The organism is Escherichia sp. MOD1-EC6300, from assembly GCF_002965045.1.
GTDB classification, from domain to species: domain Bacteria; phylum Pseudomonadota; class Gammaproteobacteria; order Enterobacterales; family Enterobacteriaceae; genus Escherichia; species Escherichia coli_F.
Window position 1 is genome coordinate 343736 of sequence record NZ_PTRH01000004.1, and the last position, 54637, is coordinate 398372.

The following is a 54637-nucleotide window of genomic DNA, read 5'->3' on the forward strand; positions in this document are numbered from 1 at the left end:
TCTCTGGGGGCATCGGTACAGAAAGATGTTTCCAATCAGATACAAAGTATTCTCGAGAAAAGCATACCGCTCGACCCGAATTATACGTTGAAAGGGGAGTTGCTCGGCTTTTACGCGCAACTCGAAGGTTTAAGTCGTAATACCAGCCAGCCCAATGAAACGGCGTTGGTTAGTGGACAATTGACCTGGAATGCGCCGTGGGGAAGCGTATTTGGCAGTGGTGGTTATTTGCGCCATGCAATGAATGGTGCCGTGGTGGACACCGACATTGGCTATCCCTTTTCATTAAGTCTTGATCGTAACCGTGAAGGAATGCAGTCCTGGCAATTGGGCGTCAATTATCGTTTAACTCCGCAATTTACGCTGACATTTGCACCGATTGTGACTCGCGGCTATGAATCCAGTAAACGAGATGTGCGGATTGAAGGCGCGGTTATCTTAGGTGGTATGAACTATCGGGTCAGCGAAGGGCCGTTACAAGGGATGAATTTCTTTCTTGCTGCCGATAAAGGGCGGGAAAAGCGCGATGGCAGTACACTGGGCGATCGCCTGAATTACTGGGATGTGAAAATGAGTATTCAGTATGACTTTATGCTGAAGTAAGAAAAAACGCCGGAGAGAAAAATCTCCGGCATTTTGGCTGTGAATTACTGCTGCGGAATAGCGGGTACAGCCGGAACGTTTAATGCCGGCATCGCAAACATGCCAACAAAATCTTCCAGTGGCATTTTCTGGCCGTTTAACGTGATCTGACCGTTAGCATATTGCAGGCTGGTGGTGATGGTATTGTCCTGCAAGGTGGTCAGACGGAACATCTGCCCCATTGCTGATGCACCTTCAACTTGCTGTTTCGCCAGTTTTTTCGCTTGATCTTCCTGATAACCTTCCAGCTTCGCTACCTGAGTCATCAACTCAGTTGCCATATCCACCGGAATGGTCAGTTTCGCATCCAGAGATTTAACCGAGCGGTCTACTTCCTGTGCCAGCGTTTGCGGCGCTTCTTTTGTCGTTGCCGGATCTTTCAGGAACAGCGACAGATTCAACGCACTTTCACCCTGACTGTTTTTCCAGCTTAACGGCGCGATAGTGATCACCGGATCGCCTTTCAACATCAGCGGCAGGGCGCTAAAGAAGGCTTCCGTCACTTTCTCCTGATAAAGTTCGGGATTGTTGGCAATCTCTGGCTGTGCCAGAAGCGCCTGAGTTTGCGCGTTATATTGCTGACTAAACTGATGCCAGGCTTCGCCATCAATCTGGCCGACTTTTAAAGTCAGCTTGCCGCTGCCCAGATCCTGATTCTGTACCTTAAGGCTATTTAGCGAGTAATCCAGTTGGCTATTGATCGTTTTACCGTCATTGACCAGATCCGATTTACCGCTGATCTCCATGCCTTCCAGCAGTGCCAGTTCTTTGCCTTCCACTGAAATGGTCATTTTCTCCAGCGACAGTTTTTGGTTTCCTACGCGCTCACCAAAACTTGCCAGCGTGCTGGAACCGTCGGTTTTCAGATTATTAAAGGTCAACTGCACTTTCTGGTTGTATTCGTTAACCGCGTCTATCCGACCACTTTGCGCCTCCCCTGAAAGGGAGATAGTTTTACCGTCTCTGTCAGCATTTAACTGGAACTCGCCGCCGCTAAAGGCGACTTTTTCATCCTTTTGCTCGTAATTCAGTGGCTTGAGCGAAATATCGGAACTGGAATCACCGCTATAACCAATGCGGGAGTTAATCTCAAAAGGCGTTTCACCCTTTGCCATATCAAACAGTGGCTTGCTTACTTCGTTATTGACCAGCGTGGTTTGAATTGATGCCATAGACGGGATCAGGTTCAGTTTTTTAAGCTGGGCAAAGGGGAAGGGGCCATGATCAACTGATTCGTTGAAGATGACGCTCTGACCACTTTTAATCCACGGATTTTCTTTTCCGGCAACGGGTTTCACCAACAGCTGCAACTGGCTGCTGAATACGCCGCGATGATAGTTTTGATAACTTACTTCCAGGTTGGATTCAGGAGCTGTCAGTTTGAGTTGCGCGTTCGCCTGCGCGACCATGTCTTCGAGATGGGTTTCTATCTTCTTGCCTGTATACCATGCGCCGCCTGTCCAGACTACGCCTAGCGCAACAATGACGCCTACCGCTACCAGCGATTTATTCATAATGATTATCCATAAAATGAAATCAGGCGGACTGGCCGCCTGAAGGTGTTATAAGCCTTTAATAAGCTTAGCAAGAGATGTTAATTTTTTCAGTAAGCTCTTACAGCTTGTTGTAAACACGCGCTAAACGGCCGTGGCCTTTGACAGTCACCGGTGATTCGTTGGCGGCAATAAACGCTGATTCACCCGGTTTAAGCTGTAACTGCTGAGAACCTTTACACAGCGTTGCATCGCCTTCGACGCAGAACAAAATGGCGGCACTCTGCTGGCTGATGGTGGTTTCTTTATCACTAAGGTCATGCAGCGAGAAGGCAAAATCATCCACCGGAATCGGGAAGTCCAGTTCTGCACCTTGTTTCACTGGCTGGGTCAACAACTGGTTAGCCGGTTTGGCTTCGAACTTCACGTTGGCAACCAGTTCCGGAATATCAATATATTTAGGCGTCAGACCCGCACGCAGCACGTTATCGGAGTTCGCCATCACTTCCAGCGCCACACCTTGCAGGTAAGCGTGCGGCGTTTCAGCGAACAGGAACATCGCTTCGCCAGGATTCAATTTCACCACATTCAGCAACAGCGGGGAGAACAGACCGCTGTCATCCGGGTAAAATTCAGAAATTAAACGAATCGTTTGCCACGGTTCACCCTGCTGACTGTCGAGCGCCGATTTTAAAATCGCCAGCGCGCGGGATTTTTCTTCCCCCTGCATATTCAGCAGGCTGGCGAACAGTTCGCTTAAACGTTCGGCATCAGGCTGTTGTAAAAAGTGAGCAATCGCCGGATGTGCACCTGCGACTGGCTGGAGTAGGGAGACAATCTCGGAAAACTCACGAAACGCGTTCATCGCAAGGAAAGGCGTCAGCGCAAAAACCAGCTCCGGCTTGTGGTTAGGATCTTTATAGTTACGCTCAGCGGCATCCATCGGAATACCTGCAGCATTTTCTTTGGCAAAACCGATTTCAGAATTGCGTTTGTTTGGATGAACCTGAATGGAGAGCGGCTGTGCTGCGCACAATACTTTGAACAGGAAAGGTAGTTCGCCAAAGCGTTTGGCAACGGCCTCTCCGAGCAGAGTCGATTTATCACTCTCAATCACATCACGCAGTGAAACGATATCTCCGGCGGCATTCTTCACCTGTGAACTGCTTTTCGGATGTGCGCCCATCCACAGCTCGGCCATCGGCTGGCTGGACGGATTTTCCATACCATAAAGTTCAGTCAACGCCGTTTTGCTGCCCCAGGCATAGTTTTGCACTGAGTTAATGAGTTTTTGCATGATCAATCCCTGTTTAAATGTGGAAATTAATCCCGCTATTAAAGCAAGAATCCTACGGGAAGTAACCTGGAGCAGCAAAAAGTCGTACTAGTCTCAGTTTTTGTTAAAAAAGTGTGTAGGATATTGTTACTCGCTTTTAACAGGGCAACGGAACACCCGCCCAGAGCATAACCAAACCAGGCAGTAAGTGAGAGAACAATGTCAAACAAACCCTTTCATTATCAGGCTCCTTTTCCACTCAAAAAAGATGATACTGAGTATTACCTGCTAACCAGCGAACACGTTAGCGTATCTGAATTTGAAGGGCAGGAGATTTTGAAAGTCGCACCCGAAGCGTTAACTTTGTTGGCGCGTCAAGCGTTTCATGATGCGTCATTTATGCTGCGTCCGGCTCACCAACAACAGGTGGCCGACATTCTGCGTGACCCGGAAGCCAGCGAAAATGATAAATATGTGGCGCTGCAATTCCTGCGTAACTCCGACATCGCGGCAAAAGGCGTTCTGCCAACCTGTCAGGATACCGGCACCGCGATTATTGTTGGTAAAAAAGGGCAGCGTGTATGGACCGGTGGCGGTGATGAAGCAGCGCTGGCGCGCGGTGTCTATAACACTTATATCGAGGATAATCTGCGCTACTCGCAAAACGCGCCGCTGGATATGTATAAAGAGGTGAATACCGGCACTAACTTACCAGCGCAGATCGATCTTTATGCCGTTGATGGTGACGAGTACAAGTTCCTCTGTATCGCCAAAGGTGGCGGTTCGGCAAACAAGACGTATCTCTATCAGGAAACCAAAGCGTTACTGACGCCGGGGAAACTGAAAAATTACCTGGTTGAGAAGATGCGCACGCTGGGTACGGCGGCCTGTCCTCCGTATCATATTGCGTTCGTTATTGGTGGAACTTCTGCAGAAACGAATCTTAAAACGGTGAAACTGGCTTCCGCTAAATACTATGATGAACTGCCAACGGAAGGAAATGAGCACGGTCAGGCGTTCCGCGATGTGGAACTTGAAAAAGAATTGCTGATCGAAGCGCAAAATCTTGGTCTGGGTGCGCAGTTTGGTGGTAAATACTTCGCTCACGACATCCGCGTGATTCGCCTGCCACGTCACGGCGCATCCTGCCCGGTCGGTATGGGCGTCTCCTGTTCTGCTGACCGTAATATCAAAGCGAAGATCAACCGTCAGGGGATCTGGATCGAAAAACTGGAACATAATCCAGGCAAATATATCCCGGAAGAGCTGCGCAAAGCGGGAGAAGGCGAAGCGGTGCGCGTTGACCTTAACCGTCCGATGAAAGAGATCCTCGCACAGTTGTCGCAGTATCCCGTTTCTACACGCTTATCGCTGAATGGCACGATTATCGTCGGTCGTGATATTGCTCACGCCAAACTGAAAGAGCGGATGGATAACGGTGAAGGGCTGCCGCAGTACATCAAAGATCATCCGATTTACTATGCGGGTCCGGCCAAAACGCCGGAAGGTTATGCCTCCGGTTCTCTTGGCCCAACGACCGCCGGACGGATGGATTCTTATGTCGATCAACTGCAAGCGCAGGGCGGCAGTATGATCATGCTGGCGAAAGGCAACCGCAGCCAGCAGGTGACGGATGCCTGTAAAAAACACGGCGGTTTCTACCTCGGTAGTATCGGTGGTCCGGCAGCAGTATTGGCGCAGGGAAGTATTAAGAGCCTGGAATGTGTTGAATATCCGGAACTGGGAATGGAAGCCATCTGGAAAATTGAAGTAGAAGATTTCCCGGCGTTTATCCTTGTGGATGATAAAGGAAATGACTTCTTCCAGCAGATACAACTCACACAGTGCACCCGCTGTGTGAAATAAACAGAGCCGCCCTTCGGGGCGGTTTTTTTACATGGCACGAAAGACCAAACATTTGTTATCAAATAGTAAATAATGAGTGAGCTAAAAGTTGCTTAACGAAAGCAAAACAGAAAGAAAAAATTAATCAGGTGAGGAGCAGGCCATGAATACAGTACGCAGCGAAAAAGATTCGATGGGGGCGATTGATGTCCCGGCAGATAAGCTGTGGGGCGCACAAACTCAACGCTCGCTGGAGCATTTCCGCATTTCGACGGAGAAAATGCCCACCTCACTGATTCATGCGCTGGCGCTAACCAAGCGCGCAGCGGCAAAAGTTAATGAAGATTTAGGCTTGCTGTCTGAAGAGAAAGCGAGCGCCATTCGGCAGGCGGCGGATGAAGTATTGGCAGGACAGCATGACGACGAATTCCCGCTGGCAATCTGGCAGACCGGCTCCGGCACGCAAAGTAATATGAACATGAACGAAGTGCTGGCTAATCGGGCCAGTGAATTACTTGGCGGCGTGCGCGGGATGGAGCGTAAAGTTCACCCTAACGACGACGTGAACAAAAGCCAAAGTTCCAATGATGTCTTTCCGACGGCGATGCACGTTGCGGCGCTACTGGCGCTGCGCAAGCAACTCATTCCGCAGCTTAAAACCCTGACACAGACGCTGAATGAGAAATCGCGCGCATTTGCCGATATCGTCAAAATTGGTCGTACCCACTTGCAGGATGCCACGCCGCTAACACTGGGGCAGGAGATTTCCGGCTGGGTAGCGATGCTGGAGCATAATCTCAAACATATCGAATACAGCCTGCCGCATGTAGCGGAACTGGCTATGGGCGGTACAGCTGTGGGTACTGGACTAAATACCCATCCGGAGTATGCGCGTCGCGTGGCAGATGAACTGGCAGTCATTACCTGCGCACCGTTTGTTACCGCGCCGAACAAATTTGAAGCGCTGGCGACCTGTGATGCCCTGGTTCAGGCGCACGGCGCGTTGAAAGGGTTGGCTGCGTCACTGATGAAAATTGCCAATGATGTCCGCTGGCTGGCCTCAGGCCCGCGCTGCGGAATTGGTGAAATCTCAATCCCGGAAAATGAGCCGGGCAGCTCAATCATGCCGGGGAAAGTGAACCCAACCCAGTGTGAGGCATTAACCATGCTCTGCTGTCAGGTGATGGGGAACGACGTGGCGATCAACATGGGGGGCGCTTCCGGTAACTTTGAACTGAACGTCTTCCGTCCGATGGTGATCCACAATTTCCTGCAATCGGTGCGCTTGCTGGCAGATGGCATGGAAAGTTTCAACAAACACTGCGCAGTGGGAATTGAACCGAATCGTGAGCGAATCAATCAATTACTCAATGAATCGCTGATGCTGGTGACTGCGCTCAACACTCACATTGGTTATGACAAAGCCGCCGAGATCGCCAAAAAAGCGCATAAAGAAGGGCTGACCTTAAAAGCTGCGGCCCTTGCGCTGGGGTATCTTAGCGAAGCCGAGTTTGACAGCTGGGTACGGCCAGAACAGATGGTCGGCAGTATGAAAGCAGGGCGTTAATCTGCAACATACAGGTGCAGCCGGGGAATGATCAAACGAAGCGGCTGCGCCTGTGGTTTATAACGGTGTTGCACATTGTCGGCATCGTAATTTAACAACTCCCCAACGTCCGGCACGCCCGCGCCATTATCCCGATTAATCAGCGCAATAAGCGGCGTAGGGCAAGCGTGTTGTACTTGTTTTTGATCTCCCTTGTACCAGACGCGGGCAATCGGCTGCACCTTCACCGGACGTTTGATTTTTAACTTCGCGTCCTGTGGCAGGGTAGCAATATCCTGATACTCTCTCTCCAGTTTTCGTTGCCACTCCTCGCGCGTCCACGGTGCGACACTGCGCGGTGATTTCAGGCTTTTTTCCAGCTGTGCCAGGACTTCATCACGATGCAAATTCTTAATGATATGTTTATTGGCCCAGCCAAAACGTAAAGTGGCGGGGTCGTGCAGAACAGTGAGCGTTCGGTAAGCATTAAGGGTGATCAGCCCCGGCAAATGACGATGCACCCATTCAAAACGCGCCGCTGTGGGAAGTTCTGACTCAACCGTGACGATATGCTCGAACGTAGTCTTGAGTTGATTGATGTGCTGAATATGACTGACCAACGCTGCTTGCGAAAGGTTATCGACCTGGTAACACAACACGCCAGGCAGTCGAACAGCAGCCTTGCTGCTGCGATTTTCGGACTGTTGCTGAATAAACAAATGGCGGAAATGACGTATCGCCAGCGCCTGCGCCTCTTTGCCGAGATGTTGCTTTACCTCAATACGATTAAGCGGATTATGCTCATCCTCTTTTTTCACCTCCGGTAAAGAGAACACGCGGGCAACCAGCAATTTGTGCTGTTCTAGCTCAGCGGCAAATGCAGCTAGCTCTTGTTCCATCTGGCGAAAGGTAGTGTTGAGTCGGTCTACGAGATCGTAACGCGCCATAATATTAACCACTTTAGTTACAACATACTTTATTTTATAACACAGTATCGACAGCCTGACCACCGTGCGCGTAGTGTCAGGCAGAGGTAAATTGCGGGATGTTATGCCATAACGGCCAGCTAAACGAGAAGCGGGCACCCCCCAGTTCGCTGGTGTCACAATTAACCGTACCGCCCATTGCTAGTGCTATAGAGTGGACAATTGCCAGCCCCAGCCCGCAGCCGCCGGTTGAGCGATCCCGGCTGGGATCGAGGCGAACAAAAGGTTCAAAGATATGTTCGCGGTTTTCTGGGGCAATCCCTGGGCCATCATCCTCAACAATTAATGTCGCTCTATTTCCCGACAGTAGCAGGCTGGTTTCAACCGTTGAGTGACAGTAGCGCAGGGCGTTATTGAGCAAATTATCCAGCACGCGCTCCATTAAGCGCATATCCAACGCCGCATAATGGCCTTGCGCGAGCGTTTTAATCCGTACCGTTTTATCGGGCGTTACTGCCTGAATGTCTGCCAGATGCGTTGACAGCCACAACGGCAGGTCTGGTTCGCTAAGATGAAGCTCGTTTTGTGGGCGATCGAGTCGGGCATAAGTCAGCAACTCTTCAATTAAAGCTTCAAGTTGACTGATATCACGATTCAATGCCTGGGATTCGGCGGCGCTCAGGTTATCGCTCATTTCCAGTCGATAACGCAAGCGCACTAACGGCGTTCGCAGTTCGTGAGCGATTCCGTCAATAAGCTGTTTTTTGCTGGCGATCAAGGCGTTGATATTGTCCGCCATCTGGTTAAATGCGACACCAAGTCGTTCAAAGCTTGAATCCTCATCAAAGTGGATACGCTCATTGAGATGCCCATCGCCAAATCGTTGCGCCGCTGCTTCCAGTTTTAACATATCCTGCCAGTGCGGACGCATCCAGATAAACACCGGAAAGGCGAGGGAAATGGCAATAAAAGCGATTAGGGCGATATCCAGTAATCGCATCTGATGGAGGTAATAAAGATAAGGAACAGGACCAACTGCCAGCACGTAGTGGCTGCGCGGGATGCGTTGCAAAAAAGTGTACTGATCGTCCAGGGCGACAATTTCGCCGCCACGCAGCCGGTGCATGGAAATATCATCAAGATGATATTTACTCAGCGGCTCGACACGCAGATCGAAAGAGAGATTTAAATCCATCTCTTTCAGCGTCTTACCCCAATCGTGTGGGGGGATCTCACGCAATTCGCTGCGCATCAGATACAGCGAACTGTTCATCAAATCATCCAGCGACTGTTTGCCCGCGCGTTCGGCGGTAAATTTGTACACCAGCCCAACCAGCAGAGACATCACAAGGAAGCAGACAAACAATAACAGGTAAAACTGGATAAACAGTTTTTTCATCGCTTATTCCCATGCATGAGGCGCAAAAAGATAGCCTTTGTTACGCACAGTTTTAATGCGATAAGGTTCTGCGGCGTTATCGAGCAGTTTTTTTCTTAATCGCGAAATAGCCACATCCACGCTACGATCCAGACCATCATAACTGACGCCACGTAAGTTCTTCAGCAATGCATCGCGGTCCATGATTTGCCCGGCATGAGTGGCTAATTCCCACAATAATTCGAAATCAGCCGTCGAGAGCGAGATTTCAGCATTAGCCAGAGTGACTACGCGGTTGATGGGATCGATAGTCAACGTGCCGAAATGCATGGCTTTGTAGGGAGTCAGCGTCGTTTCCTGAAGACCTTTGCTCAGTGTGGCTTGCTCATTCTGACGCAAATGCAAACGTAAACGCGCTAACAAAACAGCAGGGGGCGTCGTTTTGAGAATATAGTCGCAGGCACCCATTTCTAGTGCCAGGATGTGGTTCATATCGCTATCGAGAGAGGTTAGAAGAACAATCGGTCCGGACCACTTTGCGCGTAAATCACGACAAATGGTCATGCCGTCCTTGCCTGGTAGCATGATATCGAGTAACACCAAATCCGGATTTTCTCGCAGAATAGTTTCTTCGGCCTGGTCGCCGCGCGGCTCTACGGTAACCTGCATATCATGTTTTGCCAGGTACGCGGCAATCAGTGAACCGACTTCCGCATCATCTTCCACAAATACGATAGTGTTCATATTATTCACGGTAGATATAAAAACGTCACAATACACCGCGCTGTTTTTACTTACTATCAATCGTTTCTAAACAAGGTTTCATCAGGTATTCTACTGGTGACTTGTTATGGAAGTGTTAAGGTAAAAAGATGGGGCTGGTAATCAAAGCCGCGCTCGGTGCGCTGGTAGTGCTGTTGATTGGTGTTTTAGCAAAAACGAAAAATTATTATATCGCCGGGCTGATTCCACTTTTCCCGACCTTTGCGCTCATCGCGCATTATATTGTTGCCAGCGAACGCGGCATTGAAGCCTTACGCGCAACCATCATTTTTAGCATGTGGTCGATTATTCCCTATTTTGTTTACCTGGCGTCGCTGTGGTATTTCACCGGAATGATGCGCTTGCCCGCCGCTTTTGTTGGTTCTGTTGCATGCTGGGGGATAAGCGCATGGGTGTTGATTATATGCTGGATTAAGCTGCATTAACGCAGATGACGACCGCCATCAAGAGGGAAACTGCGTCCGGTGACAAAGCAGCTGGTAAGTAAGTAATCGACCAGGTCGATCACTTCTTTCTCGCCAGGCGCGGTTTTCATCAGTGATTTATTCAGCGCCTGTTGTCGATATTCGGCATCATCATGCTCATTAAACAGGATCAGCGATGGCGCAATAGAATTCACTTTCACTTCCGGTGCCAGCTTGCGGGCAAACGAGCGGGTCATATTATCCAGTGCCGCTTTGCTTGCAGCATAGGCAATATGTTTGTCGCTACCGCGCTCCACCACATAATCGGTAAAGTGAATGATATCGCTGGCGGCGTGTCCGTGCCCACGCAGTAATCTTTCCAGCGCGTGGTTAAGTAGGTATGGGACATTAACGTGGATCTGCATCATGCAGGCCAGTACGTCGGTGAGTGGCATACCTGGTTTTTCTGCCATCCACGCACTGGCATTGTGCAACACCGCACGCAGGCCGTGGGTGCTTTTTAGCACTTCATCGGCAAACGCCATCACACCGTCGTTGGTCGAAAAATCAGCCTGAATACACAGCGCACCCGCATTCATCAGCCCATCAATGGCAGGATAGTGTGTCCGATAGCTGACTATCACCGGTTGCTTTTGATTAATGAAATGCCATGCGAGGGCGAGGCCGATGCGACGGCCGCCTCCAGTAATTAATATTGGCAAGGGCTGGGTTTTACCCATCGTTATCTCCTTTGCTATCCAACGATGGGATGAACGTTATCCCACCAGCATCCAGGTCGCCGGAACTGAGGCAATTAACAGCATGCCAATCAGCACCATTTCCTGACGATTCAGTACATTATCATGTGTATGCGTTTTACGCGCGTACAGGAAGACCAGTAGCCCTGGCGCATACAGAACGACGGACAACAGCAGATGCATTGGACCAGAGGCGTACAATAACCATAAGCCATAAATGCAGGCACCGACACCTACCGCTTTATGCAGTGGACGGGTTGCAATTTTCAGCAAGAACGCGCCGACCAGGAAATAAGGCACCAGAATCATTTCTGAGGCGATGGTCAGCAATGTGTTGTAATCGGAACCGGTCAGCCAGATCAGTACCAGACAAATTTGCACGCAGATATTGGTCAGCCACAGTGAGGCGGATGGCGCGGCTTGTGCGTTCTGGCGCGCGAAAATGCGCGGGAATGCTTTATGGGTGGCTGCCAGGAACGGAACTTCTGCCGCCATGATGGTCCAGCTTAAGTACGCACCGCAAACGGAAACGATCAAACCGGCAGCGATGATGATTTCGCCCCACGGTCCCATCATTTCCACCATCAGACCGGCCATTGACGGGTTACGAATTTCAGCCAGTTCAGGACGTGCTACCACGCCCAGCGAAAGCAGCGTTACCAGCAAGTAAACGCCCAGAGCGGAGAGAACCGCCAGCAGTGTTGCTTTACCTACATCACGTTTATTACGCGCACGCGCCGAAACGACCACAGCACCTTCCACACCAATGAAAACCCACAGGGTGATCAGCATGGTGTTTTTCACCTGTTCCCATACCGGTACGCCAAGTGCAAGGCCAGTAAAGTCGAGCTTGAAGGTGTCCAGTTTGAACATCATCATCGCCAGCACAATAAACAGGCCCAGCGGCAACAATTTTGCCAGTGTCGCCACCAGGTTAATGCTGGCAGCGGTTTGTACCCCGCGCAGGATCAAAAAGTGAACAATCCACAATAAAGCCGAGGCACCGACGATCGATTGCCAGGTATTGCCATCGCCAAACAGACGCAATTCCGGCGTGTCCGTAAAAAAGCTTAACGCGGAAAAAACGATCACCAGATAGGAGACGTTGGCGATAACCGCGCACAGCCAGTACCCCCATGCGGAACAAAAGCCGATTAACTCACCAAACCCTTCGCGGGCATAGGTAAAGATGCCGCCGTCAAGCTCGGGGCGAATGCGTGTGAGGATCAGCATGGCAAAGGCCAGCAATAAAATGCCAGCACCAGTAATGCTCCAGCCGATGAGCAGTGCTGCCGGGCTGGCAACTGCCGCCATATTTTGCGGCAGACTGAAAACACCCGCGCCCAGCATTGAGCTTAATACCAGCGCGGTGAGTGCGCTCAGTCCCAGTTTCTTTTCCATCGATATCCAGTGGTTAAAACGTGATTAGAAGAATAAATATTAGGGCAAAACGCATAAAAATGGAGTTTGCCACTGAAGCGCGGGATTTTACGAAGAGATGTGTCTGCATGCAATGGTCGTGGGGAAATTTGTGACTAAAAATGCGAAAGGCGGCATTAAGCCGCCTTATAGTGGTAACTGAATAGTTATTTATACAGATCTGCGCTAACGGTGAGGTTATTACCACGTTCCTGCCACTGGCGGGTGATGTGGTAATACTTAGCGCCTTTCTTCGCGGCACGTTTCGCAACCTGATAGGAGACTTCGGTCATGTTGCCATAGTTGCCAGAGAATTTGATGCTGTCGAATGGAACCATCATCGCTGCTGTTGCTTTGTTCAGTTCTTCGACTTTAGTACCATCAGGAAGCGTGACAGTGTAACGCCCGCCTTTTGATGACTGGGTTTCAAAGAAGCGACCAACTTCAGAACTTGGTGATGCGGTTGTCGCAACCCCTGGGATCTCTACTTTCTTCGCTGCTTCGCCACCCGCAGCCAGAGCTGCACGTCCCGCTTCGGAATCTGCCGGGATCACATCCGGGCTTTGTACGACGCGTTTCTTAGCATCTTTTTTATAGATGAACGCTGTAATGCGCTGGTTACCGCCCTGGTTAGCATCGATTTGACGAACAATGTAGAAAGCGTAAGCGCCTTTCGCTTTTGCCGCTTTGGTGATGGCGTCATTGACTTCAGGCTGGCTACGATAGAAGCCCTGAACGGTAACCGTATCAAACGGTTCAATCAGAACGGCCTGATCTTTTGGCAGTTCGACAACACCGTTGATAACGCGATTACTTGTTTCTTCGGCTTTTTCAGCATCGGCTTTATAGAGGTCAGCGACCACACGCCAGTTACCGCTGTTACCAAAATCAGAAGTGTCGACAACATAAAAAGAGGCGGCACCTTCTTTATCAGCGCGACGAGAAACGGCTTTCACCGCTTCGCCAATAGCATTAAAACGACCGGTAACCACTACACGGTCAAAAGGTTTAACCGCTGCCGCTTGCTCCGGTGTCAGTTCTGTTGCTGCGTTAACGGAAAAGGCCGTAGCAGAAAGCAGTGCCGACGCCAGGAGGGTGTTCTTAAGCTTCATAAAAATAATCCTTCGCCTTGCGCAAACCAGGTACTGGTATTGTTATTAACGAGAAACGTGGCTGATTATTGCATTTAAACGGTGTAACTGTCTGCGTCATTTTTCATATCACATTCCTTAAGCCAATTTTAATCCTGTTCAAATGACGGTCTATGCTTAAAAAACAGCCGTATCAGCATCAATACTACTGAAGCAACTGAATTGTATAAGTTAATTTAATGTTAAGTAATGATTCGTGCCGGGGCGATATCACGTTTTACCTGTCCACCGAAGATAATTATCAGTCTTTATCTAGCGTTCTAAGGTGTTTATCCCACTATCACGGCTGAATCGTTAATATTTTGCGAGTTCACGCCGAAATACTGATTTTTGGCGCTAGATCACAGGCATAATTTTCAGTACGTTATAGGGCGTTTGTTACTAATTTATTTTAACGGAGTAACATTTAGCTCGTACATGAGCGGCTTGTGTGGATCCTGACACAGGCAAACCATCATCAATAAAACCGATGGAAGGGAATATCATGCGAATTGGCATACCAAGAGAACGGTTAACCAATGAAACCCGTGTTGCAGCAACGCCAAAAACAGTGGAACAGCTGCTGAAACTGGGTTTTACCGTCGCGGTAGAGAGCGGCGCGGGTCAACTGGCAAGTTTTGACGATAAAGCGTTTGTGCAAGCGGGCGCCGAAATTGTAGAAGGGAATAACGTCTGGCAGTCAGAGATCATTCTGAAGGTCAATGCGCCGTTAGATAATGAAATTGCGTTACTGAATCCAGGGACAACGCTGGTGAGTTTTATCTGGCCTGCGCAGAATCCGGAATTAATGCAAAAACTTGCGGAACGTAACGTGACCGTGATGGCGATGGACTCTGTGCCGCGTATCTCACGCGCACAATCGCTGGACGCACTCAGTTCGATGGCGAACATCGCTGGTTATCGCGCCATTGTTGAAGCGGCACATGAATTTGGGCGCTTCTTTACCGGGCAAATTACGGCGGCAGGGAAAGTGCCACCGGCAAAAGTGATGGTGATTGGTGCGGGTGTTGCAGGTCTGGCCGCCATTGGCGCAGCCAATAGTCTCGGCGCGATTGTGCGTGCATTCGACACCCGCCCGGAAGTGAAAGAACAAGTTCAAAGTATGGGCGCGGAATTCCTCGAGCTGGACTTTAAAGAGGAAGCGGGCAGCGGCGATGGCTATGCCAAAGTGATGTCGGATGCGTTCATCAAAGCGGAAATGGAGCTCTTTGCCGCCCAGGCAAAAGAGGTCGATATCATTGTCACCACCGCGCTTATTCCAGGCAAACCAGCGCCGAAGCTGATTACCCGTGAAATGGTTGACTCCATGAAGTCGGGCAGTGTGATTGTCGACCTGGCAGCCCAAAACGGCGGCAACTGTGAATACACCGTACCGGGTGAAATTTTCACTACGGAAAATGGTGTCAAAGTGATTGGTTATACCGATCTTCCGGGCCGTCTGCCGACGCAATCCTCACAGCTTTACGGCACAAACCTCGTTAATCTGCTGAAACTGTTATGCAAAGAGAAAGACGGCAACATCACGGTTGATTTTGATGATGTGGTGATTCGCGGCGTGACCGTGATCCGTGCGGGCGAAATTACCTGGCCGGCACCGCCGATTCAGGTATCTGCTCAGCCGCAGGCGGCACAAAAATCGGCACCGGAAGTGAAAACTGAGGAAAAATGTGCCTGCTCACCGTGGCGTAAATACGCGTTGATGGCGCTGGCAATCATCCTTTTCGGTTGGCTGGCAAGCGTTGCGCCGAAAGAGTTTCTTGGGCACTTCACCGTTTTTGCGCTGGCCTGCGTTGTCGGTTATTACGTGGTGTGGAATGTATCGCACGCGCTGCATACACCGTTGATGTCGGTCACCAACGCGATTTCAGGGATTATTGTTGTCGGAGCACTGTTGCAGATTGGCCAGGGCGGCTGGGTTAGCTTCCTTAGTTTTATCGCGGTGCTTATAGCCAGCATTAATATTTTCGGTGGCTTCACCGTGACTCAGCGCATGCTGAAAATGTTCCGCAAAAATTAAGGGGTAACATATGTCTGGAGGATTAGTTACAGCTGCATACATTGTTGCCGCGATCCTGTTTATCTTCAGTCTGGCCGGGCTTTCGAAACATGAAACGTCTCGCCAGGGTAACAACTTCGGTATCGCCGGGATGGCGATTGCGTTAATCGCAACCATCTTTGGACCGGATACGGGTAATGTTGGCTGGATCTTGCTGGCGATGGTCATTGGTGGGGCAATTGGTATCCGTCTGGCAAAGAAAGTTGAAATGACCGAAATGCCAGAACTGGTGGCGATCCTGCATAGCTTTGTGGGTCTGGCGGCAGTGCTGGTTGGCTTTAACAGCTATCTGCATCATGACGCGGGAATGGCACCGATTCTGGTCAATATTCACCTGACGGAAGTGTTCCTCGGTATCTTCATCGGGGCGGTAACGTTCACGGGTTCGGTGGTGGCGTTCGGCAAACTGTGTGGCAAGATTTCGTCTAAACCGTTGATGCTGCCAAACCGTCACAAAATGAACCTGGCAGCTCTGGTCGTTTCCTTCCTGCTGCTGATTGTATTTGTTCGCACGGACAGCGTAGGCCTGCAAGTGCTGGCATTGCTGATAATGACCGCTATTGCGCTGGTATTCGGCTGGCATTTAGTCGCCTCCATCGGTGGTGCAGATATGCCAGTCGTCGTGTCAATGCTGAACTCATACTCTGGTTGGGCGGCAGCTGCAGCGGGCTTTATGCTTAGCAACGACCTGCTAATCGTGACCGGCGCGCTGGTCGGTTCTTCGGGGGCAATCCTTTCTTACATTATGTGTAAGGCGATGAACCGTTCCTTTATCAGCGTTATTGCGGGTGGTTTCGGCACCGACGGCTCTTCTGCTGGCGATGATCAGGAAGTGGGCGAGCACCGCGAAATCACCGCAGAAGAGACAGCGGAATTACTGAAAAACTCCCATTCAGTGATCATTACTCCGGGGTACGGCATGGCAGTCGCGCAGGCGCAATATCCTGTCGCTGAAATTACCGAGAAACTGCGCGCTCGTGGTATCAACGTGCGTTTCGGTATACACCCGGTTGCGGGGCGTTTGCCTGGGCATATGAACGTATTGCTGGCTGAAGCAAAAGTACCGTATGACATCGTACTGGAAATGGACGAGATCAACGATGACTTCGCTGATACCGATACCGTACTGGTGATTGGTGCTAACGATACGGTTAACCCGGCGGCGCAGGATGATCCGAAGAGTCCGATTGCTGGTATGCCTGTGCTGGAAGTGTGGAAAGCGCAGAACGTGATTGTTTTTAAACGTTCGATGAACACTGGCTATGCTGGTGTGCAAAACCCGCTGTTCTTCAAGGAAAACACCCACATGCTGTTTGGTGACGCCAAAGCCAGCGTGGATGCAATCCTGAAAGCTCTGTAAACTTGACGGCCTCTGCGGAGGCCGTCACTCTTTATTGAGATCGCTTAACAGAACGGCGATGCTTTGACCTCCCGCTGTTTGTTCAAGCGCAATTTTGACAATAATTGTCAACGGCACGGAAAGCAGCATACCCACCGGTCCTAACAACCATCCCCAAAAAATCAACGACAGAAATACCACCAATGTGGAAAGCCCCAGCCCACGCCCCATGATCCGCGGCTCCAGAATATTGCCGAAGACCAGATTAATCAGCAGATATCCCGCCAGCACCAGCAACGCTTCGTAGAAGCCATTAAACACCAGTACCTGAGCGATAGGGGGGATTGCCGCGAGGACTGAACCAATATTCGGGATGTAATTAAGCGCAAAGGCCAGCAATCCCCAGACAAAAGCGAAGCGAACATCGAGTGCGGCGAGCATCGCCCAGGCGACCAGGCCGGTGATGATGCTGATGGCTGTTTTCAGCACCAGATAATGAGACACACTGTCAATCGCGCGCTGAATCGCCGCCATCCCTTCAACCGGACGCGCCATCATTTGCTGAAATTTTCCGGGCAATTGTGGCACTTCGAGCAGCATAAACAACACCGTCAGCAGCAATAAAAATATTGATGACATGGCATTAGATAACTGCGTCAATAAGTTGGTGAGCAACGTCATCGCCGCGTTCGGATCAATGTAATGCGCCAGTTGGTCAACTGAGACGTCAATCCCTACGCGTTGCAACAACGGCTCAAGAGCTTGCAGCGGCGTCATAATAGAGTTGCGATATTGCGGTAACGTCCGCGTCAACTCGTTGAGCGCGGAACCCAGATAAGCTAACAGCAACACCATAGCCATCACGATGATGGTCATCAAAATCGACACCGCCAGTACACGCGGCACTCGCCAGCGGACCATGTGTTGCACCAGCGGGTTAAGAATAACAGCAATAAATAATGCGAGAATAAACGGCACGATGATCTCGGCGGCAAAACGGATACCGCAGAGAATAATGACCAGCATTCCCAACATAATGACGATTTTTAGACCATTGAGCGTGATGATCGGCTTTGCCATGCTTGTCCCCGTTTTTTCTTTCTTTGCTAATAATAATGTCTTTTTCGTTCCGTCATCATAACGAAAATCAAACTGCTCAGGTAAAGAAGTGAAAATATTTTGAGTTAATTCTTAAGCTATGATACAAATCAGGCGTGTTCAACTACCGAGGACAATTATCATCCGCGATGATGAGAAGCAACACTGCGGATAATTGTAATATTATGGACAATTTGTTCAGGACGTTATTTTCTACATTTACCCATCTTCGTACCTCATCCACTATTTTGCTCGTAGGTGAGCAGCACTGGCGCAACGCGCTTTAGTCCTTTCTTCTGCCTAACCTTGCGCTATGCGCGGGGCTTGATCACTTTGCTCTGGTTTCGCTGAATTGAGCGAAAGATAAAATAATTCTCTTGCAGGAGAAGGACGATGTATATTTATTGGATTTTATTAGGTCTGGCTATTGCTACGGAAATTACCGGCACGCTGTCAATGAAATGGGCGAGCGTCAGTGAGGGTAATGGCGGTTTTATTTTAATGCTGGTGATGATTTCTCTGTCGTATATATTTCTCTCCTTCGCCGTTAAAAAAATCGCCTTAGGCGTAGCTTATGCGCTGTGGGAAGGTATCGGTATTTTATTGATTACCTTGTTTAGCGTTTTGTTATTCGATGAAAGTTTATCGCTGATGAAAATTGCCGGGTTAACGACCCTGGTGGCTGGGATTGTATTAATCAAATCAGGTACCCGTAAAGCGTGTAAACCTGAGCCGGAGGTGAACCATGGCGCAGTTTGAATGGGTACACGCCGTCTGGCTGGCATTGGCAATCGTGCTGGAAATCGTTGCTAATGTCTTTTTGAAATTTTCTGACGGCTTTCGTCGCAAAATCTATGGTTTGCTCTCCCTGGCGGCGGTGCTGGCTGCCTTTAGTGCGCTTTCTCAAGCCGTTAAAGGGATTGACTTGTCTGTAGCCTATGCATTGTGGGGCGGATTTGGTATTGCCGCCACGTTAGTCGCAGGTTGGGTTTTGTTTGGTCAACGTTTAAATCGCAAAGGCTGGATTGGCCTGGTCTTGCTGTTGGCTGGAATGATTATGGTGAAGTTTGCCTGATGAACACGCTGCCCGTGCTGTCGGGCAGCGTTTGAATGCTATTTTTGCAAAAGTTGGTCTAGCTTGTCGCGAAAACCAGTGACAGAAATGGCCCGGTTATCGGCACGCCAGCGATCTTTCGCGGCAGGAGCCGAACTTTGCACGCCAATTAACTGCCAGCCGTCATCGGTATGCAACATCAGAGGCGAACCGCTGTCACCCGGCAAGGTATCGCACTGATGTGACATCACCGACGTTTGCGCCCAGCCAGTTACTTCACAGTTTTGATGACTGTACAACGTATCGAGATGATCTTCAGGGTATCCCGCTTGAGTCACTTTTCGACCTGCCGCTTTTAATGCGGCGGTAAGTGCGGCTTTATCTCCCGCAAATAACGGCAATGGTGTAATGCCAGAAGGGGGATTACGTAGCACAATCAAACCGAAGTCCCACGGCGCAGCTGCGGGAGGAACAATCCAACCATCCCCATCTGCTTTTAACCGCTTTCCCAGTGTCGGGTCAACGCGGCCTTCTATGTCGTGGATCTCATAGCGCCAAAGACCTTTATTTGACACAAAACGCAGCGCCACCGCTTTATCGGCTTTACCCTTTGGCGGCGTCAATAAACAGTGTCCTGCCGTTAATGCCAGATTGGGTGCAATTAGCGTCGCCGTACATAAATTGCCGCTGGCCGTTTCCAGTTGCCCAACCGCATCCCACGGTGATTGGGTCGTGTCATTCACTGGCACACGATCATCATGACCAAAAAACAGGGTGCTGACCTCATCGTTTGCCGATTTGGCAACGTCTGGTTTATCTGCAAACACAAAAGCAGACGTCAAACTAATTGCACCCAACACTACTGCAATGGTTGTACGCATATCACACTCTGGTGGGTAATTATGATTATTAAAAGCAAACCCTCATAAATACTATAGACGGGACGGGATGAAAGTGGGAGCAAAATCAGATAACTACGATCAGGAAAGATAAAAACGGGTGGCAATCAGTGCGCATAAAATAAGGATGATAAGAATGAACTCAAAGCGATAACGGCCCACCATACTACCCTCCGCTAAAGGCGGTGCCAAACGTTACCCGCTTAGCACCGTAATTTTCAGGCGCGAGGGGGCGCGCCAGCATTACTGTTGAAAACTTACGCTGCGGGTTGTGCAGCAGGTTTTGCCGGTTGCTGATGGCTGTGTTTCTTGGCGTGTTTCTTCGCTGCCTGCGCTTTTTGTTCAGGGGCTTTCTGTTCAGCTTTCGCATTTTTATGATGCTTTTTAGCCGCCTGCGCTTTCTGGGCAGGTGCTGCTTTATGCTGTTTTTTATGATGTGTAGTTTTCGCCGGCGCTGCTTTGGTGGTCGTCGCAGTCGGAGCAGGTGTGGTCGCAGTCTCTGCAGCAAAGGCGGCAGAAGACAGACCCATAGCAGCGGCAACAACCAGAGCTAATACTTTTTTCATTGTCATACCCTCAATTTGTTTTTTCATTTAACCCCACTGCGGGGCCGTTGAAATAACTATATCCCTGGGAATGGCAGACTTCCGTGAGTGGTTGGTTTCAGCGTGTAACGATATGTACAAACGTTAAATAAATTACAGCGTTGATAATAACGTATTGTGACTTAAGGGAAATTTAGCTACCAATAATAGTAGTCTTGATCGGGTTAACTATTTTACTACTTACAAAGCGGTAGAATAACTGCGCATCAGTAATAAATGACACACAGCAAAATGAATCCGTTTATTTGGGTACTTATAATCCTGATGACACTAGATGCGCTGCGGGAATTGGCTGGCGCTTCGTCTATTTTAGGATGGCTATTAACGTTGGTTTGAGCAGGCAATAAGTCCGGATGGGTATTTACCGCAGTCCGGACTTATTTTTAGGCGTGCAGACGACGATGCAAACGCGTCCCGACCAGCAGAGCAATGACCAGCATCAGAGCAATAAATGCGCCGACGCCGTTCCAGCCATAGTTATGCCAGAAAACACCACCCAGCGTCCCGGCAATACTCGACCCCAGATAGTAACTGAACAGATACAGCGAGGAGGCCTGGCCTTTAGCGCGTTTTGCGCGGGGGCCGATCCAGCTGCTGGCAACTGAGTGGGCTGCGAAGAATCCGGCTGAGAAGAGTAACATTCCGGCAAAGATTAGCCACAGCGAGCTGAATAAGGTCATCAGTAAACCAAACAGCATAACCCCCGTCGAAAACAACATCACCGGACCGCGCCCATAACGGGTGGTCATGGTTCCGGCTTTGGGTGAGCTCCATGTACCGGTCAAATAAGCCAGCGATAATAAGCCAACCACGGCCTGACTGACATGCCAGGGGGAGAGCATCAACCGATAGCCGATGTAATTAAACAGCGTGACGAACGACCCCATCAGCAAAAAGCCTTCTGCGAACAATAACGGCAATCCCCGGTCACGCCAGTGCAGACGAAAGTTGATAAATAACGTCTTTGGTCGCAGGGAAGTCGGGCGAAAATGGCGTGATTCCGGGAGGATTTTCCAGAACATCAACGCCGAGGTCAGCGCGAAACAGCCGATAGCCGCCAGAGCAATTCGCCAGTTGAAAAAGTCCGTGAAGACACCGCTAATTAAGCGTCCGCTCATGCCGCCAATTGAGTTGCCGCTGATATACAACCCCATCGAAAAGGCCACGAAACTGGGGTGGATTTCCTCGCTAAGATAAGTCATGCCAACAGCTGCAACGCCACTTAACGAAAGCCCAATCAAGGCGCGCATAATCAAAATGCCGTGCCAGCTGGTCATCATTGTCGAAAGTAACGTACAAATGGAGGCCAACAGTAGCGCCGTGACCATCACTGGTTTGCGACCAATGGCATCGGATAGCGGGCCAGTAAACAGCAAACCGATAGCCAACATCGCCGTTGAAATGGACAGTGAAATACTACTGTTCGCAGGCGTTAAGCCAAACTCCTGCGAAAGCACCGGAAGGATAGGTTGCACACAATAGAGAAGTGCGAAGGTTGCCAGTCCGGCAGAGAAAAGCGCCAGGGTGACGCGCATAAATTGCGGCGTACCGCGTTTAATAAATTGATTTGGCTGAGAAATGCTTTGCTTGTCAGTGACGCTTGCCGGAGCGCCATCAACAGTTGTAGTACGGCTCACTTGAAATCCTTGCTAAATATGCCTGTGGATCAGGCTTATGAATAGATTAGGAAAATCGAATTGTTCTGTCTAATATATTAATAATCTCAAATAAGATGTTTTAAATATGAATATTGAACTTCGTCATCTGCGTTACTTTGTTGCTGTTGCGGAAGAGCTGCATTTCGGGCGCGCCGCTGCCCGCCTGAATATTTCGCAACCACCGCTAAGTCAGCAGATTCAGGCGCTGGAGCAACAAATTGGTGCCCGACTGCTGGCACGGACCAATCGCAGTGTATTGCTGACGGAAGCAGGAAAACAGTTTCTTGCAGATAGTCGGCAAATCCTGTCTATGGTGGATGACGCTGCCGCTCGCGCTGAAAGGCTGCATCAGGGCGAAGCGGGGGAGTTGCGCATTGGTTTTACTTCGTCCGCTCCTTTTATTCGGGCGGTGTCCGATACGTTATCGCTGTTTCGTCGTGATTATCCCGATGTCCATTTACAAACCCGCGAAATGAACACTCGCGAGCAAATCGCTCCGCTCATTGAAGGAACGCTGGATATGGGATTGCTGCGTAACACAGCGTTACCGGAGACGCTTGAACACGCAGTCATCGTCCATGAACCGCTTATGGCGATGATCCCGCACGATCATCCCCTGGCAAATAACCCGAGTGTAACGCTGGCTGAACTGGCGAAAGAACCCTTTGTCTTTTTTGATCCGCACGTAGGGACAGGGCTGTATGACGATATTCTCGGGCTGATGAGACGTTACAATTTGACGCCCGTCATCACTCAGGAGGTGGGTGAGGCAATGACCATCATCGGTCTGGTTTCCGCTGGTCTGGGTGTTTCAATTTTGCCTGCGTCATTTAAACGTGTTCAGCTCAACGAAATGCGCTGGGTGCCGATTGCTGAAGAGGATGCGGTTTCTGAAATGTGGTTGGTCTGGCCGAAACACCATGAACAAAGTCCGGCTGCGCGTAACTTTCGTATTCATCTGCTGAATGCTCTCAGGTGAGGGAAATTTCAGCGAAAAAGCCCGAAAAATGTGCTGTTAATCACATGCCTAAGTAAAAATTTGACGACACGTATTGAAGTGCTTCACCATAGCCTACAGATTATTTCGGAGCGCGAAAATATAGGGAGTATGCGGTGGTTGCTGAAAACCAGCCTGGGCACATTGATCAAATAAAGCAGACCAACGCGGGCGCGGTTTATCGCCTGATTGATCAGCTTGGTCCAGTCTCGCGTATCGATCTTTCCCGTCTGGCGCAACTGGCTCCTGCCAGTATCACCAAAATTGTCCGTGAGATGCTCGAAGCACACCTGGTGCAAGAGCTGGAAATCAAAGAAGCGGGGAACCGTGGCCGTCCGGCGGTGGGGCTGGTGGTTGAAACTGAAGCCTGGCACTATCTTTCTCTGCGCATTAGTCGCGGGGAGATTTTCCTTGCTTTGCGCGATCTGAGCAGCAAACTGGTGGTGGAGGAGTCGCAGGAACTGGCGTTAAAAGATGACTCGCCATTGTTGGATCGTATCATTTCCCATATCGATCAGTTTTTTATCCGCCATCAGAAAAAACTTGAGCGTCTGACTTCTATTGCCATTACCTTGCCGGGAATTATTGATACGGAAAATGGTATTGTACATCGCATGCCGTTCTACGAGGATGTAAAAGAGATGCCGCTCGGCGAGGCGCTGGAGCAGCATACCGGCGTACCGGTTTATATTCAGCATGATATCAGCGCATGGACGATGGCTGAGGCCTTGTTTGGTGCCTCACGCGGGGCGCGCGATGTGATTCAGGTGGTTATCGATCACAACGTGGGGGCGGGCGTCATTACCGATGGTCATCTGCTACACGCAGGCAGCAGTAGCCTCGTGGAGATTGGTCACACGCAGGTCGACCCATATGGGAAACGCTGTTATTGCGGGAATCACGGCTGCCTCGAAACCATTGCCAGTGTGGACAGTATTCTTGAGTTGGCACAGCTGCGTCTCAATCAATCCATGAGCTCGATGTTACACGGACAGCCGTTAACCGTTGACTCATTGTGTCAGGCGGCATTGCACGGCGATCTGCTGGCAAAAGACATCATTACCGGGGTAGGCGCACATGTTGGGCGCATTCTTGCCATCATGGTGAATTTATTTAACCCACAAAAAATACTGATTGGCTCACCGTTAAGTAAAGCAGCAGATATCCTCTTCCCGGTCATCTCGGATAGCATCCGTCAGCAGGCCCTTCCTGCGTATAGTAAGCACATTAGCGTTGAGAGTACCCAGTTTTCTAACCAGGGTACGATGGCGGGCGCTGCGCTGGTAAAAGACGCGATGTATAACGGTTCTTTGTTGATTCGTCTGTTGCAGGGTTAACATTTTTTAACTGTTCTACCAAAATTTGCGCTATCTCAATTTGGGCCAGGAAAGCATAACTTAGACTTTCAAGGTTAATTATTTTCCTGGTTTATATTTGTGAAGCATAACGGTGGAGTTAGTGATGCTGAAGCGTTTCTTTATTACCGGTACAGACACTTCTGTAGGGAAAACGGTGGTTTCCCGCGCATTGCTACAAGCGTTAGCCTCCCAGGGAAAAACGGTTGCGGGATATAAACCCGTAGCGAAGGGGAGCAAAGAGACACCCGAAGGGCTGCGTAATAAAGATGCCCTGGTGTTGCAGAGTGTTTCAACCATCGAACTGCCTTATGAAGCAGTTAATCCTATCGCGTTAAGCGAAGAAGAAAGTAGCGTGGCGCACAGTTGCCCAATCAATTACACCCTCATTTCAAACGGCCTGGCAAACCTGACCGATAAAGTCGATCATGTGGTGGTCGAAGGTACTGGCGGTTGGCGCAGTCTGATGAATGATTTGCGTCCGCTCTCTGAATGGGTGGTGCAGGAACAACTGCCGGTGTTGATGGTTGTCGGTATTCAGGAAGGTTGCATTAACCATGCACTGCTGACAGCTCAGGCGATTGCCAACGACGGGCTGCCGCTCATTGGCTGGGTGGCTAACCGAATCAACCCAGGACTGGCGCATTATGCGGAAATCATTGATGTGCTGGGTAAAAAACTTCCAGCACCGCTCATTGGTGAACTGCCTTATTTACCGCGCGCCGAACAGCGTGAACTGGGGCAATACATCCGCTTAGCTATGCTGCGCAGTGTGCTGGCGGTAGATAGAGTCACGGTGTAACGTCCGCGAGATTACCGACGCAATTACGCAGGCTATCAATAAACCGGGGAGTAGCTGATACTCCCCGGTCATTTCACATATCATCAACGTCGACATAATCGGCGCGTGCGTGGTTGCCGCCAACAGTGTCGCCATCCCGGTCAATCCGAGTAAAAGCGTAATTTCTTCGCCATCAGGGAACCATAATCCCAGGCTACGACCATACAACATGCCAATGGCAAGACCGATAAATAGCGTCGGTGTAAAGACACCACCGGGTGCGCCGGAACCGCTACTCGCCAGCACGGCACACAGTTTACAAAGGAAGATCCCGCCAATGATCATTAACAGTGGTGGGGCGGTTAAAAAGGATTGTACGGTGCTATAGCCGTTGCCCCACACTGCAGGTGTGAACAGGGAAAGCAGACCCACGATCAACCCGCCTAGTGCCAGTTGCCAGGGCGGCGCAAGTTTGAGACTCACAAATCCACGATGACAGGCGTTCATTAACGTTAACAACAGTGGTCCGCACAGACCTGCCAGCACACCTGTACTGATAATCAGCGCATAGTCACGAGCCTGAACCGTCACTGAGAGTTGTACGCTGTAGAGTAACGCGTCGCTATGATTAATCAGATTGCTAACCAGCAATGCCACGACGGCGGAAATAATCACCGGGCCGAGAGAGGCCAACATCATAGTGCCAAACAGCACTTCGGCTATAAATAAACTGCCAGCAAGCGGGGCACGATAGGCCGCAGCCATTCCCGCCGCGGCCCCACAGGCGATCCATAATTTCCACTCCTGGCGTGGCGTAAAACGTTGGGCAAAACAGGAGGCGGCAAGGGCAGCTAAAAGAATCATCGCACCTTCGCGACCAATTGCACTGCCGCTGGTTACTACCAGCAGCGAGGCAAGCGATTTAACCAGGCTTGCTGCGTAATCGAACTGTCCATCGGTTTGCAACGCTTCTATGTAATCGGTCGGCGCATGAGGGCGTTGTTGGGTAAATTTCTGCCAGCCCATCAGCAACAAACCCGCCGCCAGTCCGCCGAGCGCCGGAGTTAGCAGCCGTCGCCAGGGGGAAAGGTTTGTCGCTGCATTGACCAGACTGCCGGAGTCATTATTGAGGAACAACCACTCCAGTAGCAGCATCGCGTGACGAAACGCGGCAACGGCAAAGGCCGCAAGAATACCGACTATTGTTGCGATAAGCAGACGGCGGAACATAGTGCGCAGATCCGGATAGCTGTGTAGATGGTGCATGAGCAGAAATGGACAATGAAACACGAGCGACTATTTTGCGGCAAAACAGGTTATCGGCAAAAGCAGTGCGTGCTTAAAGCGATAAAATACGTGACGTTGTAACGTATTATTGCCGAATAACGCGTGATTGTCGCCATCCGGCAATATTGCGGCAACTTTATCGAAACAGTGGTTTAACCGCGACAGGAATCAACAGTTGTGATTGCCATTGCGCCAGCGTTAAGCGAGCCAGTTCACCCAGCGCACGGTAGAAAGGGTGTTCTGCTTTTTCGATAAAAACGTCGAGAAAACGTGTTGACCACGGAAAAAGATGCCATGCCAGCAATTCTTCGCATTCTGTCTGGCGACCATTCTCCGCCAACCATGCAACCATCAACAGCAGTGAGCCAAAATGATCTTCCGGTTCATTTTGCTTCATTTCAAACTGAATGCCTTTCTCGCGCATCCACTGACGAAGTGCCAATGTTGAATCGCCAAACATCACAGATTCGCGATCCAGCCAGACAGATCCCCATGGAGGAGACGGCAGAGCCCACGGGCCGACAAATAGACGCTGCCAGGCCTGGGTTCGAGTCTCTTCACTCTGTGTTTGAAACGCCGTCACCAGCGGCGCTAATGACGCTTCTGGTAGAGGCCACTGAGTTTCCCAGCCGTCACTGGTGAGTACCGCAACCAGAGGTGCGGCTTCTGCACTCTCTGGAGCGTAATAAAACAGCGCGCCCAACACGCGCGCCGCGACAGAAAAATTATCTTGCTGTGAAAAATGGGTCATTCCTAACATCCTGAAATGTGCGGGTTGCCCCGCACCAATTTGTTAACCTGCAATAGCCATTCCTACCGTCATGTGCAGGCCATAAAAGAGCACACGCCCGATCATCTCACCGCCAAGTATGAGGATTAGCCCCAGAATAAGTCCGGCAACGTGAGGTTCACGGCGACGAATGAGCGGACAAAGCCAGCATCCTAGACCTGCGCATAACAATACCACACGCCAGACCTGTAAGGAGGCGTAATCTGGTACCAGTGCGCTGGCTTGTTGTACGGATGAGTGAATAGACGCCAGAGACAAACCTTGCAGCACAATCACCCCGGCACAAGCGATCAGCGCCAGAACGCTAATGATGGCAAATGGTGTGGTATTAAATGTAACGCGGGCTGCCCGCAGAATTGCGGCAGCAAGTATTGGACCGCTCAATAAAACTGTCAGGAAGAAAGCCAGCGTAGTGTAACCGTTATGCCAGGTTGGCACAGTGTCGATTTGATACACGCAGGTCATCATCCAGACGAAAATGACGCCGAGCGCCATGCTGACAAGTAGCCAGAGTTTCCCCAGCGCTTGCGGCATTTTACCAATGACCGCCACCAGCCACCATAATCCGCCAACGGCAAAAAATATTGAACCGGCAGCAATCTCGTTACTCAGGCCGGAAGCTCCGATTCGATTCAGCGAGTTAAACGCCCGCAGTGGCGATCCCAGGTGCATGACAGAGGCAATAAACCCGATGCCCATCAGCAGCCAGAGGAAAAACATGCCACGGACAATACGCTGACGGTCTGCGTCATTTTTGCTGGCGAACCAGCCGATTCCGCTAATAATCAGCGCGCCTACGACGCATTGGCCCAATACGGTAAAGATAACCAGTGGCCATTCGTGCCATCCATTTCCCATTTTAAACTTCCTCCGGATTAGCCAGGTAACCAGTGGTATCGCCGGTCGGGCGGCTGTTGGCGTTAGGTTTGATTACGATATTAGGTTTTGTAAAATGCGCGCGCGGCAGTGGCGCGACGGCAGCCAGAGTACCGTGTTTCTGGCGCAGTTCTTCAATTGGACCGAATTCAAGTGCACGCAGCGGGCAGGATTCGACACATATGGGTTGTTTCCCCTCGGCGACGCGCGAATAACAACCATCGCACTTCGTCATGTGTCCTTTTTCAGCATTGTACTGTGGCGCGCCGTACGGACAGGCCATGTGGCAGTAGCGGCAGCCGATACAAACGTCTTCATCAACCACCACAAAGCCATCTTCACGCTTATGCATTGCGCCGCTGGGGCAGACTTTTGTACATGCGGGGTCATCGCAATGGTTACAGGAGATGGAGAGATAATAAGCGAACACGTTCTGGTGCCAGACGCCATTATCTTCCTGCCAGTCGCCGCCAGCGTATTCATAAATACGGCGGAAACTGACTTCCGGGCCAAGATCTTTAAAATCTTTGCACGCCAGTTCGCAGGTTTTACAGCCAGTACAGCGGCTGGAATCGATAAAAAATCCATATTGTGTGGTCATGGGCTACTCCTTAAACCTTTTCGATCTGGACGAGATTGCTGTGCGACGGGTTTCCCTTTGCCAGCGGTGAAGGGCGGTGAGAGGTCAGAATATTGATACTGCCGCCGTGATCGACCCGGTCACCAAACATATCCGCTTTAAGCCACGCACCTTGCCCGATGGCGGTAACGCCAGGCAGAATACGCGGAGTCACTTTTGCGGCAATCAGCATTTCTCCATTATTGTTAAATACCCGCACTGTATCGCCATGACGGATACCGCGTGCCTGAGCATCAATGGGGTTGATCCACACCTCTTGTGGGCAGGCCTGCTGTAACACATCAATATTGCCGTAACTGGAGTGGGTACGCGCTTTGTAGTGGAAGCCCGTTAGCTGCAGTGGATAGGTTTTGCGCAGGGGATCGTCCCAGCCATCAAAACCTGGGGTATACGCAGGAAGGGGATGAATTATTTCATCTTTTTTCAATTCCCATGTGTCAGCAATCGTCGCCAGCCGTTCAGAATAAATTTCGATTTTCCCCGAAGGTGTTTTCAACGGGTTTGCCTGTGGATCTTCACGGAATGCGCGGAAAGCGACGTAATGTTCTTCCGGGCATTTTTTCTTAAAGATCCCGGTCGTTTTCATCTCCTCGTAGTCCGGCATCTCAGGGTTACGTTCCTTCGTTTTCGCATGGAGATATTTGATCCATTCATGCTGACTGCGACCTTCAGTAAAGGTTTGATAAACGTCTGGTCCTAAGCGTTTGGCGACTTCACTCAGCATCCAGTAGATGGGTTTGCGTTCAAATTTTGCTGAGGTTGCGGGTTGGGCGAGGATCACATAGCCCATATTCCCTGCAGATTCATGAGAGATAAGGTCTTCTTGCTCTGTTGGCATCAGGTCGGGCAACAGGATATCGCAATACTTAGCCGAGGCCGTCATGAAGTGGTCAATGCCAACAATCATCTCGCACTTGCTGTCATCCTGAAGCACCTCATGGGTGTGATTGATGTCGCCATGTTGATTGATCAATGTGTTACTGGCGTAGCACCATAAAAACTTGATTGGCACATCCAGTTTTTCTTTTCCACGAATACCATCACGGGTCGCGGTCATTTCCGTACCGTGGTCGATGGCATCTGTCCATGTAAAGACGGAAATCTGCGTTTTAACAGGATTATCAAGCATCGGGAACCATTCGACCCCCAGATCCCAGCTACCTTCGCGTACACCTGAGTTGCCGCCGTTTATGCCGACGTTACCGGTGAGAACGGAAAGCATGGCAATAGCGCGGGACGTTTGCTCACCGTTGGAGTGTCGTTGTGGCCCCCAACCCTGACAAATATAAGCAGGTTTTGCGGAACCGATCTCTCGTGCCAACTGGATAATTTTTTCTTCCGGGATGCTGGTGATTTTTGCTGCCCATTCCGGCGTTTTAGCTATGCCGTCAGGCCCTTCGCCCAGAATATAGGCTTTATAATGCGCGTTACGTGGTGCGTTGGCGGGCAGCGTTTTTTCATCGTAACCAACACAATATTTGTCGAGAAATGGCTGATCGACCATGTTTTCCGTAATCAGTACCCAGGCAATCGCACAGGCCAGTGCGCCATCGGTGCCGGGGCGAATGGGCAGCCATTCATCTTCACGCCCGGCAGCTGTGTCGTTATAACGTGGATCAATGACGATCATGCGTGCGTTTGAACGTTCGCGGGCTTGCTCGACGTAGTAAGTGACACCACCGCCGCTCATCCGGGTTTCTGCCGGGTTATTTCCGAACATAACGACCAGCTTCGTATTGGCGATATCATCCGGACTGTTGCCATCATTGGCACCGAACATATAACTCATTGCGGCACTGATCTGTGCGGTACTGTAGCTGCCATAGCGACTGAGAAAACCACCACAAGAGTTCATCAGACGGTACGGGACGTTTGAGTTGGTGATGTTTCCGCCATCTACGCCTGTTCCGTACAGGACATGTACAGCCTCATTGCCGTAATCTTTTAGGATCCGCCGAAGATTATCACTGATGGTATCCAGGGCTTCGTTCCAACTTATCCGTTCAAATTTACCTTCACCGCGCTTGCCGACGCGCTTCATGGGATATTTCAGCCGATCAGGATGATTCATCCGTCGGCGGATAGAGCGCCCGCGTAAACAGGCCCGAACCTGATGATTGCCGTAAACGTCGTCACCTGTCGTATCAGACTCCACCCAGTACACAGTGTCATCTTTCACATGCAAACGTAACAGACAGCGGCTCCCGCAGTTAACGGTGCAGGAACTCCAGACCGCTTTCTCTTCTACCGGAGCCTCTGCCGCTCGGACCATTTGGGAAAATGGCAGAGTGAAAGCACTGCTTGCCAGCGCGAGACTGCCAAGTGCGGAGGTTTTCATCAGACTTCTACGGCTGATTTCAGCCTTCATGAGCGCCTCTGTGGTATGGATTTTCATCATTACTCACTTATTGCTTTTCAAACAAAATGTCATGCCAGAATTTATGGTTGTAGTGGGTTATATTTTTTCGATCTCGACCAGATTAGTGTGCTGCGGGTTTCCCTTCGCCAGTGGTGAAGGGCGCAGAGTGGTTAGCGTATTTACACAGCCGCCGTGGTCGATTTTATCGCCAGACATATTGGCCTCGTGCCAGGCTCCCTGGCCCATAGCGCTAACTCCAGGGAGAATGCGTGGTGTCACTTTGGCTGGTAGCCGAACTTCGCCACGATGGTTAAACACCCGCACCATATCGCCGTTGGCAATCCCACGTTTCTGTGCATCTATAGGGTTGATCCACACTTCCTGACGGCAGGCTGCCTTCAGGACATCAATGTTGCCGTAGGTCGAGTGAGTACGGGATTTGTAATGGAAACCAAACAGTTGCAGTGGGAAGGTACTACGTTCAGGGGAGTCCCAGCCTTCAAAGGTTGAGGCATAAACCGGCAGTGGGCTTATCACTTCATCTTTTTCCAGTTCCCAGGTACGGGCAATTTCCGCCAGCTTGCTGGAATAAATTTCAATCTTACCGGAAGGCGTTTTAAGTGGATTTGCCTCGGGGTCGTCACGAAATGCTTTGTAGGCGACAAAATGACCATTGGGATCTTTACGCTTATAGATACCCATTTTTTTCAGTTCGTCGTAAGACGGTAACGCCGGATCTTTGGCAAGCATTTTGGCGTACAGATGTTGTAACCATTGTTCCTGGGTGCGACCTTCAGTGAACTTTTGATAGACGTCAGGTCCAAGACGATTCGCGACTTCACTCAGGATCCAGTAAATCGGTTTGCGTTCGAATTTTTCGCTGGTGACTGGCTGGAGGAAAATGAGATATCCCATGTTACCGGCGTAATCGTTAGGAATAATATCTTCCTGCTCAACGGTCATCAGGTCTGGCAGCAGAATGTCGGCATATTTTGCCGATGAGGTCATAAAGTTTTCGATGACCACAATCATTTCGCATTTCGATTCGTCCTGCAGAATTTCATGCGTTTTGTTAATGTCAGAATGCTGATTAACCAAGGTATTTCCCGCGTAGTTCCAGATGAACTTAATGGGCACATCCAGTTTATCTTTGCCGCGGACGCCGTCGCGGATTGCCGTCATTTGCGGGCCATGATCGATAGCATCCGTCCAGCTGAAGCAGGAGATTGATGTTTTGACCGGATTATCCAGCACCGGCAGGCGTTCTATGGTAATGGTATAGGTGGATTCACGCGCGCCACTATTTCCGCCGCTGATGCCGACATTGCCCGTCAGAATAGGCAACATCGCAATAGCGCGTGCGGTCAGCTCACCGTTTGCCTGGCGTTGCGGTCCCCAACCCTGGCAGATATAAGCGGGTTTTGCTGTGCCGATTTCACGCGCCAGTTTGATGATACGGTCCACCGGGATACCGGTAATTTGCGAAGCCCACTGCGGCGTTTTCGCTGTGTTATCATCACCTTCACCAAGAATATAGGCTTTATAGTGACCATTTTTTGGTGCATCTGCGGGTAAGGTTTTTTCGTCATAGCCGACGCAGTATTTATCGAGAAAAGGTTGATCAACGAGATTTTCGTTAATCAATACCCAGGCAATACCCGCAACCAGCGCGGCATCGGTGCCCGGGCGAATAGGAAGCCATTCGTCTTCACGACCGGCAGCCGTATCGGTATATCGCGGATCGATAACAATCATTTTTGCGTTCGATTTCTCGCGCGCTTTTTCAAGAAGATAAGTGATGCCACCGCCGCTCATGCGGGTTTCTGCCGGGTTGTTACCAAACATCACGACCAGCTTGCTGTTTTCAATATCCGTGGTGCTGTTGCCATCATTACTGCCGTAGGTGTAGGGCATGGCACAGGAAATTTGCGCGGTGCTGTAGGAGCCATACTGATTGAGTGAACCGCCGTAGCAGTTCATCAGGCGTTTGACCGCCGAGGCTGATGGTGAAGAGCGGGTCATATTGCCGCCAACAATCCCCGAAGAGTACTGAATATATACAGCCTCATTGCCATATTGTTCGACGGTTTTTTTCAGGCTACTGGCGATAGTATCCAGGGCTTCATCCCAGCTAATCCGTTCGAATTTGCCTTCGCCGCGTTTGCCCACGCGTTTCATTGGGTAATTCAAGCGATCGGGATGATTAATACGCCGACGGATGGACCGACCGCGCAAACAGGCGCGTACTTGATGATTGCCATACTCGTCGCTGCCGGTGTTGTCAGTTTCCACCCAGGTGACTTCATTATCTTTAACATGTAGACGAAGTGCACAGCGGCTACCACAGTTGACGGAACAGGCACCCCAGACCACTTTTTCGCTGGCCTGTTGTACCGCTGCCGCTGCACTGCGCAGGGTGAACGGTAAAGAAAAACCGCCTGCAGCCAGCGCCAGAGAACCTATCGCGGTAGATTTAACGAGTGTTCTGCGGCTGATGCCCACCATTTGTTCATTTTTGGACATAACTCACTCCCTGTTCTTTATCGTTATATAAAAGTTTATATATTGAATATTTAGCGCGCTAACAATAGAGGGAGTCTACCCATTTTGGGTTAAGAATTATTAATGCATATCAATAGAAGGGTATGAGTAATAAGGCGGGATTATGTTGTATGTTCATATCGCCGGACCTGTTGAATCCGGCGTTTAGTCAATAATGTGTTACTGCGGTTCGGCAGGCGCGCCATCCTGAGTAGACTGCGCGGGGGCAGAGACATTACCGCTGGTGGTGCGGGTGTAAAGAATTTTATGCGTATCATTGGCGCAATGCCCGACGACCTGGGAATCAGGCTGATCAACCTGGTCATTGGGTACAATACTTAACGTGAAGCTGCTTTCGGGTACGCCATTATTGATAATGCGCTGTGATATATCGCTCTGTATGCGCTCACAGGAAACCGGCACGGCGAGTACCGCGGGTGAGGTGAGTGCGAGCAGAAGCGCGGCACAGCAAGTTGAGAGTTTCATCATAAGCTCCTTACGCGAATATAACTTCTTTAAGCATAGCATTTAACGTGTAAAGTACTGTATTTGCTACTATGATTGAGAATCATCTCTACTGTCTGGTGACTGTTGTGAAATACAAATTACTACCATGCTTACTCGCGATATTACTCACAGGATGTGACCGCACAGAGGTAACACTTTCATTTACCCCTGAGATGGCCAGTTTCTCTAATGAATTCGATTTTGATCCGCTGCGTGGTCCGGTAAAAGATTTCACTCAGACATTAATGGATGAGCAAGGGGAAGTAACGAAGCGTGTTTCGGGGACTTTGTCGGAAGAAGGCTGTTTTGATTCACTCGAATTACTGGATCTGGAAAATAATACCGTGGTTGCCCTGGTATTGGACGCCAATTATTACCGTGATGCCCAGACGCTGGAGAAAAGAGTTCGTTTGCAGGGAAAATGCCAGCTAGCAGAATTACCTTCTGCCGGGGTGAGTTGGGAAACCGATGATAATGGCTTCGTGATTAAAGCCAGCAGCAAACAGATGCAGATGGAATATCGCTATGATGATCAGGGTTATCCGCTGGGTAAAACCACGAAAAGTAACGACAAAACATTATCTGTTAGCGCTACGCCATCAACGGATCCGATCAAAAAATTAGATTACACAGCGGTTACTTTACTGAATAATCAACGGGTAGGTAATGTAAAACAGAGCTGTGAATATGACAGTCACGCCAATCCGGTGGACTGTCAGCTAATCATTGTTGATGAAGGAGTAAAACCCGCCGTCGAACGGGTTTATACCATCAAAAATACAATAGATTATTATTAATGCTATTGTGCGGTCGGCTTCAGGAGAGTCTGCCCCGGTGTTTTGTGCTCTGCCAGATACTGATGCTGGAATATGCACATACGAATGGCATTACGATATTGACCATTAATAAAGAACTCATGCATCAATTCACCTTCAACCGTAAAGCCAAGCTTACGGTAAATGTGAATTGCTTTTTCGTTCTCTTTATCGACGATCAGATACAGCTTATAAAGATTGAGAACGGTGAAGCCATAGTCCATTGCTAATTTTGCGGCGCGGGTAGCCAGACCTTTCCCCTGATATTCCGGGGAGATAATTATCTGAAATTCTGCGCGGCGATGGACATGGTTAATTTCCACCAGCTCCACCAGACCGGCTTTTTCGCCGTCACATTCCACCACAAAGCGCCGTTCGCTCTGATCGTGAATATGCTTATCGTACAGATCAGAGAGTTCAACAAAGGCTTCGTAGGGTTCCTCAAACCAGTAACGCATCACACTGGCGTTATTGTCGAGTTGATGTACATAGCGTAAATCTTCACGCTCCAGCGGGCGTAGCTTAACACTGTGGGCGCTTGGCATAACGTGTCCTTACATTCCTTAAATCAATAACAGGTTAGGGGGTAATAACGCGGCCAGTTCGACGGTCCAGGCAGCGCAATGTATTTGGCTCCCAGTAGGCATTGATATTGGCGCTTTGCTCACATTTATCGCGGTTATCAAAAGCGGCGTCGGCTTTATCCCACTCTTTTTCAGTGCGTTTATTCACTTTCTGGCGCAGATTGCGCGTGTCATTCCATTGCTCTTTTTCCATAGCGGCGTGCTGGCGGCTTTGTGCACTGTCGCCAGACTCAATCACCAGTTTGTTAGTTTCGGCATGAACAGTTGTGCTCAATGCCAGTGTGCAAGGCAGCAGAAAAGCGAGCAGGCCAATTCGTTTGCTGAGAGTAGTTTTCATAATTCATTCCCTGTATGAATGATTAAAGGTGATTCTACACCATCCACTGCGAACGCAAAACGTACCAGGAGGATGTTTATATTGATGATATTATGTCGTCCTATAACTATACATGATGTCAATAAGTGACAAAGATGATTAAAACAACGTTACTGTTTTTTGCTACTGCGCTGTGTGAAATTATTGGATGCTTTCTGCCCTGGTTGTGGTTAAAACGAAACGCCAGTATCTGGCTGTTGCTTCCGGCGGGGATTTCTCTGGCACTGTTTGTCTGGTTGTTAACGTTGCATCCTGCGGCGAGTGGGCGTGTTTACGCGGCTTATGGTGGCGTTTATGTCTGCACGGCGTTGATTTGGCTGCGCGTTGTGGATGGCGTAAAACTGAGTCTTTATGACTGGACGGGGGCGTTGATTGCGCTTTGCGGCATGTTGATCATTGTTGCGGGCTGGGGGCGCGCGTAAGGACATAAATCCATTTTATCAATAAGATACAAGGAAGTGTCAGCTGACAAAAGGTATTCTATTTCATCTTTTGTCAACCATTCACGGCGCAAATATACGCCTTTTTTTGTGATCACTCCGGCTTTTTTCGATCCTCATACTTGTATGGTAGTAGCTCAGTTGCGTAGATTTCATGCATCACGACAAGCGATGCAAGGAATCGAACATGAAGATCGTAAAGGCTGAAGTTTTTGTTACCTGTCCGGGGCGTAATTTCGTCACATTAAAAATCACCACTGAGGACGGTATTACGGGCCTTGGGGATGCCACCCTCAATGGACGTGAGCTTTCCGTGGCCTCTTATTTGCAGGATCACCTTTGTCCGCAGCTTATTGGTCGCGATGCACAGCGTATCGAAGATATCTGGCAGTTTTTCTATAAAGGTGCTTACTGGCGTCGCGGTCCGGTGACGATGTCGGCCATTTCAGCGGTTGATATGGCGCTGTGGGATATTAAAGCCAAAGCTGCCAACATGCCGCTTTACCAGTTACTCGGCGGCGCGTCTCGTGAAGGGGTGATGGTTTATTGCCATACCACCGGTCACAGTATTGATGAAGCTCTGGATGATTATGCCCGTCATCAGGAGCTGGGATTCAAAGCCATCCGCGTGCAGTGCGGAATCCCTGGTATGAAAACCACCTACGGCATGTCGAAAGGCAAAGGTCTGGCTTATGAACCCGCAACCAAAGGACAGTGGCCGGAAGAGCAGCTGTGGTCGACGGAGAAATACCTCGATTTCATGCCGAAATTGTTTGACGCGGTACGTAACAAGTTTGGTTTTAATGAACATTTGCTGCATGACATGCACCATCGCTTAACGCCTATTGAAGCGGCGCGCTTTGGTAAAAGCATTGAAGATTATCGCATGTTCTGGATGGAAGACCCGACGCCTGCGGAAAACCAGGAATGCTTCCGCCTGATTCGCCAACACACCGTCACGCCAATTGCAGTGGGTGAAGTCTTCAACAGCATCTGGGACTGCAAACAGCTGATTGAAGAACAACTTATCGACTATATCCGCACCACGCTGACTCACGCGGGGGGGATTACCGGTATGCGCCGGATTGCCGATTTTGCTTCGTTGTATCAGGTACGTACTGGCTCACACGGTCCTTCCGATTTGTCACCAGTCTGCATGGCTGCGGCGCTGCACTTTGATCTGTGGGTCCCCAATTTCGGTGTCCAGGAATACATGGGCTATTCCGAACAAATGCTCGAAGTCTTCCCGCACAACTGGACTTTCGATAACGGCTATATGCATCCGGGAGACAAACCGGGTCTTGGCATCGAATTCGATGAAAAGCTGGCGGCGAAATATCCCTATGAACCTGCTTATCTGCCAGTCGCACGTCTGGAAGATGGCACGCTGTGGAACTGGTAAGGAGTAAGATAATGAAAAGCATTTTAATTGAAAAACCGAATCAACTGGCAATTATCGAACGCGAAATACCCACCCCGTCAGCGGGTGAAGTTCGAGTAAAAGTGAAACTTGCCGGAATTTGTGGTTCAGATAGCCATATTTATCGTGGGCATAATCCTTTTGCGAAATATCCGCGCGTCATTGGACATGAATTCTTTGGCGTCATTGATGCAGTGGGTGAAGGCGTGGAAAGCGACAGAGTCGGTGAACGCGTTGCTGTCGATCCGGTGGTCAGCTGTGGGCATTGCTATCCGTGCTCTATAGGTAAGCCGAACGTTTGTACGACACTGGCTGTATTAGGTGTGCACGCTGACGGTGGTTTCAGTGAATATGCCGTGGTGCCGGCAAAAAATGCGTGGAAAATTCCTGAAGCAGTGGCCGATCAATATGCGGTGATGATCGAACCTTTTACCATTGCGGCTAACGTTACCGGTCATGGTCAACCGACTGAAAATGATACCGTTCTGGTTTACGGTGCAGGTCCAATCGGCCTGACGATCGTTCAGGTATTAAAAGGCGTCTATAACGTTAAGAATGTGATTGTTGCCGATCGCATTGATGAACGACTGGAAAAAGCGAAAGAGAGCGGGGCAGACTGGGCGATTAATAACAGCCAGACACCGCTTGGCGAGATTTTCGCTGAAAAAGGCATAAAGCCGACATTAATTATCGATGCGGCTTGTCATCCTTCAATCCTGAAAGAAGCCGTAACGCTGGCTTCTCCAGCGGCACGTATTGTATTGATGGGCTTCTCCAGTGAACCGTCTGAAGTGATTCAGCAAGGAATTACCGGAAAAGAACTCTCTATTTTCTCTTCACGCTTAAATGCAAATAAATTCCCGGTCGTTATCGACTGGTTAAGTAAAGGGTTAATTAAACCAGAAAAACTAATTACCCATACGTTTGATTTCCAGCATGTTGCTGATGCCATTAGTTTATTTGAACAGGATCAAAAGCATTGCTGCAAAGTCTTACTCACTTTTTCTGAATAATACCAATAACGGCGAGTAAGTAGTACGCATCTTACCTCTTTTTTAGAGATAACCATTATGACAATAGAAAAACACGAAAGAAGCACTAAGGATTTGGTGAAAGCAGCAGTATCGGGATGGCTGGGCACTGCGCTTGAATTTATGGATTTCAAGAGTCATACGTGTCAACTATTTGATAAATATTAAATTAATTTTTCATTGCTTCGTTATGGGGCATGGTTGGGGCAAACTCGCTTAACTGTGTATTTAACAAAGCTACCTGTGCATTATTGTTTTCAGACATCCATTTTCCGTATACCTGAAATACCATTTGCGCATCTGCATGGCCCATCTGGTTTGCTATAAATGCTGGGTTAGCACCAGCTGTCAGCGACCAGCAGGCATAAGTATGTCTCGACTGATATGATTTTCGATGGCGGAGTCCGGCACGTTTTATCGCTGCGTCCCACATCTGCCTTATTGAGTCAACGGTAAAATGGTCACCATAATTTTTTACTCTCGCTGACACTTCAGGTTGAAAAACAAAGGTGCATTTATGTTTTTCTGTTCTGCCATACTCTCTGAGGTGAACATCAATGATATGCTCTTTGCTCAGTCTCGTTAATGTCATCTGACTCCGGAGAGCGTCGATTGCTGGCTTAATAAGATGAATGACCCGATTGGTTCCCGCCTGTGTTTTTGGTACCGTGAAACGGTCTTTTGCTAAATTTCTCCTGATCATCATTGTTCCATTTTTCAGATCTATGTCCTCCCATCCAAGTGCACACAGCTCACCAGGGCGAACGCCAGTATAAACAGAAACACACCATAAATTTTTGGCTTGCTGATTTCTGCACGCATCGATAAGACGGATGAATTCCTCCCGCGAAAGAGGATCCGGAATGGTTCTTGATTCCTTTAATGGCGAGATCCCCTTAAACGGGTTATCTGCCAGGTAACCGTTATCAACACCAAACTGGAACACGGCGTTAAGATTTGTCATGTAATTATTTACAGTTACAGCCGATCTCCCTGGTTGTGTAACAATATAGTTACTTTTGGGGATCTGGTATCCAGTCAGTAGCTCTTTACGAACCTCCAGTAATTTTTCTTTATTAATCGATGAGGCAAGATTTTTTTCACCGATTATGCTCAGGATATTTTTGATGACGGCACGGTATGTGTTGAGTGATGTTTTTGCGACTTCAGTTTCTTTCAGTGCCAGAAATTTTTCAGCCAGTTCTTTTATGGTTAAATCTTGTCGGGCCTCACCAAATTTTTCCAGATTGCGTGAGGAGGGAAACTGTTTTGCATAGTCGAAAACACCAGTTTTTATTGCGTAACAAACAGAGGCGCGTAGCTCACCTGCAACGCGCCTGTTTTTTGCTGTGTCAGGAACCCCCAGGTTTTCCCTGACTCTTACGCCTTTATAAACAAACCAGATACGTAATTTCCCTCCATGGTTTTCCACGCCTGTCGGATATTTCATTTCAACTTCTCTCATTAGTTAGTGTGGCTTTTAGTCAAGTAAGATGACGTCTTGGTCTTGCTGATGCCTGGCGCTCAATCCAGCGATCAATTTCTTCCAGGTTGTAAAAGCATGGACTGTTATCCCATGGCATACCGTCATGAGCGACATGCTTATATTCCCTTCCTTCCATAAACGATTTTTCCCGGGCCTTTTTTAACGTACCTTTTTTTATTCCTTTCAGCGCAATTAACTGCTCTTCGGATACCCATTTGCCGGGAGAGACAATCATGATTACTTCGCTCATCGATTTCTTTATCTCTTACATCAGACGAGCGCCGGTTGCAGAATACCAGTCACAACCGGCGACAGTTGAACATTAAGAATCAGCCTGACTCGGGATCAGTTTTTGCCAGATAGCTGAAACGCATTTTGCCTGGTAACGGGCGTCATCAAGTGCATTATGGCGCTCACCTTCGAATGGAATAGCCGTTCTGGCATCGAAGTCTATGGCTTTCCCCAGCTCAACGATTGTGCGTACATCGCGATCGTTGTAGTAACGCCACGGGCAGGGGATCCCCTGCCGTTCGTATGAACGGCGCAAAATCGTGTTGTCGAAGTTGGCTCCATTTCCCCAGACATGAACAAAAAATTCACCGGAGTTTTCGTCGATAAATTCCCGCAATTGTAACAGTGCATCATCTAACGGGATTTCATCGGTCATAATGGCAGATTGCGCTTCGCGTGATTGTTTAAGCCACCATTTAATGGTGTCCCGATCAATGACTCCGCCAGCAGTTTCCAGATCGATAGTCTTACTAAATTCCGGTCCCATATCTCCGGTTTGCGGATCGAAAAATATTGCACCTATTGAGATAATCGGGGCATCGGGATTTTTTCCCATGGTTTCAAGGTCGATCATCAGATGAATCCCCGCTCTGCTGGTGGATGTGAGATTATGATGACCGTTCGCCTTAATTAAGGGATCTGACGCCTCGCCAGTTTCACTATCGCTGGCATGATGCTGATTGCCGCCAGTGTTCTCCTTGTGCTGATGCGCAGTGCCTTCCATTTCCTCCGGATCATTTTCCTGAACTTCAGGCTGATTCTCTCCATCGAATATTTCCTGGTATGTTGCGTCACCCATCACCGCACCACAATCAGGGCAGTTGCCGCCACCGCTATGACCGCAGGCGGTGCAGATCTTTTCCGGTTCCTGTTGCACTACTGGTTCAGGTTGTTTCGTTTCTGGCTCGTTTTGTTGCGTATTTGGGCTGTTTTGTTCCGCTTTCTGGTCGTTCTGTTCCGTTTCTTGCTGGTTCTGGTTCACAGAATCGCGGGTCTGGATCCCCTTAACCCATTTCGGATCATTCGGGTCGCTAATCCCTTCAACAAATTCACCACGTGATACTGCAAGCAGTTCATCGGCGTCAGGCTGGCTGATATTGGCTGCCTGCATAATTTTGTTTACTTCGTCAGCGGTAACTTTTACTGACCCTGGTTGTGCGGTCGTGTCAGATGCACCAGTATTTTGTTGTGAACCTGAGTATGTACCGTTTTTGCGGGCGAAATATTCTTCTTTCGTGATTTCAGTAGCCCCAGCAGACAGCGCCTTATCCAGACCAGAAAGTTTGTTTGCGCGACCGTATTTTTCGCCATCCTTGTCGGTGAAGAGGAAGTAGAACGGCCCCTCACGTTCTACAGATGGTTCGACTTCCACTTTGCATTCGGTTTTTTCGTTGTCTGGAATTGCCGTTTCCACTGCATCAGTTTCTGGTACTGGCGACGAGAGAGTATCAGTTGCGCTCTGATTTGTTCCTTCATCTTCAAACACGCCCTTTGTAGTCAGGTATTCAGTAATGTATTTGTTCAGTGCCACAGGGTCTTTGTGAATGTCGATCGGACGTTCACGGACAAGGCCAAAAATAGTCTGGCGGTCGTAGCGAAGGGCATCAGGCTGTTTGCGCATTGATGCCGAGATACGCTTCCAGTCTTCGCGGTCGTTGTCGATAACTTCATTTTTTGCCCAGCGATGGATGCTGCCGTCAATGTTTCCGGCATCTACATCACCAGGCCAGAGAGCGTAGGCCAGTTCGTCATCCAGTGTTTTCCATGTCTGCTTGTATTCGCGATGAATGGCAGCAATGACCGGGTTGATTTTTCCTGTTGAATTTTCAGTGTGCTGTTGATTGGCTCTGGCGCGGGCGAGATCAACAACAGACGTGTATTTTCCGGCTTCCTTGCGTTCACCTTCGCGACGTTTTTTCCAGATGCGCATCTCTGCCTGAATTTCGGGCCATTTGGCACCAGGCTTACATTTATGCTTAACCCACCCGATGGCATGCAGCTTAAGCTCCGGATACATAGCGTTAACTTCTGGCATTTTCATCAACGCTTCAACGATATGGCCGTCGAATGTTGCCATGTCTTCCTGCAACAATTCCTGTGCGCTAATCACCATATCAACAGTGATGTTTTCACATGTGTGGAACTTAACCATGACAGCGTTCTGTACTTCAGGGGCTAGGTTGTCAAAAGTGACGTTCATCGGATCGGATTCAGTCTCGACCGGGACAAAGGAAGCAGACGCCTCATCCCAGCGGTTTTCCTGCATATATTCAGCATCCCAGGAATCGAGGGCAGGGCGGGGTATACCGGGTTTATCCTCGCAAACAAGAAATTTATAAGCGCAGTCCTGAGCAGCCGGATAATGTTCCAGGAATTGCCAGTGAAATTTTGCGCGGGCGCGACGTTCATCACCGGCTTCAATGGCAGTGGCTACAGCGACGGCACCTTCTTCCTTTATTGCCTGTTCGTCCGGAATGGCGGCGCAAATAAAGACTTTACTCATTTTGTTTTACCTCATTACAGATTTAAGGGTGAACAAATCCCTGCCATTGCTGGCATATAAGAATGAAATCGGATGTTTATTACGGAACTGTTTTAAAGACCTGCCGGGATTTCGTTATTATCCTGGTGAATAACTTTATCGACCGGGTAACAGTTACCGGGAATTTTCTGTTCGGTTGCTGCAGTCACACACTCCTGCATTGTCCTGTGAACACTGACTGCAATATCAACTGGCTCTCCGGAAACAAGAAAAACTGTCAGAACAAGTGCAAATGCTGTATTCATTGCCAGCATCCTTTTTGTATCGGACGTAAACGGGCCAACATTGAAAGAATGCATATTTTATTTAATAGCTCCCGTTCGTGTTTTCTCTTGTTAATGGCATCTTCAGTAAATACAGGGTTACTGATAGTGACACCAATTTCAAAACAACCTTCAGACGTATTAACGTTTGGTAATAACGTTTCCATTATCGCGTCCTCAACAATGAATTTTGTGATGCGGTGCCTGGTGCTTCCAGGTGACGTTAACCAGTTAACAATTAACGCCGGATACAGAGAATCCACCCATAACACTGTTTTTGGTTTTAACTGTTCCGCGTGCGCTCAGCCGCATTCACCGCATCACAAAATTCACTTTAAAAAGGGCGGCAGAGCAGTCACGGAGTAAAACTGATACCGCCAAACGTCACCAGAAAATTGATAACAGAGGGCGTTGCAGCGGGGTTGTCACTTAAGCGTATGGTCAACCTGACAACCCGGTGTCCTCAACGGGGGAAGGAATAACCCCGCCATACTTACCGCCGCGCCATTTCGCGGATTGCCACAACCGGAAGCGCACGGTCGACGAAAATTTAACGACAGGCTATCTATGAACCAGCTACCTCGCCGTGCGCTTTCGCGTTATGGTCTGACTTTTCAGGGAAATATCCTTTCAGTAAACTGTCAGTGCCGGATGCTCACCCGTGTCCGGCGCAAGCACTCCACCTTACCCGTGGAGAACTCCTTAATTACCAACCTTAGCTTCGTTGGTTAGCTATTAACGCGGGTATGTAATCATTCTGGCAATGGTTAATGCCGCTGCTTTTTCCAGATTGGTGATATCCTGCTCCAGAGAGGACAGATTTTCAGCCTGCTTAGCCCTGACTTCATTAGCCCATTTCAGATCCTGCGCTGCATTAATTTTCTGGTGCATCCACTCATAAAGTTCATCATTGGTATAGTCTGGCGCGATGATGACGGGTTCTCGTTTCTGCATACTGATTCCTCGCGGTGCTGTTTCGCTTATCAGCCATTAGATTTTGCCGAACTGGAAAGCGCCTGTTTAAATTCGTTGAAGCTGTGAGCTTCTTCGCCTTCGGCAAGGCTTTCGAAGTATTCTTCGTAAGCCTTTTCCATGATTGTGTCGAAATCCATATCACCCACCTGAATTTCTTTCCAGCCAGCGACGCGCTCCAGATTCGGTTTTAAACGTTTTGCTTTTGGTATACGTCATTGCGGTGAACGTACCGTCCTGGTTGGGGAACACGCCACATACCAGAGATTCGCTGTTGCCAAGATTGATAGTATCCATGCTGACCTCATTTCCCCTTAACGCCGGGGTAGCGGAACAAAAACCTGCTGCATAGTTATTAAAGTTGTACCCTGCCGTCATGTTCTTACGCCTCGGGCTGGCTACTTAACCCCTGACCACTGCCTGGTAACTCGAAGTATTGCCCTGCATTCTGTGGAGCGGGGTGAGTTGGTATGAAAAGAAGGATACCCATAGGTATTTAAAAAGTAAATACCCATGGGTAACTTTTTGCAGTGTCTTAACTGGTGACTAGTTGTTTGGTGAGCTATGATGCGTTTTGTGCTTTCTTTTTACGGATTTCTTCGTAGATCATATTGTAATACTGTTTTTTCTCTTCAAGAGTTTTTAATAAGTTATCCGCTTCACTTTCTGGCAGTTCGTCTAAGAGATCTAAAAAAATACGTTGTCGTGGCGTTAGAACCCTTGTTTCATAACTGGAGGCTGTGTTCGTTGATGATGAAACGATACCATCCATCCATCCCCGGGGTAACCCAAAGGACTCTTCGATAATCTCCACCATATCATCAGCGATCCGTTTTTTTCCCTTTTTCCCCTCTGGGTACAACATTCTTGATACATAAGAAGGCTCGCGCCCGATCTTTCTGGCCACGTTAACCGCTTTACCATCGCATTTCTCATCACGAATTTTGATGAGTTGCTGTCGTCTAAATTCATATTTGTCCATAGGTAAATAATAGATGCGATTACTGCAAGGTAAACAACCTGTGGGTATTGACTTTTGTTTACCTGTAGGTATTCTTTGCTGTGTTTACTAAGGAGTAGCTATGGAAGAATTAAGAATATTTCTCAATTCTCTTTCGTCAGATGAACAGCGTATGTTTGCATGCGAGTGTGGTACCAGCATCGGTTATCTAAGAAAGGCATTGAGTAAAGGTCAAGTGTTAGGGGCATCGTTATGTGTCCTTATTGAGCGAGCCAGTAATGGTGAAGTTACACGTCAGCAACTAAGGCCTTTTGATTGGATGAATATTTGGCCCGAGCTGGAAGATACCAAAACGTTAACACAACCACTTTCTAGGAGCTTGATTCATGAAAATCAAGCATGAACACATCCGCATGGCGATGAATGCCTGGGCGCATCCGGACGGTGAAAAAGTTCCGGCAGCTGAAATAACCAGGGCTTATTTTGAACTGGGTATGACGTTCCCAGAACTGCATGACGACAGCCATCCGGAAGCCCTGGCTCGCAATACCCAGAAAATTTTCCGCTGGGTAGAGAAAGACACCCCTGATGCAGTTGAAAAAATTCAGGCGTTGTTACCAGCGATCGAAAAGGCAATGCCACCTTTGCTGGTGGCCAGAATGCGCAGCCACAGTTCAGCTTATTTTCGGGAGCTGGTGGAGACGCGGGAGCGACTGGTGAGAGACGCTGATGATTTTGTCGCAGTGGCAATCGCCGGTTTCAATCAGATGAACCGTGGTGGCCCGGCAGGAAATGCTGTGGCAGTGCATTGAGTGATAATAGCCATATCGAATCGCTTCCGGCAACTCGTGAGTAAAAAGATTCGGTATCAGAAGAGGTGAGTATGGCTAACGCCTGGCTCAGATTATGGCATGACATGCCAAATGACCCTAAGTGGCGAACAATTGCCAGGGTGTCAGGGCAGCCAATTGCAACAGTGATGGCAGTGTATATCCACCTCCTGGTGAGCGCGTCACGAAATGTCACGCGAGGTCACATTGATGTCACGACAGAAGATTTGGCAAGTGCGCTCGACGTGACAGAAGAGGTAATTGATTCAATTTTGCAGACGATGCAGGGGCGGGTACTTGATGGTGATTTAATCACTGGATGGGAAAAACGCCAGGTGCTTAAAGAGGACAACGGCAATATTTCGCAAACCGCAAAATCTCCTGCAGAGCGCAAGAGGGCGCAGCGAGAGAGGGAAAGAAAGCGGGAACAAAATGGCGATTGTCACGGCGCATCACGAAATGTCACGCACATGTCACGACGAGTCACGACAGATAAAGATACAGATAAAGATACAGATCAAGAAGATCAAAACACTATGGTCCATGGCGTAAAAAACGCTACGAACCAGGCAGGGGATGTTCAGACCGTCAATCCTGGTCAGCCAGCAGGCACGACACCGGAAGCCGATTCAGCGTATGCGCTGAAACCCGATTCGGGCGCTGTGCAGCAGGTGATGACCCAAAGGCCGGAACAATCACACCAACTGCAGCAGCCTGAAGCCGATTCCGCCATTCAGCGGGAAGCCGATCGGGTAGTCCCGGAAAACACCGGGCTGTCTGTGGGACGAGTGGATTATCCGGATGTGTTCGAACAGGTCTGGCGGGAGTACCCGTTGCGTGCCGGAGCAAACCCGAAGAAATCCGCTTTCAGTGCCTGGAAGGCCAGATTACGCGAGGGGGTGCCACCAGAGGCCATGCTGGATGGCGTGAGGCGTTACGCAAGATACTTGGCGGCTACCGGGAAAACGGGAACGGAATTTGTTCAGCGAGCGACGACGTTTTTTGGACCGGACCGGAATTTTGAGAACCCCTGGTTGCTCCCGGTAAGCGGCACGAACAACCAGCGTTGTGTGAATCATATTTCTGAACCGGATAACGAAATTCCGCCGGGCTTCAGGGGGTAAGTGTTAATTTCTGGTCATGAGGTAATTTTCAGGAGGGCTTGTGGCAAAAGTTTTTACACAAGAAGAGCGGGAAAAAATTAAAGGGCAGGTTGTTGAACTCGTACGCCAGAGTGGGCGCGAGACGTTACGACAACTGGAAACTAAAACTGGGGCAACAAGATATCTGATGAGCGTTCTGGCCAGAGAGCTGGTTGCCAGTGGCGATGTATACAACTCTGGTTACGGGTTATTCCCGTCTGAACAGGAGCGTAAGGACTGGCAAAATGCCCGTAAAAAGCTCTCAAGGGCAAAGCTGAAGAAACCATCTGCGGTTGATCCGGACCTTATCTGGTCATTACCTGACGGAGAAATACGTCGCTACGATAGTTGTCTAAACATAATCTGTCGCGAGTGCCGGAAGAGCGAAGTTATGCAGCGCATTATGGCATTTTATCAGGGAAATGTTAGGTATTTTAGACGTTACTAGATTAAAGGGCATTAGTTCAGATATGCATTGACATTTTCATGGCACAAGGTAGAGCTAGCGTGGTTGTTCGCTTTGTGCCAAGAGTGGTCATTGATAATATTTTGGTGGGTTACATCTGTCAATGTTTCAGGTGATATGATATACAAATAGCCAGACTTAGACTGGCATGCTGTTTATTTTTATATTATGGGTGTGCCACATGGATTTAAAACTTATTGAGATATGACATGGATACTTTTCATAATATTTTGCTTGAGCACATAGACAGCCTTTTAAAAGAGAGACTTGATTTATCTGGTGACGCTGATATCGAAAAAGAAATTAATAACCTAATTCCCAAAATAGTCATTGTCGTTAAAAAATCTCTTATTGGCTCGGCCAATGCAATGCTTAGAGAACATCGTTCTCTTTGTGATGAATTTGTTGAGAGAAATATTTCAAGATGGGCAGAGGCTTTTGATTTGCTCGAAACACTTATAGTGATATGCACGGAGTCCGGTGAAGAGTTCAATCGTTCTTATAGACCACAAGCTGCCTCTGAAGAGGATGTGGTTTTTGATTTAGTCGTTCGGCATCACGCAAGAGCTTGCCACATCGCCAACGAAATTTTGTGTCTCTTAAAGAATGGATTTGCAGATGCTGCCCAAGCGAGATGGCGAGCACTTCATGAGGTAGCAGCCACAGCTATGTTTATAGCAAAGCATGGAAAAGAGTGTGCTGAGCGCTTTTACTACCATGAAGTGGTTGATTCATATACTGGAATGTTGGAACACAAAAAGTACGAGCACCGGTTAGAAGCAAAAGGTCCAACTATTGAAGAAATAGCTGAGTGCAAAGTTCAATTTGATCTATTAATAAAAAAATACGGCAAAAAATATGCAGATAATTATGGGTGGGCATCTTATATTTTCCCTAACCATAATAAAGTGGGGTTTGGAGCTATTGAGAAAGATGTTCAGTTAGAACACATGCGCCCTTATTATAAGTGGGCGAGTCAGAATGTACACACCGGTTCCAAGGCAATGAGAAATAGGCTTGGTCTCTGTGAAACTGGTGATGATATATTATTGGTCGGGCAAAGTGATTCAGGAATGGCTGATCCAGCCCATGCTACTGCTATTAGTTTGATGCAGATTACTGTGACACTTTTATTCTTAAAACCAACCATTGATCATGCCGTCATTTCAAAAATAATACAGGATTATTCTGATGAGATTGGAAATGTATTTCTTAAAATTGATAAGGGTAATTAAAAATTGGAAAAGTGATAGTATATTCTTGTTTTTTTACTGGTAATTAAATGTTTTTAAAGTTACTAGTTCACACCTATCGAACGTCCGGTCTTCGCCCAAAGCGGACTAGAAGGTTAGCTTGCGTCGGATTTGGCGTATTTAAAGAATCGCTGGTGGTTACTGGTTGTTGTGTTCCATTTCTACAGAACAAAATCACAGAAACTATACCCAATAGTTGTATCTCATCAATGATGAGAGAGCCTCATATTTATCAGGACTGGTGTACGTCCAATACAGGAGGTTGTCGTGCTGGTTCTCAAATGTGCGCTGGCTATTGCAGCTGTAATGGCAATTTATTGTCTTGCTGTTGTTCTTATGGATCGCCTTTCTGATTGATTTTATATTGGCCAGGTGACGGGAGTTAAGTAGAATGGCTGCGGGTGCTTGAGGCTATCTGTCTCAGGCATGAACACCAAAGGCAGATAGAGAAAAGCCCCAGTTAACATTACGCGTCCTGCAAGACGCTTAACATTAATCTGAGGCTCAATCTATGAACGGCAAATCTAGGTTAGCCTCTTACGTGCCGAAAGGCAAGGAGAAGCAGGCTATGAAGCAGCAAAAGGCGATGTTAATCGCCCTGATCGTCATCTGTTTAACCGTCATAGTGACGGCACTGGTAACGAGGAAAGACCTCTGCGAGGTACGAATCCGAACCGGCCAGACGGAGGTCGCTGTCTTCACAGTCTACGAACCTGAGGAGTAAGAGACTTGGCGAGGGAGAAATCCCTCGCCACCTCTGATGTGTCAGGCATCCTCAATGCACCCGCACTTAACCCGCTTCGGCGGGTTTATTTTATCTGTAAATATTTTTATAAAAATAATGCCCACACACAGCATAAAACAAAAAGTATCACAGATAAAAAAGGAGCGTAATGTGCAGATTTGTTGTTTTCCATATTTACTCACTTTAACATAATCAATATTGATATGGTTGTTGTTTCGGTGGTTTCAAACGAGATGTTATGGTGATCTGGTAAAATTGCATAACATTAAAATTTAATTTATCTAATCGCTTTTAATAATAAGCGTTGTGTTTATCCCAATAATCTGTTGTTTGACTTTTATTCCATTAATGTAGGGGCTTTACACTGGAACCAGTTTATTTATACTTTATACGCCAGCCTGAACAACTGGCACCTGCTGCGCCAGCAGAGACAACCGATGGCGCACGATACCAAATTACACAATTCTGATGATTCTGCCGTCTTTGCCAGCAGGTGCGGACGGCGTTTTCATGCATTCAAATCGGACTGGTTCCAGCATCCACCATGCACTGAAGAGCAGGCTGAATGGATAATTCAGTGTTACCGCAGGCGCGGATACGAGGTTAAAAAAGCCCTTAGCCTCGACTACCGTCACTGGATAATCTCAGTCAGATTGCCTTACTCCGAACGCCCACCGCGTCCGTCCCACACATTCCAGCAACGCATCTGGAGGTAACGTGCGGGTATTACTTCGACCTGTTCTGGTACCGGAACTCGGGCTGGTGATCGTTAAGCCGGGCCGTGAATCCATGCCGGTATTCCACAATACCCGGTTACTGGTGGAGCCGGAACCGAAAAGCATGCGTAATCTGCCGTCCGGGGTCGTTCCTGCCGTTGGCCAGCCGCTGGCGGAAGACAAAACATTGCTGCCGTTTTTTAGTAACGAACGGGTGATTCGTGCTGCTGGCGGCGTTGGCTCATTGTCTGACTGGCTATTACGTCATGTTACATCCTGCCAGTGGCCTAATGGCGATTACCATCACACTGAAACAGTCATTCACCGTTATGGTACCGGCGCAATGGTGTTGTGTTGGCACTGCGACAACCAACTGCGTGACCAGACATCGGAATCACTGGAGCTGCTTGCTCAACAAAATCTGACAGCATGGGTGATTGACGTCATCCGTCACGCAATAAGCGGTACGCAGGAGCGGGAATTATCTTTGGCTGAATTATCCTGGTGGGCGGTCTGCAATCAGGTGGTGGATGCACTACCTGAGGCTGTATCGCGTCGTTCGCTGGGATTACCAGCGGAAAAAATCTGCTCGGTGTACCGCGAAAGCGACATCGTACCGGGAGAGCAGACCGCCACCAGCATATTGAAACAACGCACAAAAAATCTTGCACCGTTGCCTTACGCCCACCAGCAACAAAAACTACCACAGGAAAAGACGGTGGTAAGCATCACCGTTGATCCAGAGTCTCCGGAATCTTTCATGAAGCTGCCTAAACGTCGCCGCTGGGTTAAGGAGAAATACACACGTTGGGTTAAGACACAGCCGTGTGCTTGCTGCGGTATGCCAGCCGACGATCCGCATCATCTGATTGGTCACGGGCAGGGCGGAATGGGAACAAAAGCACATGATCTCTTTGTGTTGCCTTTGTGCAGAAAGCATCACAACGAGCTGCATACGGATACAGTGGCATTTGAAGAGAAGTATGGCTCCCAACTGGAGCTGATATTTCGTTTTATCGATCGCGCGCTGGCAATTGGCGTACTGGCGTAAGTGGAGAACGAGCATGAACCTTGAAGCCTTACCAAAATATTACTCCCCAAAATCTCCAAAATTGAGCGATGACGCTCCAGCGACAGGCACCGGTTGTTTAACAATTACGGATGTAATGGCAGCGCAGGGGATGGTGCAGTCGAAAGCACCACTTGGGTTGGCCTTATTTCTGGCAAAAGTTGGTGTTCAGGACCCTCAGTTTGCGATTGAAGGCCTGCTAAATTACGCGATGGCACTGGATAACCCGACATTGAACAAATTGAGTGAAGAAATCCGGTTACAGATTATTCCTTACCTCGTGAGTTTTGCCTTTGCTGATTACTCCAGGTCTGCGGCAAGTAAGGCTCGCTGTGAGCATTGTTCAGGTACGGGATTTTATAATGTATTGCGCGAAGTGGTGAAACACTACAGACGCGGGGAATCTGTAATCAAGGAAGAATGGGTGAAGGAACTATGTCAGCATTGCCATGGTAAGGGCGAAGCCAGCACAGCGTGCAGAGGGTGTAAGGGTAAAGGGATTGTTCTGGATGAAAAAAGAACCCGGTTTCATGGCGTACCGGTATATAAGATTTGTGGGCGTTGTAATGGAAACCGGTTTAGTCGTTTACCGACCACGCTGGCACGACGTCATGTCCAGAAGCTGGTACCAGACCTGACCGATTATCAGTGGTATAAGGGGTATGCGGACGTCATTGGTAAACTGGTAACAAAGTGCTGGCAGGAAGAAGCATACGCGGAAGCGCAATTGAGGAAGGTGACGAGATAAATGATTTTTGCTGAAGATGGCGACATGATGTTTGCATTTTTCAAAAAATATGGATAAAATTTTTTCAACGATGGGCTTTGTATACCCGACGTTAAGAAAAAGTAGAAAACCCGCTGATGAGCGGGTTTTGTGCTTTAAATGGGGCAATGGTAATGTTGAATCTCATCCCGGGACTCATGTCTGTTAACTTATTATTTAGCTGGTGACTTGGTTATTTGCCTGATGTTTAAAATGTTTTCTTCCAGTACAATGCCCCTAAACACAATGAGTCTGCTTATTATATTATTAGCAGAGCTATTACGGCCAAAGTACAGCATAAGCTTTTAAAGCCAATCAACCAGTCATCAAGACAGACGGGGTTATTCATAAAAACTCTCCATGTGTGATCCGATGGGGCCTGAAATTAAAGCTTTAATATAGCTCATGAAAGGTAAACATTGGCAGCTGAAGGGCCACGCAGACCATTTATCCGGCAAAATTCCACGCGTAATCCGGTGGTAATTTCTTCTGCATCGCGGAGATTGAGCGCTGAAACATGAAGCTGGACATCGATACGACCATCGGATGGGGTGATAAGACCCTTGCCGCTTTTGCCGTCAAAGGTTTTGACAATTCCTGTCATTTTACGGGACAAAAAAATTCCTTAATACTGATAACTTGGCGCACTATACACACGTTCCTGAAGAAAGCTATAGTTTTTTGATGGGGTTGAAGATGGCTGGATGTCTAAAATAAACATTGCTTCATATGTTCAACTATGCGTTAATGATTGCGTCGGTTTGAAGAACAGACGATATACGAAGTAGTTTACTAAAGCAGTTCTCATTTCAGGTGTTATTCACTTATTCCTTCTTTGAGTCTCTCCAATTAAGTACGAAGTCGTTTCTGTTATGCAAACCATTTATGCCGAAAGGCTCAAGTTAAGGAATGTAGAATGTCAAATAAAATGACTGGTTTAGTAAAATGGTTTAACGCTGATAAAGGTTTCGGCTTTATTTCTCCTGTTGATGGTAGTAAAGATGTGTTTGTGCATTTTTCTGCGATTCAGAATGATAATTATCGAACCTTATTTGAAGGTCAAAAGGTTACCTTCTCTATAGAGAGTGGTGCTAAAGGTCCTGCAGCAGCAAATGTCATCATTACTGATTAAAATTCATCGCTCGTCTGTATACGATAACGAAGAAGGCTGATGCCTGAGTAGAGATACGGACAGAGTAGTGAATATTGGATTTCTTTAATAAAAATTAAGGAGGTCCAATACATGAAACAATGGCCAGCATATTTGGCAAAATCTTAATCAGGAAAAGTATGCTAACCATTGTGGTGAAGTGCAGGTTTGCTGCATGAATAGTTTTACAGCAGAAGCTAACTGCTGGCATGGCAAAACAAAGTGCGTAAGTGGATGACTCCCACAAAAAGCACCACAATCTCAAACCCGCTCAGGCGGGTTTTTTATTATCTGCTTTAAATATATTATTAAAATATAAAAAATACTTGTTACTAATAAAATCAATCAGGCTACAGCTTTAAGATTTGTCTGGAATACTTTGTTGCAATGAGGGCAGATCAAAAGGGCACCTTTTTGTACTCTTGAAAAACTGTGTTCTGACTCTTGGGTGCAGTTTGGGCAGGAACATTTAACGAGATAATTACGGCGTGATTTTGAGTCTTTACGTTCTGACATAGGCTTTTCCTGTATAAATGGCCGTATACAGTACACTAAATATGAAAACATTTCTCGTATTATTATTTTATATATGACTTTCTTTCAAAATAATTACTCACATTTTTAATGTGTATGTTTCTTTAGCGCCGTTGAGAACAGCGTGTGCTGTCAAAACTACCCCGTAGACTCCGATCTTTTCAAACATATTGCACCATCCGTGTACATCGGGGTGAGGATATGAAATCAATGGATAAGTTAACAACAGGTGTTGCCTATGGCACATCGGCGGGTAATGCTGGTTTCTGGGCATTGCAGTTACTCGATAAAGTAACTCCGTCACAGTGGGCTGCAATCGGTG

The 54637-nt window shown here is 48.6% G+C and carries 63 protein-coding genes (2 of these 63 cut by a window edge); 29 read left to right on the forward strand and 34 right to left on the reverse strand.

Annotated elements, in window-relative coordinates; all coding sequences use genetic code 11:
* A protein-coding gene (uidC, locus tag BGE37_RS09045) for a glucuronide uptake porin UidC (protein ID WP_105287958.1) crosses the window boundary here: on the forward strand, window positions 1-603 show its 3' portion. The gene continues 663 nt to the left of window position 1, outside the view; the window shows 603 of its 1266 coding nt (coding positions 664-1266); the start codon falls outside the window, past its left edge; it ends in the stop codon at window positions 601-603.
* Between the two features lie 44 nt (window positions 604-647).
* On the opposite strand, the gene BGE37_RS09050 is transcribed toward uidC, so the two are convergent.
* Together BGE37_RS09050 and manA are read right to left on the reverse strand one after the other, a co-directional pair.
* Entirely contained in the window at window positions 648-2156 is a 1509-nt protein-coding gene (locus BGE37_RS09050; RefSeq protein WP_001043385.1) for a YdgA family protein, read from the reverse strand.
* 100 nt (window positions 2157-2256) lie between these two features.
* On the reverse strand, window positions 2257-3432 hold the full coding sequence (gene manA / locus BGE37_RS09055) for a mannose-6-phosphate isomerase (RefSeq protein ID WP_105272224.1): 1176 nt from the start codon (window positions 3430-3432) through the stop codon (window positions 2257-2259).
* A 198-nt stretch (window positions 3433-3630) separates the two neighbouring features.
* Between manA and fumB the strand changes: the two genes are divergently transcribed.
* Both fumB and fumC read left to right on the forward strand, forming a co-directional pair.
* Window positions 3631-5277, forward strand: coding sequence for a class I fumarate hydratase (fumB, locus tag BGE37_RS09060; RefSeq protein ID WP_000066639.1), 1647 nt, complete (start codon window positions 3631-3633; stop codon window positions 5275-5277).
* Window positions 5278-5419: 142 nt separating this feature from the next.
* Window positions 5420-6823, forward strand: a complete 1404-nt coding sequence (gene fumC / locus BGE37_RS09065; RefSeq protein WP_001099088.1) for a class II fumarate hydratase — start codon at window positions 5420-5422, stop codon at window positions 6821-6823.
* On the opposite strand, the gene tus is transcribed toward fumC, so the two are convergent.
* The 3 genes from tus to rstA all read right to left on the reverse strand — a co-directional run bounded on the left by tus (window position 6820) and on the right by rstA (window position 9850).
* Window positions 6820-7749 (reverse strand): DNA replication terminus site-binding protein, encoded by a 930-nt coding sequence (gene tus / locus BGE37_RS09070; protein ID WP_105276996.1) that lies wholly within the window; start codon window positions 7747-7749, stop codon window positions 6820-6822. The genes fumC and tus overlap by 4 nt on opposite strands.
* 76 nt (window positions 7750-7825) lie before the next feature.
* Window positions 7826-9127, reverse strand: a complete 1302-nt coding sequence (gene rstB, locus BGE37_RS09075) for a two-component system sensor histidine kinase RstB (protein ID WP_000732483.1) — start codon at window positions 9125-9127, stop codon at window positions 7826-7828.
* 3 nt (window positions 9128-9130) lie between these two features.
* Window positions 9131-9850, reverse strand: coding sequence for a two-component system response regulator RstA (gene rstA, locus BGE37_RS09080; protein WP_105276997.1), 720 nt, complete (start codon window positions 9848-9850; stop codon window positions 9131-9133).
* A 128-nt stretch (window positions 9851-9978) separates the two neighbouring features.
* On the opposite strand from rstA, the gene BGE37_RS09085 reads away from it, so the two are divergent.
* The gene (locus BGE37_RS09085) at window positions 9979-10314 is read left to right on the forward strand and encodes a GlpM family protein (protein ID WP_000524861.1); all 336 of its coding nucleotides are present in this window, start codon (window positions 9979-9981) and stop codon (window positions 10312-10314) included.
* Here the strand turns inward: BGE37_RS09085 and folM are convergent.
* The 3 genes from folM to ydgH all read right to left on the reverse strand — a co-directional run bounded on the left by folM (window position 10311) and on the right by ydgH (window position 13582).
* Window positions 10311-11033: a dihydromonapterin reductase gene (gene folM, locus BGE37_RS09090; RefSeq protein ID WP_105276998.1), complete on the reverse strand. Its 723-nt coding sequence runs from the start codon at window positions 11031-11033 to the stop codon at window positions 10311-10313. The two genes, BGE37_RS09085 and folM, sit on opposite strands and share 4 nt — an antisense overlap.
* Window positions 11034-11069: 36 nt before the next feature.
* Window positions 11070-12452 (reverse strand): amino acid permease, encoded by a 1383-nt coding sequence (locus BGE37_RS09095; protein WP_000412394.1) that lies wholly within the window; start codon window positions 12450-12452, stop codon window positions 11070-11072.
* Window positions 12453-12637: 185 nt separating this feature from the next.
* On the reverse strand, window positions 12638-13582 hold the full coding sequence (gene ydgH / locus BGE37_RS09105) for a DUF1471 family protein YdgH (protein ID WP_000769317.1): 945 nt from the start codon (window positions 13580-13582) through the stop codon (window positions 12638-12640).
* Window positions 13583-14105: 523 nt separating this feature from the next.
* On the opposite strand from ydgH, the gene pntA reads away from it, so the two are divergent.
* Window positions 14106-15638, forward strand: coding sequence for a Re/Si-specific NAD(P)(+) transhydrogenase subunit alpha (gene pntA, locus BGE37_RS09110; RefSeq protein ID WP_105277000.1), 1533 nt, complete (start codon window positions 14106-14108; stop codon window positions 15636-15638).
* 10 nt (window positions 15639-15648) lie between these two features.
* Window positions 15649-17037, forward strand: coding sequence for a Re/Si-specific NAD(P)(+) transhydrogenase subunit beta (gene pntB / locus BGE37_RS09115; protein ID WP_001689887.1), 1389 nt, complete (start codon window positions 15649-15651; stop codon window positions 17035-17037).
* Between the two features lie 24 nt (window positions 17038-17061).
* On the opposite strand, the gene tqsA is transcribed toward pntB, so the two are convergent.
* Entirely contained in the window at window positions 17062-18096 is a 1035-nt protein-coding gene (tqsA, locus tag BGE37_RS09120; RefSeq protein WP_001118241.1) for an AI-2 transporter TqsA, read from the reverse strand.
* 134 nt (window positions 18097-18230) lie between these two features.
* Here tqsA and BGE37_RS25945 point away from each other — a divergent pair, with 134 nt between their 5' ends.
* From BGE37_RS25945 to mdtI, 3 genes are all read left to right on the forward strand, one after another.
* A complete protein-coding gene (locus tag BGE37_RS25945; RefSeq protein ID WP_085948401.1) occupies window positions 18231-18401 on the forward strand; it encodes a protein YdgV in 171 nt (56 codons plus the stop codon).
* Between the two features lie 106 nt (window positions 18402-18507).
* The gene (gene mdtJ, locus BGE37_RS09130; protein WP_000276155.1) at window positions 18508-18873 is read left to right on the forward strand and encodes a multidrug/spermidine efflux SMR transporter subunit MdtJ; all 366 of its coding nucleotides are present in this window, start codon (window positions 18508-18510) and stop codon (window positions 18871-18873) included.
* The gene (gene mdtI, locus BGE37_RS09135; RefSeq protein WP_000046674.1) at window positions 18860-19189 is read left to right on the forward strand and encodes a multidrug/spermidine efflux SMR transporter subunit MdtI; all 330 of its coding nucleotides are present in this window, start codon (window positions 18860-18862) and stop codon (window positions 19187-19189) included. The genes mdtJ and mdtI overlap by 14 nt, the downstream gene beginning before the upstream one ends.
* A 38-nt stretch (window positions 19190-19227) precedes the next feature.
* Here the strand turns inward: mdtI and BGE37_RS09140 are convergent, their stop codons facing one another.
* The 3 genes from BGE37_RS09140 to asr all read right to left on the reverse strand — a co-directional run bounded on the left by BGE37_RS09140 (window position 19228) and on the right by asr (window position 20633).
* Window positions 19228-20049: a trypsin-like serine peptidase gene (locus tag BGE37_RS09140; RefSeq protein WP_001260847.1), complete on the reverse strand. Its 822-nt coding sequence runs from the start codon at window positions 20047-20049 to the stop codon at window positions 19228-19230.
* A 99-nt stretch (window positions 20050-20148) separates the two neighbouring features.
* Window positions 20149-20232 (reverse strand): hypothetical protein, encoded by an 84-nt coding sequence (locus BGE37_RS09145; RefSeq protein WP_000233092.1) that lies wholly within the window; start codon window positions 20230-20232, stop codon window positions 20149-20151.
* Between the two features lie 92 nt (window positions 20233-20324).
* Window positions 20325-20633 carry an acid resistance repetitive basic protein Asr gene (gene asr, locus BGE37_RS09150; RefSeq protein WP_001362115.1) on the reverse strand — a complete coding sequence of 103 codons (309 nt, stop codon included), beginning with the start codon at window positions 20631-20633 and terminating at the stop codon, window positions 20325-20327.
* 270 nt (window positions 20634-20903) lie between these two features.
* Here asr and BGE37_RS25950 point away from each other — a divergent pair, with 270 nt between their 5' ends.
* Window positions 20904-21008 carry a KPN_01571 family protein gene (locus BGE37_RS25950; protein WP_001351109.1) on the forward strand — a complete coding sequence of 35 codons (105 nt, stop codon included), beginning with the start codon at window positions 20904-20906 and terminating at the stop codon, window positions 21006-21008.
* 47 nt (window positions 21009-21055) lie between these two features.
* On the opposite strand, the gene BGE37_RS09160 is transcribed toward BGE37_RS25950, so the two are convergent.
* Window positions 21056-22309, reverse strand: coding sequence for an MFS transporter (locus tag BGE37_RS09160; RefSeq protein WP_088541871.1), 1254 nt, complete (start codon window positions 22307-22309; stop codon window positions 21056-21058).
* Between the two features lie 106 nt (window positions 22310-22415).
* Between BGE37_RS09160 and BGE37_RS09165 the strand changes: the two genes are divergently transcribed.
* From BGE37_RS09165 to bioD, 3 genes are all read left to right on the forward strand, one after another.
* Window positions 22416-23309, forward strand: a complete 894-nt coding sequence (locus tag BGE37_RS09165) for a LysR family transcriptional regulator (protein WP_001019560.1) — start codon at window positions 22416-22418, stop codon at window positions 23307-23309.
* A 134-nt stretch (window positions 23310-23443) separates the two neighbouring features.
* Entirely contained in the window at window positions 23444-24664 is a 1221-nt protein-coding gene (gene mlc / locus BGE37_RS09170) for a sugar metabolism global transcriptional regulator Mlc (RefSeq protein ID WP_088541872.1), read from the forward strand.
* A gap of 124 nt (window positions 24665-24788) precedes the next feature.
* Window positions 24789-25484, forward strand: coding sequence for a dethiobiotin synthase (bioD, locus tag BGE37_RS09175; RefSeq protein ID WP_000919226.1), 696 nt, complete (start codon window positions 24789-24791; stop codon window positions 25482-25484).
* Here the strand turns inward: bioD and clcB are convergent.
* From clcB to BGE37_RS09210, 7 genes are all read right to left on the reverse strand, one after another.
* Window positions 25437-26729, reverse strand: a complete 1293-nt coding sequence (gene clcB, locus BGE37_RS09180; protein WP_088541895.1) for a voltage-gated ClC-type chloride channel ClcB — start codon at window positions 26727-26729, stop codon at window positions 25437-25439. The genes bioD and clcB overlap by 48 nt on opposite strands.
* Window positions 26730-26886: 157 nt before the next feature.
* Window positions 26887-27501, reverse strand: a complete 615-nt coding sequence (dmsD, locus tag BGE37_RS09185; RefSeq protein ID WP_088541873.1) for a Tat proofreading chaperone DmsD — start codon at window positions 27499-27501, stop codon at window positions 26887-26889.
* 42 nt (window positions 27502-27543) lie between these two features.
* Window positions 27544-28398, reverse strand: coding sequence for a selenate reductase membrane anchor subunit YnfH (ynfH, locus tag BGE37_RS09190; RefSeq protein WP_032184288.1), 855 nt, complete (start codon window positions 28396-28398; stop codon window positions 27544-27546).
* A gap of 1 nt (window position 28399) precedes the next feature.
* Complete coding sequence (ynfG, locus tag BGE37_RS09195) at window positions 28400-29017, reverse strand: DMSO reductase like molybdoenzyme iron-sulfur subunit YnfG (RefSeq protein ID WP_000213028.1); 618 nt, start codon at window positions 29015-29017, stop codon at window positions 28400-28402.
* A 10-nt stretch (window positions 29018-29027) separates the two neighbouring features.
* Window positions 29028-31451 (reverse strand): selenate/tellurate reductase subunit YnfF, encoded by a 2424-nt coding sequence (gene ynfF, locus BGE37_RS09200; protein WP_088541896.1) that lies wholly within the window; start codon window positions 31449-31451, stop codon window positions 29028-29030.
* Window positions 31452-31511: 60 nt separating this feature from the next.
* A complete protein-coding gene (ynfE, locus tag BGE37_RS09205; RefSeq protein ID WP_088541874.1) occupies window positions 31512-33938 on the reverse strand; it encodes a selenate/tellurate reductase subunit YnfE in 2427 nt (808 codons plus the stop codon).
* A gap of 198 nt (window positions 33939-34136) precedes the next feature.
* Window positions 34137-34442: a DUF1161 domain-containing protein gene (locus BGE37_RS09210; RefSeq protein WP_105272232.1), complete on the reverse strand. Its 306-nt coding sequence runs from the start codon at window positions 34440-34442 to the stop codon at window positions 34137-34139.
* 107 nt (window positions 34443-34549) lie between these two features.
* On the opposite strand from BGE37_RS09210, the gene BGE37_RS09215 reads away from it, so the two are divergent.
* Window positions 34550-35260: a YnfC family lipoprotein gene (locus BGE37_RS09215; protein ID WP_074496925.1), complete on the forward strand. Its 711-nt coding sequence runs from the start codon at window positions 34550-34552 to the stop codon at window positions 35258-35260.
* 2 nt (window positions 35261-35262) lie between these two features.
* Here BGE37_RS09215 and speG read toward each other — a convergent pair whose 3' ends face one another.
* Together speG and BGE37_RS09225 are read right to left on the reverse strand one after the other, a co-directional pair.
* Window positions 35263-35823, reverse strand: a complete 561-nt coding sequence (gene speG, locus BGE37_RS09220; protein ID WP_001138584.1) for a spermidine N1-acetyltransferase — start codon at window positions 35821-35823, stop codon at window positions 35263-35265.
* A gap of 34 nt (window positions 35824-35857) precedes the next feature.
* Window positions 35858-36199, reverse strand: coding sequence for a DUF1283 family protein (locus BGE37_RS09225; protein WP_088541876.1), 342 nt, complete (start codon window positions 36197-36199; stop codon window positions 35858-35860).
* 134 nt (window positions 36200-36333) lie between these two features.
* On the opposite strand from BGE37_RS09225, the gene BGE37_RS09230 reads away from it, so the two are divergent.
* From BGE37_RS09230 to BGE37_RS09245, 3 genes are all read left to right on the forward strand, one after another.
* Complete coding sequence (locus tag BGE37_RS09230) at window positions 36334-36660, forward strand: YnfA family protein (RefSeq protein WP_001314753.1); 327 nt, start codon at window positions 36334-36336, stop codon at window positions 36658-36660.
* A 205-nt stretch (window positions 36661-36865) separates the two neighbouring features.
* Complete coding sequence (gene rspA, locus BGE37_RS09240) at window positions 36866-38080, forward strand: starvation-sensing protein RspA (RefSeq protein ID WP_001354684.1); 1215 nt, start codon at window positions 36866-36868, stop codon at window positions 38078-38080.
* Window positions 38081-38091: 11 nt separating this feature from the next.
* Window positions 38092-39111: a Zn-dependent oxidoreductase gene (locus BGE37_RS09245; RefSeq protein WP_000836045.1), complete on the forward strand. Its 1020-nt coding sequence runs from the start codon at window positions 38092-38094 to the stop codon at window positions 39109-39111.
* A 187-nt stretch (window positions 39112-39298) separates the two neighbouring features.
* Here BGE37_RS09245 and BGE37_RS09255 read toward each other — a convergent pair whose 3' ends face one another.
* From BGE37_RS09255 to dicB, 5 genes are all read right to left on the reverse strand, one after another.
* Window positions 39299-40579, reverse strand: coding sequence for a tyrosine-type recombinase/integrase (locus BGE37_RS09255; protein ID WP_000876976.1), 1281 nt, complete (start codon window positions 40577-40579; stop codon window positions 39299-39301).
* A 34-nt stretch (window positions 40580-40613) separates the two neighbouring features.
* A complete protein-coding gene (locus tag BGE37_RS09260; protein ID WP_000005552.1) occupies window positions 40614-40865 on the reverse strand; it encodes an excisionase family protein in 252 nt (83 codons plus the stop codon).
* 72 nt (window positions 40866-40937) lie between these two features.
* Entirely contained in the window at window positions 40938-43409 is a 2472-nt protein-coding gene (locus BGE37_RS09265; protein ID WP_105287959.1) for an exonuclease, read from the reverse strand.
* Between the two features lie 92 nt (window positions 43410-43501).
* Entirely contained in the window at window positions 43502-43693 is a 192-nt protein-coding gene (locus BGE37_RS09270; RefSeq protein ID WP_001090200.1) for a DUF1482 family protein, read from the reverse strand.
* Window positions 43690-43878: a cell division inhibition protein DicB gene (gene dicB / locus BGE37_RS09275; RefSeq protein ID WP_000449192.1), complete on the reverse strand. Its 189-nt coding sequence runs from the start codon at window positions 43876-43878 to the stop codon at window positions 43690-43692. Before dicB ends, BGE37_RS09270 begins: the two co-directional genes overlap by 4 nt.
* A gap of 400 nt (window positions 43879-44278) precedes the next feature.
* Here dicB and BGE37_RS09280 point away from each other — a divergent pair, with 400 nt between their 5' ends.
* A complete protein-coding gene (locus BGE37_RS09280) occupies window positions 44279-44443 on the forward strand; it encodes a hypothetical protein (protein WP_001700701.1) in 165 nt (54 codons plus the stop codon).
* Window positions 44444-44446: 3 nt separating this feature from the next.
* On the opposite strand, the gene ydfC is transcribed toward BGE37_RS09280, so the two are convergent.
* From ydfC to BGE37_RS09300, 4 genes are all read right to left on the reverse strand, one after another.
* Window positions 44447-44665, reverse strand: coding sequence for a protein YdfC (gene ydfC / locus BGE37_RS09285; protein WP_001171966.1), 219 nt, complete (start codon window positions 44663-44665; stop codon window positions 44447-44449).
* Window positions 44666-44694: 29 nt separating this feature from the next.
* Window positions 44695-44823 (reverse strand): hypothetical protein, encoded by a 129-nt coding sequence (locus BGE37_RS25820; protein WP_105287960.1) that lies wholly within the window; start codon window positions 44821-44823, stop codon window positions 44695-44697.
* Window position 44824: 1 nt separating this feature from the next.
* Window positions 44825-44980, reverse strand: coding sequence for a DUF1391 family protein (locus tag BGE37_RS09295; RefSeq protein WP_001384640.1), 156 nt, complete (start codon window positions 44978-44980; stop codon window positions 44825-44827).
* Between the two features lie 265 nt (window positions 44981-45245).
* The gene (locus BGE37_RS09300) at window positions 45246-45665 is read right to left on the reverse strand and encodes a hypothetical protein (RefSeq protein ID WP_000362155.1); all 420 of its coding nucleotides are present in this window, start codon (window positions 45663-45665) and stop codon (window positions 45246-45248) included.
* Between the two features lie 100 nt (window positions 45666-45765).
* On the opposite strand from BGE37_RS09300, the gene BGE37_RS09305 reads away from it, so the two are divergent.
* The 9 genes from BGE37_RS09305 (at window position 45766) to BGE37_RS09350 (ending at window position 52613) form a co-directional block, all read left to right on the forward strand.
* On the forward strand, window positions 45766-46047 hold the full coding sequence (locus BGE37_RS09305; RefSeq protein ID WP_000391950.1) for a transcriptional regulator: 282 nt from the start codon (window positions 45766-45768) through the stop codon (window positions 46045-46047).
* The gene (locus BGE37_RS09310) at window positions 46031-46456 is read left to right on the forward strand and encodes a toxin YdaT family protein (protein WP_000693832.1); all 426 of its coding nucleotides are present in this window, start codon (window positions 46031-46033) and stop codon (window positions 46454-46456) included. Before BGE37_RS09305 ends, BGE37_RS09310 begins: the two co-directional genes overlap by 17 nt.
* A gap of 71 nt (window positions 46457-46527) precedes the next feature.
* Window positions 46528-47598, forward strand: coding sequence for a phage replisome organizer (locus BGE37_RS09315; RefSeq protein ID WP_105287961.1), 1071 nt, complete (start codon window positions 46528-46530; stop codon window positions 47596-47598).
* Between the two features lie 40 nt (window positions 47599-47638).
* Entirely contained in the window at window positions 47639-48064 is a 426-nt protein-coding gene (locus BGE37_RS09320; protein ID WP_105287962.1) for a DUF977 family protein, read from the forward strand.
* A 227-nt stretch (window positions 48065-48291) separates the two neighbouring features.
* The gene (locus tag BGE37_RS09325) at window positions 48292-49317 is read left to right on the forward strand and encodes a DUF5677 domain-containing protein (RefSeq protein ID WP_105287963.1); all 1026 of its coding nucleotides are present in this window, start codon (window positions 48292-48294) and stop codon (window positions 49315-49317) included.
* A 586-nt stretch (window positions 49318-49903) separates the two neighbouring features.
* The gene (gene hokD / locus BGE37_RS09335; protein WP_000813256.1) at window positions 49904-50059 is read left to right on the forward strand and encodes a type I toxin-antitoxin system toxin HokD; all 156 of its coding nucleotides are present in this window, start codon (window positions 49904-49906) and stop codon (window positions 50057-50059) included.
* Between the two features lie 458 nt (window positions 50060-50517).
* The gene (locus tag BGE37_RS09340) at window positions 50518-50796 is read left to right on the forward strand and encodes a hypothetical protein (protein WP_001332495.1); all 279 of its coding nucleotides are present in this window, start codon (window positions 50518-50520) and stop codon (window positions 50794-50796) included.
* Between the two features lies 1 nt (window position 50797).
* Window positions 50798-51847 (forward strand): DUF968 domain-containing protein, encoded by a 1050-nt coding sequence (locus BGE37_RS09345; RefSeq protein WP_105287964.1) that lies wholly within the window; start codon window positions 50798-50800, stop codon window positions 51845-51847.
* Between the two features lie 13 nt (window positions 51848-51860).
* Window positions 51861-52613 (forward strand): antitermination protein Q, encoded by a 753-nt coding sequence (locus BGE37_RS09350; protein ID WP_001047135.1) that lies wholly within the window; start codon window positions 51861-51863, stop codon window positions 52611-52613.
* Window positions 52614-52890: 277 nt separating this feature from the next.
* Here BGE37_RS09350 and BGE37_RS25125 read toward each other — a convergent pair whose 3' ends face one another.
* Window positions 52891-52980, reverse strand: a complete 90-nt coding sequence (locus tag BGE37_RS25125; protein ID WP_120795389.1) for a hypothetical protein — start codon at window positions 52978-52980, stop codon at window positions 52891-52893.
* Between the two features lie 54 nt (window positions 52981-53034).
* Window positions 53035-53247, reverse strand: a complete 213-nt coding sequence (cspF, locus tag BGE37_RS09355; RefSeq protein ID WP_000087756.1) for a cold shock-like protein CspF — start codon at window positions 53245-53247, stop codon at window positions 53035-53037.
* A gap of 300 nt (window positions 53248-53547) precedes the next feature.
* Here cspF and cspB point away from each other — a divergent pair, with 300 nt between their 5' ends.
* Entirely contained in the window at window positions 53548-53763 is a 216-nt protein-coding gene (cspB, locus tag BGE37_RS09360; protein ID WP_000066484.1) for a cold shock-like protein CspB, read from the forward strand.
* Window positions 53764-54126: 363 nt separating this feature from the next.
* On the opposite strand, the gene ynfU is transcribed toward cspB, so the two are convergent.
* Complete coding sequence (gene ynfU / locus BGE37_RS25575; protein WP_001405948.1) at window positions 54127-54297, reverse strand: putative zinc-binding protein YnfU; 171 nt, start codon at window positions 54295-54297, stop codon at window positions 54127-54129.
* A 219-nt stretch (window positions 54298-54516) separates the two neighbouring features.
* Between ynfU and essD the strand changes: the two genes are divergently transcribed.
* On the forward strand, window positions 54517-54637 hold the 5' portion of the coding sequence (essD, locus tag BGE37_RS09365; protein WP_000839590.1) for a phage lysis protein EssD. It continues 95 nt past the right edge of the window; only the first 121 of its 216 coding nucleotides appear in the window; it begins with the start codon at window positions 54517-54519; the stop codon falls past the right edge of the window.

Bases quoted from the DNA above. Each gene is read 5' to 3' on its own strand.
- BGE37_RS09050 (WP_001043385.1), bottom strand. From the start codon at position 2,156: ATGAATAAATCGCTGGTAGCGGTAGGCGTCATTGTTGCGCTAGGCGTA.
- manA (WP_105272224.1), bottom strand. From the start codon at position 3,432: ATGCAAAAACTCATTAACTCAGTGCAAAACTATGCCTGGGGCAGCAAA.
- fumB (WP_000066639.1), top strand. From the start codon at position 3,631: ATGTCAAACAAACCCTTTCATTATCAGGCTCCTTTTCCACTCAAAAAA.
- fumC (WP_001099088.1), top strand. From the start codon at position 5,420: ATGAATACAGTACGCAGCGAAAAAGATTCGATGGGGGCGATTGATGTC.
- tus (WP_105276996.1), bottom strand. From the start codon at position 7,749: ATGGCGCGTTACGATCTCGTAGACCGACTCAACACTACCTTTCGCCAG.
- rstB (WP_000732483.1), bottom strand. From the start codon at position 9,127: ATGAAAAAACTGTTTATCCAGTTTTACCTGTTATTGTTTGTCTGCTTC.
- rstA (WP_105276997.1), bottom strand. From the start codon at position 9,850: ATGAACACTATCGTATTTGTGGAAGATGATGCGGAAGTCGGTTCACTG.
- BGE37_RS09085 (WP_000524861.1), top strand. From the start codon at position 9,979: ATGGGGCTGGTAATCAAAGCCGCGCTCGGTGCGCTGGTAGTGCTGTTG.
- folM (WP_105276998.1), bottom strand. From the start codon at position 11,033: ATGGGTAAAACCCAGCCCTTGCCAATATTAATTACTGGAGGCGGCCGT.
- BGE37_RS09095 (WP_000412394.1), bottom strand. From the start codon at position 12,452: ATGGAAAAGAAACTGGGACTGAGCGCACTCACCGCGCTGGTATTAAGC.
- ydgH (WP_000769317.1), bottom strand. From the start codon at position 13,582: ATGAAGCTTAAGAACACCCTCCTGGCGTCGGCACTGCTTTCTGCTACG.
- pntA (WP_105277000.1), top strand. From the start codon at position 14,106: ATGCGAATTGGCATACCAAGAGAACGGTTAACCAATGAAACCCGTGTT.
- pntB (WP_001689887.1), top strand. From the start codon at position 15,649: ATGTCTGGAGGATTAGTTACAGCTGCATACATTGTTGCCGCGATCCTG.
- tqsA (WP_001118241.1), bottom strand. From the start codon at position 18,096: ATGGCAAAGCCGATCATCACGCTCAATGGTCTAAAAATCGTCATTATG.
- mdtJ (WP_000276155.1), top strand. From the start codon at position 18,508: ATGTATATTTATTGGATTTTATTAGGTCTGGCTATTGCTACGGAAATT.
- mdtI (WP_000046674.1), top strand. From the start codon at position 18,860: ATGGCGCAGTTTGAATGGGTACACGCCGTCTGGCTGGCATTGGCAATC.
- BGE37_RS09140 (WP_001260847.1), bottom strand. From the start codon at position 20,049: ATGCGTACAACCATTGCAGTAGTGTTGGGTGCAATTAGTTTGACGTCT.
- BGE37_RS09145 (WP_000233092.1), bottom strand. From the start codon at position 20,232: ATGGTGGGCCGTTATCGCTTTGAGTTCATTCTTATCATCCTTATTTTA.
- asr (WP_001362115.1), bottom strand. From the start codon at position 20,633: ATGAAAAAAGTATTAGCTCTGGTTGTTGCCGCTGCTATGGGTCTGTCT.
- BGE37_RS25950 (WP_001351109.1), top strand. From the start codon at position 20,904: ATGAATCCGTTTATTTGGGTACTTATAATCCTGATGACACTAGATGCG.
- BGE37_RS09165 (WP_001019560.1), top strand. From the start codon at position 22,416: ATGAATATTGAACTTCGTCATCTGCGTTACTTTGTTGCTGTTGCGGAA.
- bioD (WP_000919226.1), top strand. From the start codon at position 24,789: ATGCTGAAGCGTTTCTTTATTACCGGTACAGACACTTCTGTAGGGAAA.
- clcB (WP_088541895.1), bottom strand. From the start codon at position 26,729: ATGCACCATCTACACAGCTATCCGGATCTGCGCACTATGTTCCGCCGT.
- dmsD (WP_088541873.1), bottom strand. From the start codon at position 27,501: ATGACCCATTTTTCACAGCAAGATAATTTTTCTGTCGCGGCGCGCGTG.
- ynfH (WP_032184288.1), bottom strand. From the start codon at position 28,398: ATGGGAAATGGATGGCACGAATGGCCACTGGTTATCTTTACCGTATTG.
- ynfG (WP_000213028.1), bottom strand. From the start codon at position 29,017: ATGACCACACAATATGGATTTTTTATCGATTCCAGCCGCTGTACTGGC.
- ynfF (WP_088541896.1), bottom strand. From the start codon at position 31,451: ATGAAAATCCATACCACAGAGGCGCTCATGAAGGCTGAAATCAGCCGT.
- ynfE (WP_088541874.1), bottom strand. From the start codon at position 33,938: ATGTCCAAAAATGAACAAATGGTGGGCATCAGCCGCAGAACACTCGTT.
- BGE37_RS09210 (WP_105272232.1), bottom strand. From the start codon at position 34,442: ATGAAACTCTCAACTTGCTGTGCCGCGCTTCTGCTCGCACTCACCTCA.
- speG (WP_001138584.1), bottom strand. From the start codon at position 35,823: ATGCCAAGCGCCCACAGTGTTAAGCTACGCCCGCTGGAGCGTGAAGAT.
- BGE37_RS09225 (WP_088541876.1), bottom strand. From the start codon at position 36,199: ATGAAAACTACTCTCAGCAAACGAATTGGCCTGCTCGCTTTTCTGCTG.
- BGE37_RS09230 (WP_001314753.1), top strand. From the start codon at position 36,334: ATGATTAAAACAACGTTACTGTTTTTTGCTACTGCGCTGTGTGAAATT.
- rspA (WP_001354684.1), top strand. From the start codon at position 36,866: ATGAAGATCGTAAAGGCTGAAGTTTTTGTTACCTGTCCGGGGCGTAAT.
- BGE37_RS09245 (WP_000836045.1), top strand. From the start codon at position 38,092: ATGAAAAGCATTTTAATTGAAAAACCGAATCAACTGGCAATTATCGAA.
- BGE37_RS09255 (WP_000876976.1), bottom strand. From the start codon at position 40,579: ATGAAATATCCGACAGGCGTGGAAAACCATGGAGGGAAATTACGTATC.
- BGE37_RS09260 (WP_000005552.1), bottom strand. From the start codon at position 40,865: ATGAGCGAAGTAATCATGATTGTCTCTCCCGGCAAATGGGTATCCGAA.
- BGE37_RS09265 (WP_105287959.1), bottom strand. From the start codon at position 43,409: ATGAGTAAAGTCTTTATTTGCGCCGCCATTCCGGACGAACAGGCAATA.
- BGE37_RS09270 (WP_001090200.1), bottom strand. From the start codon at position 43,693: ATGAATACAGCATTTGCACTTGTTCTGACAGTTTTTCTTGTTTCCGGA.
- dicB (WP_000449192.1), bottom strand. From the start codon at position 43,878: ATGGAAACGTTATTACCAAACGTTAATACGTCTGAAGGTTGTTTTGAA.
- BGE37_RS09280 (WP_001700701.1), top strand. From the start codon at position 44,279: ATGAACCAGCTACCTCGCCGTGCGCTTTCGCGTTATGGTCTGACTTTT.
- ydfC (WP_001171966.1), bottom strand. From the start codon at position 44,665: ATGCAGAAACGAGAACCCGTCATCATCGCGCCAGACTATACCAATGAT.
- BGE37_RS25820 (WP_105287960.1), bottom strand. From the start codon at position 44,823: ATGGATTTCGACACAATCATGGAAAAGGCTTACGAAGAATACTTCGAA.
- BGE37_RS09295 (WP_001384640.1), bottom strand. From the start codon at position 44,980: ATGGATACTATCAATCTTGGCAACAGCGAATCTCTGGTATGTGGCGTG.
- BGE37_RS09300 (WP_000362155.1), bottom strand. From the start codon at position 45,665: ATGGACAAATATGAATTTAGACGACAGCAACTCATCAAAATTCGTGAT.
- BGE37_RS09305 (WP_000391950.1), top strand. From the start codon at position 45,766: ATGGAAGAATTAAGAATATTTCTCAATTCTCTTTCGTCAGATGAACAG.
- BGE37_RS09310 (WP_000693832.1), top strand. From the start codon at position 46,031: ATGAAAATCAAGCATGAACACATCCGCATGGCGATGAATGCCTGGGCG.
- BGE37_RS09315 (WP_105287961.1), top strand. From the start codon at position 46,528: ATGGCTAACGCCTGGCTCAGATTATGGCATGACATGCCAAATGACCCT.
- BGE37_RS09325 (WP_105287963.1), top strand. From the start codon at position 48,292: ATGGATACTTTTCATAATATTTTGCTTGAGCACATAGACAGCCTTTTA.
- hokD (WP_000813256.1), top strand. From the start codon at position 49,904: ATGAAGCAGCAAAAGGCGATGTTAATCGCCCTGATCGTCATCTGTTTA.
- BGE37_RS09340 (WP_001332495.1), top strand. From the start codon at position 50,518: ATGGCGCACGATACCAAATTACACAATTCTGATGATTCTGCCGTCTTT.
- BGE37_RS09350 (WP_001047135.1), top strand. From the start codon at position 51,861: ATGAACCTTGAAGCCTTACCAAAATATTACTCCCCAAAATCTCCAAAA.
- BGE37_RS25125 (WP_120795389.1), bottom strand. From the start codon at position 52,980: ATGAATAACCCCGTCTGTCTTGATGACTGGTTGATTGGCTTTAAAAGC.
- cspB (WP_000066484.1), top strand. From the start codon at position 53,548: ATGTCAAATAAAATGACTGGTTTAGTAAAATGGTTTAACGCTGATAAA.
- ynfU (WP_001405948.1), bottom strand. From the start codon at position 54,297: ATGTCAGAACGTAAAGACTCAAAATCACGCCGTAATTATCTCGTTAAA.